Annotated in this window: 65 protein-coding genes and 1 tRNA gene (1 of these 66 cut by a window edge); 14 read left to right on the forward strand and 52 right to left on the reverse strand. The window is 35.1% G+C overall.

Annotation, left to right across the window (positions count from 1 at the left end; all coding sequences use genetic code 11):
- Both ACIQ2Z_RS01040 and ACIQ2Z_RS01045 read right to left on the reverse strand, forming a co-directional pair.
- A partial coding sequence (locus tag ACIQ2Z_RS01040) for a LytR/AlgR family response regulator transcription factor (protein WP_396182323.1) occupies positions 1–704 on the reverse strand: 704 nt, incomplete at its 3' end.
- 83 nt (positions 705–787) lie between these two features.
- A complete protein-coding gene (locus ACIQ2Z_RS01045) occupies positions 788–2,758 on the reverse strand; it encodes a tetratricopeptide repeat protein (protein WP_396182324.1) in 1,971 nt (656 codons plus the stop codon).
- Between the two features lie 224 nt (positions 2,759–2,982).
- Between ACIQ2Z_RS01045 and ACIQ2Z_RS01050 the strand changes: the two genes are divergently transcribed.
- On the forward strand, positions 2,983–3,780 hold the full coding sequence (locus tag ACIQ2Z_RS01050) for a helix-turn-helix domain-containing protein (RefSeq protein ID WP_396182325.1): 798 nt from the start codon (positions 2,983–2,985) through the stop codon (positions 3,778–3,780).
- Between the two features lie 58 nt (positions 3,781–3,838).
- Here ACIQ2Z_RS01050 and eno read toward each other — a convergent pair whose 3' ends face one another.
- The 41 genes from eno to ACIQ2Z_RS01255 all read right to left on the reverse strand — a co-directional run bounded on the left by eno (position 3,839) and on the right by ACIQ2Z_RS01255 (position 29,493).
- Positions 3,839–5,131: a phosphopyruvate hydratase gene (eno, locus tag ACIQ2Z_RS01055; RefSeq protein ID WP_396182326.1), complete on the reverse strand. Its 1,293-nt coding sequence runs from the start codon at positions 5,129–5,131 to the stop codon at positions 3,839–3,841.
- Between the two features lie 154 nt (positions 5,132–5,285).
- On the reverse strand, positions 5,286–6,404 hold the full coding sequence (carA, locus tag ACIQ2Z_RS01060; protein ID WP_396182327.1) for a glutamine-hydrolyzing carbamoyl-phosphate synthase small subunit: 1,119 nt from the start codon (positions 6,402–6,404) through the stop codon (positions 5,286–5,288).
- A gap of 124 nt (positions 6,405–6,528) precedes the next feature.
- A complete protein-coding gene (rplQ, locus tag ACIQ2Z_RS01065) occupies positions 6,529–7,020 on the reverse strand; it encodes a 50S ribosomal protein L17 (RefSeq protein WP_396182328.1) in 492 nt (163 codons plus the stop codon).
- Positions 7,021–7,058: 38 nt separating this feature from the next.
- The gene (locus ACIQ2Z_RS01070) at positions 7,059–8,051 is read right to left on the reverse strand and encodes a DNA-directed RNA polymerase subunit alpha (RefSeq protein WP_396182329.1); all 993 of its coding nucleotides are present in this window, start codon (positions 8,049–8,051) and stop codon (positions 7,059–7,061) included.
- A 21-nt stretch (positions 8,052–8,072) separates the two neighbouring features.
- Complete coding sequence (gene rpsD, locus ACIQ2Z_RS01075) at positions 8,073–8,678, reverse strand: 30S ribosomal protein S4 (protein WP_396182330.1); 606 nt, start codon at positions 8,676–8,678, stop codon at positions 8,073–8,075.
- A gap of 117 nt (positions 8,679–8,795) precedes the next feature.
- A complete protein-coding gene (rpsK, locus tag ACIQ2Z_RS01080; RefSeq protein ID WP_396182331.1) occupies positions 8,796–9,179 on the reverse strand; it encodes a 30S ribosomal protein S11 in 384 nt (127 codons plus the stop codon).
- 8 nt (positions 9,180–9,187) lie between these two features.
- A complete protein-coding gene (gene rpsM, locus ACIQ2Z_RS01085; RefSeq protein WP_396182332.1) occupies positions 9,188–9,562 on the reverse strand; it encodes a 30S ribosomal protein S13 in 375 nt (124 codons plus the stop codon).
- 2 nt (positions 9,563–9,564) lie between these two features.
- A complete protein-coding gene (gene ykgO / locus ACIQ2Z_RS01090; RefSeq protein ID WP_084139925.1) occupies positions 9,565–9,681 on the reverse strand; it encodes a type B 50S ribosomal protein L36 in 117 nt (38 codons plus the stop codon).
- 11 nt (positions 9,682–9,692) lie between these two features.
- Positions 9,693–9,908 carry a translation initiation factor IF-1 gene (gene infA, locus ACIQ2Z_RS01095; protein WP_112086714.1) on the reverse strand — a complete coding sequence of 72 codons (216 nt, stop codon included), beginning with the start codon at positions 9,906–9,908 and terminating at the stop codon, positions 9,693–9,695.
- Positions 9,909–9,913: 5 nt separating this feature from the next.
- Complete coding sequence (secY, locus tag ACIQ2Z_RS01100; protein ID WP_396182333.1) at positions 9,914–11,260, reverse strand: preprotein translocase subunit SecY; 1,347 nt, start codon at positions 11,258–11,260, stop codon at positions 9,914–9,916.
- Positions 11,261–11,272: 12 nt separating this feature from the next.
- Positions 11,273–11,725 carry a 50S ribosomal protein L15 gene (gene rplO / locus ACIQ2Z_RS01105; protein ID WP_290858806.1) on the reverse strand — a complete coding sequence of 151 codons (453 nt, stop codon included), beginning with the start codon at positions 11,723–11,725 and terminating at the stop codon, positions 11,273–11,275.
- 11 nt (positions 11,726–11,736) lie between these two features.
- Positions 11,737–11,919 (reverse strand): 50S ribosomal protein L30, encoded by a 183-nt coding sequence (gene rpmD, locus ACIQ2Z_RS01110; RefSeq protein WP_396182334.1) that lies wholly within the window; start codon positions 11,917–11,919, stop codon positions 11,737–11,739.
- A gap of 14 nt (positions 11,920–11,933) precedes the next feature.
- On the reverse strand, positions 11,934–12,458 hold the full coding sequence (gene rpsE, locus ACIQ2Z_RS01115) for a 30S ribosomal protein S5 (protein WP_290858803.1): 525 nt from the start codon (positions 12,456–12,458) through the stop codon (positions 11,934–11,936).
- A 6-nt stretch (positions 12,459–12,464) separates the two neighbouring features.
- Positions 12,465–12,818, reverse strand: coding sequence for a 50S ribosomal protein L18 (rplR, locus tag ACIQ2Z_RS01120; RefSeq protein ID WP_396182335.1), 354 nt, complete (start codon positions 12,816–12,818; stop codon positions 12,465–12,467).
- An 11-nt stretch (positions 12,819–12,829) separates the two neighbouring features.
- Positions 12,830–13,372 (reverse strand): 50S ribosomal protein L6, encoded by a 543-nt coding sequence (rplF, locus tag ACIQ2Z_RS01125; RefSeq protein ID WP_396182336.1) that lies wholly within the window; start codon positions 13,370–13,372, stop codon positions 12,830–12,832.
- A 15-nt stretch (positions 13,373–13,387) separates the two neighbouring features.
- The gene (gene rpsH, locus ACIQ2Z_RS01130; protein WP_396182452.1) at positions 13,388–13,786 is read right to left on the reverse strand and encodes a 30S ribosomal protein S8; all 399 of its coding nucleotides are present in this window, start codon (positions 13,784–13,786) and stop codon (positions 13,388–13,390) included.
- Positions 13,787–13,859: 73 nt separating this feature from the next.
- Positions 13,860–14,129, reverse strand: a complete 270-nt coding sequence (rpsN, locus tag ACIQ2Z_RS01135) for a 30S ribosomal protein S14 (protein ID WP_112086722.1) — start codon at positions 14,127–14,129, stop codon at positions 13,860–13,862.
- A 3-nt stretch (positions 14,130–14,132) separates the two neighbouring features.
- The gene (gene rplE / locus ACIQ2Z_RS01140; protein WP_290858793.1) at positions 14,133–14,684 is read right to left on the reverse strand and encodes a 50S ribosomal protein L5; all 552 of its coding nucleotides are present in this window, start codon (positions 14,682–14,684) and stop codon (positions 14,133–14,135) included.
- Between the two features lie 2 nt (positions 14,685–14,686).
- Positions 14,687–15,001, reverse strand: a complete 315-nt coding sequence (rplX, locus tag ACIQ2Z_RS01145; protein ID WP_396182453.1) for a 50S ribosomal protein L24 — start codon at positions 14,999–15,001, stop codon at positions 14,687–14,689.
- Positions 15,002–15,012: 11 nt separating this feature from the next.
- Positions 15,013–15,381: a 50S ribosomal protein L14 gene (rplN, locus tag ACIQ2Z_RS01150; RefSeq protein WP_007803649.1), complete on the reverse strand. Its 369-nt coding sequence runs from the start codon at positions 15,379–15,381 to the stop codon at positions 15,013–15,015.
- A 2-nt stretch (positions 15,382–15,383) separates the two neighbouring features.
- A complete protein-coding gene (gene rpsQ / locus ACIQ2Z_RS01155; protein WP_290858790.1) occupies positions 15,384–15,641 on the reverse strand; it encodes a 30S ribosomal protein S17 in 258 nt (85 codons plus the stop codon).
- 16 nt (positions 15,642–15,657) lie between these two features.
- On the reverse strand, positions 15,658–15,849 hold the full coding sequence (gene rpmC, locus ACIQ2Z_RS01160; protein WP_290858788.1) for a 50S ribosomal protein L29: 192 nt from the start codon (positions 15,847–15,849) through the stop codon (positions 15,658–15,660).
- A 12-nt stretch (positions 15,850–15,861) separates the two neighbouring features.
- Positions 15,862–16,281 (reverse strand): 50S ribosomal protein L16, encoded by a 420-nt coding sequence (rplP, locus tag ACIQ2Z_RS01165; RefSeq protein WP_290858787.1) that lies wholly within the window; start codon positions 16,279–16,281, stop codon positions 15,862–15,864.
- Between the two features lie 19 nt (positions 16,282–16,300).
- Positions 16,301–17,047, reverse strand: coding sequence for a 30S ribosomal protein S3 (gene rpsC, locus ACIQ2Z_RS01170; RefSeq protein ID WP_396182337.1), 747 nt, complete (start codon positions 17,045–17,047; stop codon positions 16,301–16,303).
- Positions 17,048–17,052: 5 nt separating this feature from the next.
- Positions 17,053–17,463 (reverse strand): 50S ribosomal protein L22, encoded by a 411-nt coding sequence (gene rplV / locus ACIQ2Z_RS01175; protein ID WP_396182338.1) that lies wholly within the window; start codon positions 17,461–17,463, stop codon positions 17,053–17,055.
- A 6-nt stretch (positions 17,464–17,469) separates the two neighbouring features.
- A complete protein-coding gene (gene rpsS / locus ACIQ2Z_RS01180) occupies positions 17,470–17,748 on the reverse strand; it encodes a 30S ribosomal protein S19 (RefSeq protein ID WP_112086729.1) in 279 nt (92 codons plus the stop codon).
- 10 nt (positions 17,749–17,758) lie between these two features.
- Entirely contained in the window at positions 17,759–18,583 is an 825-nt protein-coding gene (gene rplB / locus ACIQ2Z_RS01185; RefSeq protein ID WP_396182339.1) for a 50S ribosomal protein L2, read from the reverse strand.
- Between the two features lie 6 nt (positions 18,584–18,589).
- On the reverse strand, positions 18,590–18,880 hold the full coding sequence (rplW, locus tag ACIQ2Z_RS01190) for a 50S ribosomal protein L23 (RefSeq protein ID WP_396182340.1): 291 nt from the start codon (positions 18,878–18,880) through the stop codon (positions 18,590–18,592).
- Between the two features lie 6 nt (positions 18,881–18,886).
- Positions 18,887–19,516: a 50S ribosomal protein L4 gene (gene rplD, locus ACIQ2Z_RS01195; RefSeq protein WP_396182341.1), complete on the reverse strand. Its 630-nt coding sequence runs from the start codon at positions 19,514–19,516 to the stop codon at positions 18,887–18,889.
- Complete coding sequence (gene rplC, locus ACIQ2Z_RS01200; protein ID WP_396182342.1) at positions 19,516–20,133, reverse strand: 50S ribosomal protein L3; 618 nt, start codon at positions 20,131–20,133, stop codon at positions 19,516–19,518. Before rplC ends, rplD begins: the two co-directional genes overlap by 1 nt.
- Positions 20,134–20,255: 122 nt before the next feature.
- Positions 20,256–20,561 carry a 30S ribosomal protein S10 gene (rpsJ, locus tag ACIQ2Z_RS01205; RefSeq protein WP_026710316.1) on the reverse strand — a complete coding sequence of 102 codons (306 nt, stop codon included), beginning with the start codon at positions 20,559–20,561 and terminating at the stop codon, positions 20,256–20,258.
- 11 nt (positions 20,562–20,572) lie between these two features.
- Positions 20,573–22,729 carry an elongation factor G gene (fusA, locus tag ACIQ2Z_RS01210; RefSeq protein WP_396182343.1) on the reverse strand — a complete coding sequence of 719 codons (2,157 nt, stop codon included), beginning with the start codon at positions 22,727–22,729 and terminating at the stop codon, positions 20,573–20,575.
- A gap of 10 nt (positions 22,730–22,739) precedes the next feature.
- Positions 22,740–23,216, reverse strand: coding sequence for a 30S ribosomal protein S7 (rpsG, locus tag ACIQ2Z_RS01215; protein WP_396182344.1), 477 nt, complete (start codon positions 23,214–23,216; stop codon positions 22,740–22,742).
- Positions 23,217–23,240: 24 nt separating this feature from the next.
- On the reverse strand, positions 23,241–23,648 hold the full coding sequence (gene rpsL / locus ACIQ2Z_RS01220; protein ID WP_290862117.1) for a 30S ribosomal protein S12: 408 nt from the start codon (positions 23,646–23,648) through the stop codon (positions 23,241–23,243).
- Positions 23,649–23,884: 236 nt separating this feature from the next.
- Positions 23,885–24,052 (reverse strand): T9SS type A sorting domain-containing protein, encoded by a 168-nt coding sequence (locus ACIQ2Z_RS01225; protein ID WP_396182454.1) that lies wholly within the window; start codon positions 24,050–24,052, stop codon positions 23,885–23,887.
- Positions 24,053–24,352: 300 nt separating this feature from the next.
- A tRNA-Met gene (locus ACIQ2Z_RS01230) sits at positions 24,353–24,425 on the reverse strand.
- Positions 24,426–24,520: 95 nt separating this feature from the next.
- Positions 24,521–25,498, reverse strand: coding sequence for an MlaD family protein (locus ACIQ2Z_RS01235; protein WP_396182345.1), 978 nt, complete (start codon positions 25,496–25,498; stop codon positions 24,521–24,523).
- Between the two features lie 8 nt (positions 25,499–25,506).
- Positions 25,507–26,259: an ABC transporter ATP-binding protein gene (locus ACIQ2Z_RS01240; protein WP_396182346.1), complete on the reverse strand. Its 753-nt coding sequence runs from the start codon at positions 26,257–26,259 to the stop codon at positions 25,507–25,509.
- 2 nt (positions 26,260–26,261) lie between these two features.
- On the reverse strand, positions 26,262–27,044 hold the full coding sequence (locus tag ACIQ2Z_RS01245) for an MlaE family ABC transporter permease (protein ID WP_396182347.1): 783 nt from the start codon (positions 27,042–27,044) through the stop codon (positions 26,262–26,264).
- 128 nt (positions 27,045–27,172) lie between these two features.
- Entirely contained in the window at positions 27,173–28,372 is a 1,200-nt protein-coding gene (locus tag ACIQ2Z_RS01250) for a hypothetical protein (protein ID WP_396182348.1), read from the reverse strand.
- 122 nt (positions 28,373–28,494) lie between these two features.
- The gene (locus ACIQ2Z_RS01255; protein ID WP_396182349.1) at positions 28,495–29,493 is read right to left on the reverse strand and encodes a GntR family transcriptional regulator; all 999 of its coding nucleotides are present in this window, start codon (positions 29,491–29,493) and stop codon (positions 28,495–28,497) included.
- 119 nt (positions 29,494–29,612) lie between these two features.
- On the opposite strand from ACIQ2Z_RS01255, the gene ACIQ2Z_RS01260 reads away from it, so the two are divergent.
- The 7 genes from ACIQ2Z_RS01260 to ACIQ2Z_RS01290 are packed head-to-tail and all read left to right on the forward strand — an operon-like array spanning position 29,613 to position 39,177.
- On the forward strand, positions 29,613–30,656 hold the full coding sequence (locus ACIQ2Z_RS01260) for an aldose epimerase family protein (RefSeq protein WP_396182350.1): 1,044 nt from the start codon (positions 29,613–29,615) through the stop codon (positions 30,654–30,656).
- A gap of 9 nt (positions 30,657–30,665) precedes the next feature.
- Complete coding sequence (locus ACIQ2Z_RS01265) at positions 30,666–31,754, forward strand: arabinogalactan endo-beta-1,4-galactanase (RefSeq protein WP_396182351.1); 1,089 nt, start codon at positions 30,666–30,668, stop codon at positions 31,752–31,754.
- 2 nt (positions 31,755–31,756) lie between these two features.
- Positions 31,757–32,767 (forward strand): arabinogalactan endo-beta-1,4-galactanase, encoded by a 1,011-nt coding sequence (locus ACIQ2Z_RS01270; RefSeq protein WP_396182352.1) that lies wholly within the window; start codon positions 31,757–31,759, stop codon positions 32,765–32,767.
- Positions 32,768–32,771: 4 nt separating this feature from the next.
- Entirely contained in the window at positions 32,772–35,201 is a 2,430-nt protein-coding gene (gene galA / locus ACIQ2Z_RS01275) for a beta-galactosidase GalA (protein WP_396182353.1), read from the forward strand.
- Between the two features lie 20 nt (positions 35,202–35,221).
- Positions 35,222–36,385 (forward strand): galactokinase, encoded by a 1,164-nt coding sequence (gene galK, locus ACIQ2Z_RS01280; protein ID WP_396182354.1) that lies wholly within the window; start codon positions 35,222–35,224, stop codon positions 36,383–36,385.
- Positions 36,386–36,443: 58 nt separating this feature from the next.
- A complete protein-coding gene (locus ACIQ2Z_RS01285) occupies positions 36,444–37,496 on the forward strand; it encodes a UDP-glucose--hexose-1-phosphate uridylyltransferase (protein WP_396182355.1) in 1,053 nt (350 codons plus the stop codon).
- A 16-nt stretch (positions 37,497–37,512) separates the two neighbouring features.
- Positions 37,513–39,177 (forward strand): sodium/sugar symporter, encoded by a 1,665-nt coding sequence (locus ACIQ2Z_RS01290; RefSeq protein ID WP_396182356.1) that lies wholly within the window; start codon positions 37,513–37,515, stop codon positions 39,175–39,177.
- Between the two features lie 226 nt (positions 39,178–39,403).
- On the opposite strand, the gene ACIQ2Z_RS01295 is transcribed toward ACIQ2Z_RS01290, so the two are convergent.
- Positions 39,404–40,258: a Two component regulator three Y domain protein gene (locus tag ACIQ2Z_RS01295; RefSeq protein WP_396182357.1), complete on the reverse strand. Its 855-nt coding sequence runs from the start codon at positions 40,256–40,258 to the stop codon at positions 39,404–39,406.
- Between the two features lie 307 nt (positions 40,259–40,565).
- On the opposite strand from ACIQ2Z_RS01295, the gene ACIQ2Z_RS01300 reads away from it, so the two are divergent.
- The 4 genes from ACIQ2Z_RS01300 (at position 40,566) to ACIQ2Z_RS01315 (ending at position 46,626) form a co-directional block, all read left to right on the forward strand.
- Positions 40,566–41,633 (forward strand): efflux RND transporter periplasmic adaptor subunit, encoded by a 1,068-nt coding sequence (locus tag ACIQ2Z_RS01300; protein WP_396182358.1) that lies wholly within the window; start codon positions 40,566–40,568, stop codon positions 41,631–41,633.
- A gap of 5 nt (positions 41,634–41,638) precedes the next feature.
- Positions 41,639–44,734 (forward strand): efflux RND transporter permease subunit, encoded by a 3,096-nt coding sequence (locus ACIQ2Z_RS01305; RefSeq protein ID WP_396182359.1) that lies wholly within the window; start codon positions 41,639–41,641, stop codon positions 44,732–44,734.
- A 9-nt stretch (positions 44,735–44,743) separates the two neighbouring features.
- A complete protein-coding gene (locus tag ACIQ2Z_RS01310) occupies positions 44,744–46,048 on the forward strand; it encodes a TolC family protein (protein ID WP_396182360.1) in 1,305 nt (434 codons plus the stop codon).
- A gap of 89 nt (positions 46,049–46,137) precedes the next feature.
- Positions 46,138–46,626 (forward strand): DUF1761 domain-containing protein, encoded by a 489-nt coding sequence (locus tag ACIQ2Z_RS01315; RefSeq protein ID WP_396182361.1) that lies wholly within the window; start codon positions 46,138–46,140, stop codon positions 46,624–46,626.
- Here the strand turns inward: ACIQ2Z_RS01315 and ACIQ2Z_RS01320 are convergent.
- On the reverse strand, positions 46,623–46,898 hold the full coding sequence (locus tag ACIQ2Z_RS01320; protein ID WP_396182362.1) for a 4a-hydroxytetrahydrobiopterin dehydratase: 276 nt from the start codon (positions 46,896–46,898) through the stop codon (positions 46,623–46,625). The genes ACIQ2Z_RS01315 and ACIQ2Z_RS01320 overlap by 4 nt on opposite strands.
- Positions 46,899–46,985: 87 nt before the next feature.
- Between ACIQ2Z_RS01320 and ACIQ2Z_RS01325 the strand changes: the two genes are divergently transcribed.
- Positions 46,986–48,134 (forward strand): peptidogalycan biosysnthesis protein, encoded by a 1,149-nt coding sequence (locus ACIQ2Z_RS01325; protein ID WP_396182363.1) that lies wholly within the window; start codon positions 46,986–46,988, stop codon positions 48,132–48,134.
- Here the strand turns inward: ACIQ2Z_RS01325 and ACIQ2Z_RS01330 are convergent.
- Entirely contained in the window at positions 48,127–48,513 is a 387-nt protein-coding gene (locus ACIQ2Z_RS01330; protein ID WP_396182364.1) for a DUF4345 domain-containing protein, read from the reverse strand. The two genes, ACIQ2Z_RS01325 and ACIQ2Z_RS01330, sit on opposite strands and share 8 nt — an antisense overlap.
- A 7-nt stretch (positions 48,514–48,520) precedes the next feature.
- Positions 48,521–50,434, reverse strand: coding sequence for an ABC-F family ATP-binding cassette domain-containing protein (locus ACIQ2Z_RS01335; protein ID WP_396182365.1), 1,914 nt, complete (start codon positions 50,432–50,434; stop codon positions 48,521–48,523).
- 66 nt (positions 50,435–50,500) lie between these two features.
- Between ACIQ2Z_RS01335 and ACIQ2Z_RS01340 the strand changes: the two genes are divergently transcribed.
- On the forward strand, positions 50,501–50,890 hold the full coding sequence (locus ACIQ2Z_RS01340) for a DUF983 domain-containing protein (protein WP_396182366.1): 390 nt from the start codon (positions 50,501–50,503) through the stop codon (positions 50,888–50,890).
- Here the strand turns inward: ACIQ2Z_RS01340 and ACIQ2Z_RS01345 are convergent.
- From ACIQ2Z_RS01345 to gldK, 5 genes are all read right to left on the reverse strand, one after another.
- Positions 50,887–51,939, reverse strand: a complete 1,053-nt coding sequence (locus ACIQ2Z_RS01345; RefSeq protein WP_396182367.1) for an NAD(P)/FAD-dependent oxidoreductase — start codon at positions 51,937–51,939, stop codon at positions 50,887–50,889. The two genes, ACIQ2Z_RS01340 and ACIQ2Z_RS01345, sit on opposite strands and share 4 nt — an antisense overlap.
- A 62-nt stretch (positions 51,940–52,001) precedes the next feature.
- Positions 52,002–52,916, reverse strand: coding sequence for a gliding motility protein GldN (gene gldN / locus ACIQ2Z_RS01350; protein WP_396182368.1), 915 nt, complete (start codon positions 52,914–52,916; stop codon positions 52,002–52,004).
- Between the two features lie 49 nt (positions 52,917–52,965).
- Positions 52,966–54,516: a gliding motility protein GldM gene (gene gldM, locus ACIQ2Z_RS01355; protein WP_396182369.1), complete on the reverse strand. Its 1,551-nt coding sequence runs from the start codon at positions 54,514–54,516 to the stop codon at positions 52,966–52,968.
- A 40-nt stretch (positions 54,517–54,556) separates the two neighbouring features.
- Positions 54,557–55,195 (reverse strand): gliding motility protein GldL, encoded by a 639-nt coding sequence (gldL, locus tag ACIQ2Z_RS01360; protein WP_396182370.1) that lies wholly within the window; start codon positions 55,193–55,195, stop codon positions 54,557–54,559.
- Positions 55,196–55,250: 55 nt separating this feature from the next.
- Positions 55,251–56,596 carry the 3' portion of a gliding motility lipoprotein GldK gene (gene gldK, locus ACIQ2Z_RS01365; protein ID WP_396182371.1) on the reverse strand. Its footprint extends 76 nt past the window's final position, so the window shows 1,346 of its 1,422 coding nt (coding positions 77–1,422); its start codon lies off the right edge, out of view; it ends in the stop codon at positions 55,251–55,253.

Consider the following 56,596-nt stretch of genomic DNA (forward strand, 5'->3'; position numbering starts at 1 on the left):
AGGTTACTATTATCCGCCATGACCACATAACCGCCGTCTTTTTTGATATACGATTTGAGATAAGCCAAGTTAATCAAATGCGACTGATGTATGCGCTCAAAACCATGCTCTGTCAACAAATCTTCGTATTCTTTTAACGTCTTTGAAATTAAAACTGGTTTGTTGTTTTTGATGTAAAACTTGGTGTAATTGTCTTCGCTTTCGCAACGGATGATATCGCTAATTTCAAAAAGATGAATTCCATCGGCGGTTGATAGCGCAATGCGTTTGAAGTTATCTACTTTTCTGCGAATGTTTTCCAACAGCAAATCAATATGAGCCACACTTTCACTTTTAACCAATACATTTTTTATTTTGCTTATGACTTTTTCTAATTCATCTGGATCAACCGGTTTTAATAAAAAATCCAAAGCACTAAATCGAAATGCTTTAATGGCGTATTGCTCGTGAGCGGTGATGAATACGATTTGAGAATTCAGTTTTCCTCTTTTATTCACTTCTTCTAACAAATCAAAACCAGAACCGTCTCCCAAATGAATATCTAAAAAAACCACTTGAGGTTCCGTTTTCAATAGCAATTCGGTTCCCGTTTTCACACTATCGGCTTCACCTATAATTGCTATTTCTGGTGCATACCGACTCAATAGCGATTTCATTCCGGCTCTTAAATTGTCGTCGTCGTCTATTAATAGGGCTGTTATCATAATTAGTGTTCAGTATTCAGTTGTTAGTGTTCAGTCGGTCTAATTTAGCAATCAACAACTGATTACTAAACACTGACCACTGATTACTTTATATATTGTATTGGCAAATTCAAGACTACTTTTGTACCCAGAATGTCACCCTTATCATTTTTTATTGCTGTAATTTCAACATTGGCTTTGCGCGACGTTGTTGCTTCCATCATTTCCAAACGTTTTCTTGTTATATCCAACGCCATCGATTTATGCACCGAAACCAGACTTTCTTTAATTTCTTTCGATTTATCAAATCCAATTCCGTTGTCTTCAATGGTGCAAATCAAATTTTCTTTTTCAGTTGAGAAACTAATTGCAATAGTTCCCTTTTCGTTCTTTGGAATTAATCCGTGAATAATGGCGTTCTCAACAAATGGCTGCAATAATAGTGGTGGCAATGCCATATCGTATTCAATGTCTTTCCCTTTTGAAATACTAAAATCAAATTTATTGTTGAAACGCAATTGTTCCAGCTCCAAATAATTCTGCAAACTTTCAATTTCTTTGTCAATAGGAATTAGTGTTTCTTTGGAATACTCTAGTGTCAATCGCATCAATTTAGAAAATTTCGACAAGTATTTAATCGCTGAATCCGTTCCATTTTGCACAATAAAACTCGATATCGAACCCAAACAATTGAATACAAAATGGGGATTCATTTGCAAGTGCAGTGCTTTTTGTTCGTATTCTGCCAATTCTTTTTGCAGGGTCAATGTCTTTTTAAGTTGCATTCTGTTGTAAATCAAAAAGGCAATTCCCATTAGCAACAAGACAAATAATGCAATAAAAATGGTTTGTAAGGTTTGTCGTTTGGATTGTTCTGCAAGAAGCAGTTCTTTCTTTTCCAACTCCTTTTTCTGCAGCACTTCTTTCTTTTCAAATTCATAGTACATTTCAGCTTGGACACTTTTTCTGATATTTTCGTGATTGATCAAACTGTCTTGAGCCGCTTTAAACAATTTAAAATGTAAGAACGCTTCGTTTGGTTTATTGATTTTTTCGTAGACATCACTCAATAATTTTTCAGCCAAGGCAGTCCCTTCCAAAACATTTAATTGCTTGGACAAAACGGATGCTTTTTGTGCATAAAGAATGGCATTAGGATAGTCTTGTCGGGCAAAAAACAGTTCACCTATTAAGTGATAGGTGTCTGATTTACCAAATTTATCCTCGATTTTATCGAATGATTGCAAAGCCTGATTCCAACTTTCAAATGCTTTTTGAGGATTTGAAGTTTGCTTATAATACAACCCTAGATTGTTGTATAATTCACCCAAACCTCTTGGATTTGGAAACTTTTCAAAAAGTACAATGGCTTTGTTATAATAATCCAATGCTTTTGGATAATTTTTCTGATCGAGGTAAATGTTTCCAATATTAGTAGTAGTGATCCCAACTGTTTCGTCATTAATTTTTTCTTGAATCTTCAAACATTTGATAAACGAGTCTAAAGCCTTGAAGTGTTCGCCTTGTGCTTTATAAACGATTCCAATGTTGTTATAAATTCTGGCACATTTGCTTTCATTACCAATTTCTTCATATATTTTTACCGCTTTCAAATGATACTGTAATGCCTTGGCATAATTACTTTGTTCAGAAAAAACAATTCCTATACTACCAAAGGCTCTTGCTAAACCATTTTTAATTTCTTCATTGTTTGCATTTGCGTTTGATGCTTTTTCTTTTTCAAAAACTGCTTGAGCATTACTAAAATTTTGCAAAGCCAAAGGATAGTTTCCCAAAATAATATAACTATTGCCTAAATTTAAATAGGCATTTCCTTCTTCTAATTTATAATTGATTTTTTGGGAAAGTTGCAAAGCCAAATTTGCGTATTTTTGAAGTTTCTTGGGGTCGGTTGTTTGATAATCTACTGCAATCGCATTGAGCAATTGAGCTTTATCAATATCATTCTTCACCTGACTCAAGGCCTGTTTTAAGCTGTCAGTTTTTACAGTTTGTCCTTGAAGACTTGTAAAACTAAGAACTAAAGTGACCACCGCTACTTGTAATTTCTTCATACAAAAGAATTGAAAAACAAATATAGTTTTTCATTAGTAAAGTAACTATTGAAAATGAGTATTGAGGCATTTTGAATGAGAATAATTAAATTAAAAATCATGATAGCACCGTTTTTTCTATCTTTAAACTTCAATGTCGGGTAAATGACGGGTCAATTTCAATCAAAATAGTTGCCTCAAAAAAAGAGGGGTTGTACTATTGCCAAACAATTAATAACCATACTATGAAACAACCGGAACTAGGTAAGATTCTAACCAACTTACGCAACGAAAAAGGATTAACTCAAGAAGAGTTAGTTGAAAAATGTAATATCAGTGTTCGAACCATTCAACGGATTGAAGCAGGGGAAGTAACTCCTAGAAGTTATACCGTAAAAACCATTTTGGCAGCACTTGATCAAGATTTGGAGACAATTAAGGAAGTTTTTTCGGAAGACGAAACCAATAAGTTTACCATTTCAAACAAAGATTTCAAGCTGCTTAATCTGGCTTTCTATAATGGAATTGTTTATTTTATTCTTGGTTTTGTTGAATTCTATATGGATATAGAATTAGAATTCACAAAGACGTTAGAAATCTCAAGTGAATTCTACGTCACAATCAAACTCCTGTCATTTATATCGATGCTGTTTTTCTATACCGGATTTATTATTAGCGGAGCCATTTTTAAAAACTATCTCCTTCGAATAAGTTCTGTTCTAATCATGGTTCTATTCGGAATAGGATATGTTTTTGATATTTACAGTTGGTTTACTCCCTCCGAGTCTGAAGAATTTTTATGGGTTGTATTGTGCATCTTCATTGGTTGTGCATTTGTGCTCAATGGAATTGCTGTATTGCGACTGAAAAACTACTTAGGAACAAATCTGCCAACTGTTACTGCTGTGTTTTTAATTATAACAGGAGCCACATTTATAACAGTTATACTTTTTCTAATCGGGCTATTTTTCCTGATTCCGGTAAGTATTCTGCAAATACTTTTACTTTATAAAATAAAAGAATTGGATAAAAAGTTAAACTAAAAAAACGCTGGGAACAAAATTCCGAGCGTTTTACTAATTAAAACTATTTAATCAAAAATTATTTTTGCTTGAAGGCTTTTACTCCCGGAAAATAAGCTGTACTTCCCAATTCTTCTTCAATACGAAGCAATTGGTTATATTTCGCCATACGATCAGAACGAGAAGCAGAACCTGTTTTAATTTGTCCACAATTTAAAGCGACAGCTAAATCAGCGATGGTATTATCTTCTGTTTCACCTGAACGGTGTGACATTACTGAGGTATATCCGGCATTATGAGCCATATTTACAGCAGCAATTGTTTCTGTTAGTGTTCCAATTTGGTTTACTTTTACTAAGATTGAATTGGCAATTCCTTTTTGAATACCGGTTGATAAACGTTGTACATTGGTTACAAATAAATCGTCTCCTACTAATTGTACTTTATCTCCGATAAGGTCAGTTAAATATTTCCATCCATCCCAGTCGTTTTCGTCCATTCCGTCTTCGATGGAAATAATAGGGTATTTTGAAGCTAATTCAGCTAAATATTCAGCTTGTTCGGCAGAAGTTCTAATTTTTCCGGTTTCACCTTCAAATTTTTTGTAATCGTAATTTCCGTTTACATAAAATTCTGCTGCTGCACAATCTAAGGCAATCATTACATCTACTCCATAAGCATATCCTGCATTTTCAACTGCCAATTTGATTGAATCTAATGCATCTTCGGTTCCTCCGGCTAAGTTGGGTGCAAAACCACCTTCATCACCAACAGCTGTTGATAAATGACGGTTGTGTAATACTTTTTTTAAGTTATGAAATATTTCAGTACCCATTTGCATAGCATGTGTAAAACTGGTTGCTTTTACAGGCATAATCATAAATTCCTGAAATGCAATTGGAGCGTCAGAATGTGATCCGCCATTGATAATATTCATCATTGGAATAGGAAGTGTATTAGCAGAAACCCCACCAACATAGCGATACAATGGCATCCCTAATTCATTGGCAGCTGCTTTTGCAACAGCTAATGAAACACCCAGAATTGCATTTGCACCTAAGTTAGCTTTATTTGGTGTTCCATCCAATTCAATCATAGTTTTGTCAATTTGATTTTGCTCAAAAACAGACATTCCAACAATTTCACCAGCAATGGTTGTATTAACATTATCCACAGCTTTTAAAACACCTTTTCCCATATATGATTTTCCACCATCACGTAGTTCTACTGCTTCATGTTCTCCGGTAGAAGCTCCTGAGGGAACTGCAGCTCTTCCTAAAATTCCGTTTTCAGTAATAACATCAACTTCAATAGTTGGATTTCCTCTTGAATCCAAGATTTGTCTTGCATGCACTTTAATAATAATACTCATGATACTGTTTATTTACTATTTTTTTATTTTTGAATGATACACAAATTTAAGCATTCTAAATTTGGATTTATCCATAATTCAAGAAAGTTATAAACGCAATCGTTTTAGTGTAAAAAAAGACCTGACATTAAAAAAATGCCAGGTAATTGAAGTTTTATAACTCTTGTAATTTAGATTTTTGAATAATATCAATAAAATCATCAAACAAATAGGATGAATCATGCGGTCCCGGACTAGCTTCTGGATGGTACTGAACCGAGAAACAATTTTTTGATTTCATTCGCATACCTGCCACTGTTCCATCATTTAAATGTTCGTGGGTAATTTCTAAATCAGGATTTTTTTCAAGTTCTTCTCTAACCACTGCAAATCCGTGGTTTTGAGAAGTAATTTCTCCTTTACCGGTAATCAAATTTTTAACCGGGTGATTGATTCCTCTGTGACCGTTAAACATTTTATACGTTGAAATTCCATTGGCCAAACCAATGACTTGATGACCGAGACAAATGCCAAAAAGAGGTAAATTCTCTGCTATAATTTGTTTAGCCACTTCGATAGCATCAAAAAGCGGTTCCGGGTCACCGGGTCCGTTAGATAAAAAGTAACCATCAGGATTGAAGCCTTTTAAGTTATCAAAAGTTGAATCAAAAGGAAAAATTTTTATGTAGCAATCTCTTTTTGCTAAATTTCTAAGTATATTTTTTTTAATTCCTAAATCTAAAGCAGAAATTTTATAGGTAGCATTTTCATTGCCAAAAAAGTAGGGTTCTTTTGTTGATACTTTGGAAGCAAGTTCAAGTCCTTTCATGTCAGGAACATTTGCTAATTGCAATTTTAGCTCCTGAATAGTAGTTCCGTCTGTGCATATTACCGCATTTTGGGCACCATTATCACGAATATAACTTACCAAAGCTCTAGTGTCTACATCCGAAATAGCAATTAAATTTTGCTTTTCAAAATAGTCGTATAAACTTCCTGAAGCATCATAACGTGAATAGTTAAAACTAAAGTTTTTACATACTAACCCGGCAATTTTGACGGAATCTGATTCAATTTCTTGATCATTAAAACCATAATTTCCAATATGAGCATTGGTAGCGACCATGATTTGACCAAAATAAGATGTATCTGTAAATATTTCTTGATAGCCGGTCATTCCGGTATTAAAACATACTTCTCCAAAAGTAGTTCCGCTAATTCCAATCGATTTGCCGTGAAAAATTGTACCATCAGCTAATAAAAGAATGGCTTGTTTTCTAGTTGTGTAGTTCATTGTTGTGTGTTGTTTTGCAAATTTAATGTAAAAACTGAATTTAATACAGCTTTTTTAATTTTATGTAAAAAAAAAGGACAAACTCGAAAGTTCATCCTTTTGTATTATTGAATAAATGGTTTCATTATTCAGCAGCTTCGGTATTTTCAGTTGATTCTGCAGCTGGAGCTTCAGAAGCAGTAACTTCTGCTTTTTTCGCTTTACCACCACGACGGCTTTTTGCTTTTTTCTCTTCTTTTTTACCTCCGTTGTAAAGTTCATTGAAATCTACTAATTCGATCATCGCCATATCAGCGTTGTCACCCAAACGATTTCCTAACTTGATAATACGAGTATAACCACCTGGACGGTCACCTACTTTAGCTGCTACTTCTCTAAAAAGTTCAGTAACGCCATATTTATTTCTCAAGTTAGCAAATACAATACGTCTGTTGTGCGTAGTATCTTCTTTTGATTTTGTTATTAAAGGTTCAACAAATTGTTTTAAAGCTTTTGCTTTAGCAACTGTTGTATTAATTCGCTTGTGCTCAATAAGTGAACAAGCCATATTAGCTAACAAAGATCTTCTATGACCTTGTTGTCTACTTAAATGATTTACTTTTTTTCCGTGTCTCATCGCTATCTTACATTTAATCTCGCCAAAGGCGGATTAGATTATTCTTTATCTAGTTTATATTTTGACAAATCCATTCCGAAATGTAAGTTTTTAATTGCTACAAGCTCATCAAGCTCGGTCAATGATTTCTTACCGAAATTACGGAATTTCATCAAGTCGTTTTTATTGAATGATACTAAATCACCTAATGTATCAACCTCTGCAGCTTTCAAACAATTTAATGCTCTTACAGAAAGATCCATATCCACAAGCTTCGTTTTAAGCAATTGTCTCATGTGTAATGACTCTTCATCATAGGATTCTGTTTGAGCTATTTCGTCAGCTTCAAGAGTAATTCTCTCATCTGAGAACAACATAAAGTGGTGAATTAAAACTTTTGCAGCTTCTGTTAAGGCATCTTTTGGATTAATAGAACCATCAGTTTTAATTTCAAAAACTAATTTTTCGTAATCTGTTTTTTGCTCTACACGGAAATTTTCAATTGCATATTTTACATTTTTAATAGGTGTAAAAATTGAATCAGTAAAAATTGTTCCGATTGCTGCATTTTGTTTTTTATTTTCTTCTGCAGGAACATATCCTCTACCTTTTTCAATAGTCAACTCCATATTCAAGTGAACTTTTGCATCAAGGTTACAGATAATTAATTCAGGATTCAAAACTTGGAAACCTGAAATAAATTTTTGAAAATCACCAGCAGTTATTTGGTCTTTACCGGAAAGCGAAATAGTAACTGTTTCATTGTCAACATCTTCGATTTGACGTTTGAAACGAACTTGTTTTAAGTTCAAAATAATTTCTGTTACATCTTCCACAACACCGGAAATGGTAGAAAACTCATGATCTACACCTTCAATACGAACAGATGTAATTGCATATCCTTCAAGAGCGGAAAGTAAAACTCTTCTTAGTGCATTACCAACAGTCAATCCGTAACCAGGTTCTAAAGGTCTGAATTCAAACTTACCTTCAAAATCGGTTGAATCGATCATGATAACTTTATCGGGCTTCTGAAAATTAAATATTGCCATAATTACGACTTCTGTCAATTATTATTTGTTATATAACTCAACGATTAGTTGTTCTTTGATGTTTTCTGGAATTTGTAAACGTTGTGGAACAGTTACAAAAGTACCTTCTTTAGTATCATTGTTCCAAGTAATCCACTCATATACTTTACTAGCGTTTGCTAAAGAACTATTTATTGCTTCAACTGATTTTGATTTTTCACGAATAGCTACTCTATCACCAGGTTTCAAATGGTAGGAAGGAACATTCACAATTTCACCGTTTACGGTAATATGTCTGTGTCCAACGATTTGACGAGCTGCTCTTCTAGAAGGTGCTACGCCCATTCTGTAAACCACATTATCTAATCTAGCTTCACATAATTGTAAAAGGATTTCGCCTGTTACACCTTTGGAGGCAGCTGCTTTTTCAAATAAGTTTCTGAATTGTTTTTCAAGAATACCGTAAGTGTACTTCGCTTTTTGCTTTTCCATTAACTGTACTGCATATTCTGATTTTTTACCTCTTCTTTTAGCCAAACCATGTTGTCCAGGAGGGTAATTTCTTTTTTCGAAGGCTTTATCTTCTCCGAATATAGCTTCGCCAAATTTACGAGCTATTTTAGTTATTGGACCAGTATATCTTGCCATTTTAAATTGTTTTTAGATAGTGATTATGAATTCAGGTCAAATCCTTCGATAATCAAACTCTACCTTGGTTTATACTTAATAAAAATTATAATGATGCTGAAATAATTTCAGTAAAAATTAAACTCTTCTTCTTTTTGGAGGTCTACACCCGTTGTGAGGCATTGGAGTTACGTCGATAATTTCAGTAACTTCAATTCCACTGTTATGTATAGATCTGATGGCAGACTCACGTCCGTTACCTGGTCCTTTAACATAAACTTTAACTTTCTTTAAACCTGCTTCAAGTGCTACTTTTGAACAATCTTCTGCGGCCATTTGAGCTGCATAAGGCGTATTCTTTTTAGATCCTCTGAAACCCATTTTACCGGCAGATGACCATGAAATCACTTCTCCTTTTTTATTGGTAAGAGAAATAATAATATTGTTAAAAGTCGCACTAACATGAGCTTCGCCCGTTGATTCAACGATAACTTTACGTTTTTTTGCTGTTGTTTTAGCCATATTACTTATTATTTAGTTGCTTTTTTCTTGTTAGCAACAGTTTTTCTTTTACCTTTTCTAGTTCTAGAGTTGTTTTTAGTTCTTTGTCCTCTTAATGGAAGACCAGATCTATGACGAATTCCTCTGTAACATCCAATGTCCATAAGACGTTTGATGTGAAGTGAAACTTCTGAACGCAATTCTCCTTCAATTTTGTAATAAGAAACGGAATCTCGGATTGCTCCGATTTCGTCATCATTCCAATCTTGAACTTTCTTGTCTTGACTAACTTGAGCTTTTTCTAAAATCTCAATAGCTCTGCTTTTTCCGATACCGAAAATATAGGTTAAAGCAATAACTCCTCTTTTGTTTTTAGGTATATCTACCCCTGCGATTCTTGCCATAATTATCCTTGTCTTTGTTTAAATCTAGGATTCTTTTTGTTAATAACGTACAACCTGCCTTTTCTGCGAACAATTACACATTCGGCACTTCTTTTCTTTACTGATGCTCTTACTTTCATTGTGAATAGCTTTAATATCTATAAGTAATTCTTGCTTTTGTCAAGTCGTAAGGGCTCATTTCCAATTTCACTTTATCACCAGGTAATAATTTGATATAATGCATTCGCATTTTACCGGAAATATGAGCAATCACTACGTGACCATTTTCTAATTCTACACGGAACATTGCATTTGATAATGCTTCAATAATTGATCCGTCTTGTTCTATTGCTGATTGTTTTGCCATAAAAATTAAGCTACTGCTTTTCTATTTTTACCACTCTTCATCAATCCATCATAATGTCTATTCAGCAAATAAGAATTTATTTGTTGCATAGTATCAATTGCAACACCTACCATAATTAATAGCGATGTTCCTCCGAAAAACATACCCCAATTTTGCTGTACTCCCATCAAATTTACAACTACGGCAGGAAATACTGCTATAAGTGCTAAGAAAAGAGAACCCGGTAAAGTTATTAAGGACATTATTCTATCTAAAAAGTCAGATGTTTCAATACCTGGTCTGATCCCTGGTATGAATCCTCCACTTCTTTTTAAATCATCAGCCATTTTGTTTGTTGGCACTGTAATAGCTGTATAGAAATAGGTAAATACCACAATCAATAGAGCAAATACTAAATTATACCAAAAACCAAACATATCACTGAAGGCACCTGTAACGGATTGAGCAGTTTCAGATTTTGATAAACCTGCAATTGCTGCAGGAATAAACATGATAGCTTGAGCAAAAATAATTGGCATTACTCCTGAAGCATTAAGCTTTAATGGAATAAACTGTCTGTTACCGCCCATCATATCTTGTTCAAAATCTCCGCCTGCAGTTCTTCTAGCATATTGAACTGGTATTTTTCGTACTGCCATTACTAAAAGGATACTTGCAATAATCACTAGTAACCAAAGAATAATTTCAAATACCAACAATACTAATCCACCATTGTCTTGTGTTACAGTTGAAACAAATTCTTGTAAAAATGCTTCAGGTAAACGAGCAATGATTCCTACCATAATTAATAGTGAAATACCATTTCCAATACCTTTATCAGTAATTTTCTCTCCTAACCACATTGCAAAAATAGTTCCTGTTACCAAGATAACTACTGCTGAAAATAAGAAAGAAAAGGAATTAAATCCTAACAAAAATGCTTCTGATGGTAAAGTTCTGTATAAGTTGTAGATATAACCAGGACCTTGAACTAAAGTGATTGCAATTGTTAACCAACGTGTAATTTGATTAATTTTTTTTCTTCCACTCTCACCATCTTTTTGCAGTTTTTGTAAGTATGGAACTGCTATTCCCATTAATTGCACCACAATGGATGCAGAAATGTATGGCATAATACCTAAAGCGAATACAGATGCTTGAGAAAAAGCCCCTCCGGTAAACATATCTAGAATTGAACCAATTCCCTGATCTGTTTGAGTAGCTAAACCACCCAATTTAGTTGCATCTATACCTGGTAAAGTTACCTGTGCTCCAAAACGATAAACTAGAAGTAAACCTAGAGTAATTAAAATTCTATTTTTTAATTCTTCTATTTTCCAAACGTTTGTGAGTGCTTCAAAAAATTTCTTCATACAGTTAGTAAATTATAGAGTTACAGCTTCACCCCCTGCAGCTTCGATAGCAGCTTTTGCAGTAGCAGTAAATTTGTGAGCGGTTACTTTTAATTTGGCTTTTAATTCACCTCTACCTAATATTTTTACCAATTCGTTTTTAGTTGCTAAACGAGTATCAACAAATACTGAAAAATCTACAGTATCAGTCACTACACCATTATCTACTAAAGCTTGTAAAGAATCTAGGTTTACACCTTGATAGTCTACTCTATTGATATTTTTAAATCCAAACTTAGGCACACGTCTTTGAAGTGGCATTTGCCCTCCTTCAAAACCAATCTTCTTAGAATAACCAGAACGAGATTTGGCTCCTTTGTGACCACGTGATGCAGTACCACCTTTCCCAGAACCTTCTCCTCTACCTAATCTTTTATTTTGATTATGTGTTGACCCTTCAGCTGGTTGTAAGTTACTTAAATTCATTTTGAATAGTGTTATTTAGATTCTTCTACAGAAACTAAGTGTTTAACTTTATTTACCATTCCAAGGATAGCAGATGAATTATCATGCTCTACAACTTGTCCTAATCTTTTCAGACCCAAAGCAACTAAAGTCTTCTTTTGTGTAAGAGGACAGTTAATTTGACTTTTTACTTGTTTTACTAAAATCTTTGTCATAATTTCCTTGAATATTAACCTTTAAAAACTTTCTCTAAAGAAATTCCTCTTTGTTTAGCTACAGTATATGCACTTCTCATTTGAAGTAATGCATCGAAAGTTGCTTTTACCACGTTATGTGGGTTTGAAGATCCTTGAGATTTTGATAATACATCGTGAATTCCAACTGATTCAAGTACTGAACGAACAGCACCACCAGCAATAACTCCTGTACCGTGCGATGCAGGCATTAAGAATACACGTGCTCCACCAAATTTACCTTTTTGTTCGTGAGGAACAGACTGACCACTCAAAGGAATTTTTACTAAATTTTTCTTAGCATCTTCCACTGCTTTTGCAATAGCTTCAGATACGTCTTTAGATTTTCCTAATCCATGACCAACTACTCCGTTTTCATCACCTACCACAACAATAGCAGAAAAACCAAATGCTCTACCACCTTTTGTTACTTTGGTAACACGATTTACACTCACCAAACGATCTTTTAATTCAAGACCACTAGGTTTTACTAACTCTACATTTTTGTATTTGTTATACATAACTTCTTAGAATTTAAGTCCGGCAGCTCTCGCTCCATCTGCTAATGATTTAATACGACCGTGGTATAAGTATCCTCCTCTATCGAAAGTTACTGTATCAATACCAGCTTTCAATGCTTTTTCAGCAATTAATTTACCTACTGCTGATGCAACTTCAATGTTAGTTACTTTAGCGTCTATTCCTTTATCTCTAGAGGATGCGGCTAATAAAGTAACTCCATTTAAGTCATCTATTAATTGAGCATAGATTTCTTTGTTGCTTCTGAATACAGAAAGTCTTGGTTTTGTAGCAGTTCCGCTTACAATCTTTCTAATTCTGAACTTAATTCTCTGTCTTCTATCAGATTTTGTTAATGACATAATCTTAATTTTTAAGCTGATTTACCTGCTTTTCTTCTTAATACTTCACCTACGAATTTCACACCTTTTCCTTTGTATGGTTCTGGTCTACGGAAACCTCTAATTTTAGCGGCTACCTGTCCTAAAAGTTGTTTATCGTGAGAGGTTAATTTTACGATTGGATTTTTACCTTTTTCTGAAATTGTCTCCAATTTTACTTCCGGAGCAACTTCTAAAACGATATTGTGAGAAAAACCTAATGCAAGATCTAATTTTTGACCTTGGTTAGATGCTCTATATCCTACACCAACTAACTCTAATTCTTTTGTAAAACCGGTAGATACACCATTAACCATATTACTGATTAAAGATCTGTATAAACCATGCTTTGCTCTTTGTTCTTTATGGTCTGAAGATCTTTCTACTAACACTTGACCGTCTTCAACAGTTACAGTAACGTCCGAAAACTCCTGTGTAAGTTGACCTAATTTCCCTTTAACTGTGATAACACCTTCATTAACTTCAAATGTTACACCTGCTGGAATCACAACTGGATTTTTACCTATTCTTGACATCGTTCAGTCTTTTTATTAGTATACGTAACAAATTACTTCTCCACCTACATTCAATTGTTTAGCTTGTTTTCCAGTCATAAGACCTTTTGAAGTTGAAACAATTGCAATACCTAATCCATTAAGGATTCTTGGAAGGTTTGAAGAACCTGCATATTTACGTAAACCTGGTTTACTAATTCTTTGGATATCTCTGATTACAGGCTCTTTAGTAACTTTGTCGTACTTAAGAGCAATTTTGATGCTTCCTTGTACAGAAGTTTCATCAAATTTGTAACTTAAAATATACCCTTGATCAAATAAAATCTTTGTGATTTCTTTTTTAAGGTTAGATGCCGGAATTTCAACCACTTTGTGATTTGCTTTCACTGCATTTCTAACTCTAGTTAGATAATCTGCAATAGGATCTGTATACATATGTATAAATTTGCGGTAACGGTTTTCAACAAAAACTCTTTCTATTGAACCTGAAACCAATTAAAATTTGTTTTTACCAACTAGCCTTTTTGACACCTGGAATTAAACCTTGGTTAGCCATTTCACGGAATGTTACACGTGAAAGACCGAATTGACGCATATACCCTCTTGGTCTTCCTGTTAATTTACAACGGTTGTGTAAACGAACTGGAGAAGCATTTTTAGGTAGTTTTTGTAAACCTTCATAATCTCCGGCTTCTAATAAAGCCTTTCTTTTTTCAGCGTACTTTTCTACCGTTTTTTGTCTCTTAACCTCACGGGCTTTCATTGATTCTTTAGCCATAACTTAATTCTTTTTAAAAGGTAATCCTAATTCTGCTAATAATGATTTTGCTTCCTTATCTGTTTTGGCAGTTGTTACAAAAGTAATATCCATACCTGAAATTTTGTTCACTTTATCAATATCAATTTCAGGGAAAATGATTTGTTCCAAAACTCCAAGGTTGTAATTACCTCTTCCGTCAAAACCGGTTGCTTTGATACCACCAAAATCTCTTACACGTGGTAAAGAAGAAGTAATCAATCTATCTAAGAATTCATACATTCTTTCTCCTCGTAAAGTTACTTTAGCACCAATTGGCATACCTTTTCTTAATTTAAAAGACGCAACGTCTTTTTTAGAAATAGTTGCTAAAGCTTTTTGTCCGGTGATTTTTGTCAACTCGTCTACTGCATAATCAACCAATTTCTTGTCTGACACTGCAGCTCCGACACCACGGCTTAAAACGATTTTTTCCAATTTAGGAACTTGCATTACGTTTTTATAACCGAATTCTTCTTTCAAAGCAGGAATAACTCTACTTTTATATTCTTCTTTTAGTCTAGGTATATAAGCCATCACTATAATACTTGATTAGATTTTTTTGAAAATCTTACTTTCTTATCTCCTTCTACTTTGTATCCAACTTTAGCTGCTTTTTTCGACTTTGGGTCAATTAAAGACAAATTCGATACTTGAATAGGAGCTTCTTTCTTTACGATTCCACCTTGAGGGTTTTTAGCACTTGGTTTAGTATGAACTGAAACCATGTTAGTACCTTCAACAATCGCTTTATTTGCATCTATAAAAACACGTAATACTTTACCTTCAGCACCTTTATGGTCACCTGCAATAACTCTTACTATGTCTCCTGATTTAATTTTTAACTTTGTCATCATCAATCGATTTAAAGCACTTCAGGTGCTAATGATACAATTTTCATGAATTGTTTTTCACGAAGTTCTCTTGCTACTGGACCAAAAACACGAGTTCCTCTCATTTCTCCTGCCGCATTCAAAAGAACACATGCATTGTCATCGAAACGGATGTAAGAACCATCGGCTCTTCTCACTTCTTTTTTAGTACGTACAACAACTGCAGTTGATACAGCTCCTTTTTTTACGTTTCCATTTGGGGTTGCATCTTTAATTGAAACTACAATTTTATCTCCAACAGAGGCATAACGACGTTTCGTTCCTCCTAAAACACGGATAGTCAAAACTTCTTTTGCTCCTGTGTTATCTGCTACTTTTAATCTAGATTCCTGTTGTACCATAATTACTTCGCTCTTTCAATGATTTCAACTAATCTCCAACATTTTGATTTACTTAAAGGACGCGTTTCGCTAATTCTTACAGTATCTCCAATATTACAGTCATTTGTTTCGTCGTGTGCAACATATTTCTTAGTTTTTAACACGAACTTACCGTATAATGGGTGTTTTACTTTTCTTGTTTCAGAAACAACGATAGATTTCTCCATTCTGTTGCTAGTAACAACACCAACTCTTTCTTTTCTTAAATTTCTTTTTTCCATTTTCAGCAGAATACAATTATTGTAACTCTCTTTTACTTAGCTCAGTTACTAATCTCGCAATTGTTCTACGCACCGCTTTAATTTGAAGTGGGTTTTGAATTGGAGAAATAGTATGAGTCGTTTTTAGGTCGGCATACGTTTTTCTTGACTGACTAAGTTTCTCTTGTAACTCAGCTGAAGATAGACTTATAATTTCTGATTGTTTCATAATTAAATAGGATTATGCTTCAAAATCTCTAGCGACAACAAACTTAGTTTTAACAGGAAGTTTTTGAGCTGCTAAGCGTAATGCTTCTTTTGCAACTGACAAAGGAACTCCTCCTACTTCAAACATAATTCTTCCGGGTTTAACAACGGCAGCCCAATATTCAACTGCACCTTTACCTTTACCCATACGTACTTCAAGAGGTTTCTTAGTGATTGGTTTGTCCGGAAAAATTTTGATCCATAATTGTCCTTCTCTTTTCATATAACGAGTTGCAGCAATACGTGCAGCTTCGATTTGACGTGAAGTTAAAAATGATGAATCCATTGATTTAATTCCAAACATCCCGTTAGAAAGTTCGTGACCTCTTTGAGAATCACCTTTCATTCTACCTTTTTGTACCTTACGGTATTTTGTTCTTTTAGGCTGTAACATTTTTCTTTAATTTAAAAAATTACTTTCTTTTACGTGGGTTTGATTTTCCGTTTGGTTTTCCTCCTCTTGGAGCATCACCACCTTTACTTCCACCGCTAGCTTGTTTTTTATCCATGCCAACTAATGGAGAAAGATCTCTCTTTCCGTAAACTTCACCTTTCATGATCCATACTTTGATTCCCATTCTACCATAAGTAGTGTGAGCCTCTGCCAAAGCATAATCAATATCGGCTCTGAAAGTTGATAGAGGAATTCTACCTTCTTTGAAACCTTCTGAACGTGCCATTTCAGCTCCATTCAAACGACCGGAAATCAAAACCTTTACACCTTCTGCATTCATACGCATTGCTGCTGCGATAGCCATTTTAATAGCTCTTCTGTATGAAATACGGCTTTCGATTTGACGAGCGATACTTGTTGCAACTAAATAAGCATCAATCTCAGGTCTTTTAATTTCAAAGATGTTAATTTGAACCTCTTTGTCAGTAATTTTCTTAAGTTCTTCTTTCAACTTGTCTACCTCTTGTCCACCTTTTCCGATAATGATACCAGGTCTAGCAGTAGTGATAGTAACGGTTACAAGTTTTAAAGTTCTCTCGATGATTACTTTTGATACACTAGCTTTTGATAAACGAGCATGAATATATTTTCTGATTTTATAATCTTCAGCGATTTTGTCACCGTAATCATTTCCACCATACCAGTTTGAATCCCATCCTCTGATGATACCAAGTCTGTTTCCAATTGGATTTGTCTTTTGTCCCATCTTTATTAATTGCTTTGTGTGTTATTACTAGCTCCAAGCACGATTGTAACGTGATTTGAACGTTTTCTAATTCTGTGTGCACGACCTTGAGGAGCTGGACGAAGTCTTTTTAACATCATTCCACCATCAACTCTGATCTGTTTTACGAATAAAGCAGCTTCTTCCATATTAGCTTCTGCGTTTTTAGCTTGCCAATTGGCGATAGCTGATAACAACAATTTTTCTAATTTTCTTGAAGCTTCTTTTTGACTAAATCTTAAAATATTTAGTGCTCTTTCCACTTTCTGACCTCTTACCAAGTCTGCAACCAAGCGCATTTTTCTAGGTGAAGTAGGGCAGTTATTTAACTTTGCGAAAGCAATTTGCTTATTAGCTTCTTTTCTCGCGTCTGCTGTTTCTCTTTTACGAACTCCCATTGCTTCTTATTTTTTACCTTTATTTTTAGCACCTGCATGACCTCTAAATGATCTTGTTGGTGAAAATTCTCCTAACTTGTGTCCTACCATGTTTTCTGTTACATAAACAGGTACAAACTGACGACCATTGTGTACTGCTATAGTTTGTCCTACAAAATCAGGAGTTATCATTGAAGCTCTTGACCAAGTTTTGATCACTGCTTTGCTTGATTTCTCAATGTTTTCAAGTACTTTCTTATCTAATTTATAATGTACAAAAGGTCCTTTTTTTAATGAACGTGCCATGTCTATCTAATTATTTCTTTCTGCGTTCAACAATATACTTATTACTTGGGCTCACTTTAGAACGGGTTCTATACCCTTTAGCAGGAATTCCGTTTCTAGAGCGAGGGTGTCCTCCAGAAGAACGACCTTCACCACCACCCATTGGGTGATCGACAGGGTTCATTGCAACTGGTCTTGTTCTAGGTCTTCTACCCAACCATCTTGATCTACCCGCTTTACCGGAAACAATTAATTGGTGATCTGAATTAGATACTGCACCAATAGTTGCCATACAAGTTAACAAGATTAATCTAGTTTCACCAGAAGGCATTTTGATAGTGGCGTATTTTCCATCTCTTGCCATTAATTGAGCAAATGTTCCAGCTGAACGAGCAATAATTGCTCCTTGACCTGGTCTTAACTCAATACAAGAAATTACTGTTCCTAATGGAATTTTACTTAATGGTAATGCATTTCCAATTTCCGGAGCTGCTCCTTCACCTGAAGTAACTGTTTGACCAACATTTAAACCATTTTGAGCGATGATGTAAGTTTTAGCTCCATCTACATAACTCAATAAGGCAATAAATGCAGTTCTGTTTGGATCGTACTCAATAGATTTAACTGTAGCAGGGATTCCTACTTTAGTTCTTTTAAAATCAATAACACGATACTTTTGTTTGTGACCACCGCCTGTAAAACGCATGGTCATTTTTCCTTGACTATTTCTACCTCCAGAGTTATTTTTCGGTGCCAATAATGACTTTTCCGGCTTATCAGTTGTAATGGCGTCAAAACCATTCACAACTCTAAAACGCTGACCCGGGGTAATAGGTTTTAATTTTCTAACTGACATTTCTTATTAGATATTGTTATAAAAATCAATTGTTTCTCCTTCTTGCACTTCTACAATTGCTTTTTTGTAAGCATTTGATTTAGCACTTATCATTCCACTTTTAGTGTATTTCACAGATCTGTCTGGTCTAACATTCATAGTGTTTATAGCAACTATTTTCACACTATAAGCAGCTTCCACCGCATTTCTGATTTGAATTTTGTTTGCTTTTCTATCCACTACAAAACCATAACGATTGTTTAATTCACTTTGCTTCGTGATTTTTTCAGTTATGATAGGTTTAATTATGATACTCATGGCCTATTATTTACTTAAATTTTCTTCAATTCCTTCTAAAGAACTTTCCATAAGTACTAATTTATTTGTGTTTAAAATAGCATAAGTACTTAATTCTGAGTTAGTTACAACTCTTGAGCCCTTTAAATTGCGTGACGACAAATATACATTTTTATTTGAATCACCCAACACAAATAGCGATTTTTTATTTTCTAAACCTAAGGCTTTCAGAACTGTAATAAAATTCTTAGTGCTTGGAGTGTCGAAATTGAAATCTTCTACTATTACTAATTCAGAGTCTTTAACTTTTTGAGAGAAAGCTGATTTACGAGCTAATCTTTTTAAAGTTTTGTTCAATTTGAAAGAATAACTTCTTGGTCTTGGACCAAAAACTGTACCTCCTCCTTTGAACAATGGATTCTTGATACTACCTGCACGTGCTGTACCGGTACCTTTTTGTTTTTTAATCTTCCGAGTACTTCCTGTAACTTCTGCTCTTTCTTTTGCTTTATGAGTACCTTGTCTTTGATTGGCAAGATATTGTTTTACATCAAGATAGATTGCGTGATTGTTAGGCTCGATAGCGAAAACTGAGTCTGAAAGTTGAACTTTTCTACCCGTTTCTTTTCCGTTAATATCTAAAACTTTTACTTCCATTACTTCTGAATGATTACATAAGAGTTTTTATATCCAGGAACACATCCTTTAACAAGAAGTAGATTTTTATCGGCTACTACTTTTAAAACTCTAAGGTTTTGAATTGTTACATTATCTCCTCCCATTCTTCCGCCCATACGCATTCCTTTGAATACTCTTGATGGATAAGAAGAAGCTCCTACAGAACCTGGTGCTCTTAATCGGTTATGTTGACCATGAGTAGCTTGTCCAACACCACCAAAACCGTGACGTTTAACAACCCCTTGGAAACCTTTACCTTTTGATACACCTTGTACATCAACAAATTCTCCTTCGCTGAATAGATCTACGGTGATTAAATCACCTAATTTATACTCCATTTCAAATTCTTGGAATTCAACGACTTTTTTCTTAGCAGAAGTTCCCGCTTTTTTAAAGTGACCTAAATCAGCTTTAGTAGCGTGTTTTTCTGTTTTGTCATCGAAACCAAGCTGAAACGCTTCATACCCGTCAACCGCTTTGGTTCTGACTTGGGTAACGACACAAGGGCCAGCTTCGATTACTGTACAAGGAATATTCTTCCCGTTTTCGTCGAAAATGCTAGTCATGCCGATTTTTTTACCAATTAACCCAGACATAATTATTATTTAATGATTATTAATAAAAAACTGTATAATATATAATGTATTGCTGTATTAAGAATTCACTTCTTACATTATACAATATACATTAGTACAATATACTTTAAATTTAACTTATTTTATACTTTAATCTCTACTTCAACACCACTTGGCAACTCTAATTTCATTAGAGCGTCGATGGTTTTTGAAGAAGAACTGTAGATATCTAATAATCTTTTGTATGAACTCACTTCAAACTGTTCTCTCGCTTTTTTATTTACGTGTGGAGAACGTAGTACAGTGAAAATCTTTTTGTGTGTAGGTAATGGAATTGGACCTGTCACCACAGCACCAGTACTTTTTACCGTTTTTACAATCTTCTCAGCTGATTTATCAACCAACATGTGATCGTAAGATTTTAATTTTATTCTGATTTTTTGACTCATTTTCGTTTGAATTAAGCGTTTCCTTTTGCTTTTTTGATAACTTCTTCAGAAATATTTGAAGGAGTTTGTTCGTAATGTGAAAATTCCATTGTAGATGTTGCTCTACCAGAAGACAATGTTCTTAAAGTAGTTACATATCCAAACATTTCAGATAATGGAACAAATGCTTTAATCGTTTTTGCACCTGCTCTATCTCCCATGTCATTTACTTGACCTCTACGACGATTTAAATCTCCAACAATATCACCCATGTTTTCTTCCGGAGTGATTACTTCAATTTTCATGATTGGCTCAAGAATTACAGCTCCGGCTGCTTTTGCAACCTCTTTGTAACCCATTTTAGCTGCCAATTCGAAAGAAAGTGCATCTGAATCCACAGGGTGGAAAGATCCGTCTAATAAAGTTACTTTTAAACTATCTACTGCATATCCAGCTAATGGACCTGTTTTCATAGCTTCTTTGAAACCTTTTTCAACCGATGGAATATATTCTTTAGGAACGTTACCACCTTTAACTTCATTCACAAACTGAAGACCAACATATGGTTTTCCGTCTACGTCGTCAGCTGGTCCAAGTTTGAATACGATATCACCAAATTTACCACGTCCACCAGATTGCTTTTTATAAGTCTCTCTGTGTTGTGCTGCTTTAGTGAAAGCTTCTTTGTATTCAACTTGAGGTTCACCTTGGTTTACTTCCACTTTGAACTCACGTTTCATACGATCTACTAGAATGTCTAAGTGCAACTCACCCATACCTGAAATAATCGTTTGTCCGGAAGCTTCATCTGTTCTAACGGTAAACGTAGGATCTTCTTCTGCCAATTTAGCCAAAGCCATACCCATTTTATCAACATCAGCTTTTGTTTTAGGCTCAATAGCAATACCAATTACCGGATCAGGAAATTTCATTGACTCAAGAATAATTGGGTGTTTTTCATCACACAATGTATCTCCTGTTTTGATATCCTTAAATCCTACTGCAGCTCCAATATCACCTGCTTCGATATAATCAATTGGGTTTTGTTTGTTTGCATGCATTTGATAGATACGAGAAATACGTTCTTTATTGTCTGAACGGGTGTTCAATACATAAGAACCAGCATCTAAACGACCTGAGTAAGCACGGAAGAAAGCCAATCGACCAACATAAGGGTCGGTAGCAATTTTAAAAGCTAAAGCAGCAAACGGCTCTTTAACATCCGGTTTACGTAAAACCTTTCTTTGATCTTCTTCCAATAAATCTTGGTCATCAGGGTGAATACCCACAATTCCCTCTTTATCCATTGGTGAAGGTAAATATTTACATACGGCATCTAACATGAATTGAACTCCTTTATTTTTGAAAGAAGATCCGGCAATCATAGGAATGATAGCCATATCCATAGTAGCAGCACGTAAAGCATTATTTATTTCTTCTTCAGTTATAGAGTTTTCGTCCTCCATATACTTGTCTAAAAGGTTTTCGTCATAATCCGCCACCGCTTCAATCAAAATTGAACGGTATTGTTTTACTTCATCCACCATATCAGCAGGAATATCTACAACGTCAAATGTAGCTCCCAGTGTTTCGTCATGCCAAACAATAGCTTGGTTTTTAACTAAATCCACTACACCTTTAAAGTCAATTTCTTCTCCGATTGGCAATGTGATTGCAACCGCATTAGATTTTAACATGTCTCTAACTTGTTGACAAACTCCTAAGAAGTTTGAACCTTGACGGTCCATTTTGTTAACAAATCCCATTCTTGGAACACGATATTGGTCAGCAAGTCTCCAGTTAGTTTCAGATTGAGGCTCAACACCATCAACTGCACTAAATAAGAAAACTAAACCATCCAATACACGTAACGAACGATTTACCTCAACGGTAAAATCCACGTGTCCGGGAGTATCGATAATGTTAAAGTGATAAGGTAATGTTTCAGGTAGAACTTTTCCTTGTTCAGTTGGGAAATTCCATTCACAAGTAGTTGCAGCAGAAGTAATAGTAATACCTCTTTCTTGCTCTTGTGCCATCCAGTCCATTGTTGCAGCACCATCGTGTACTTCACCAATTTTATGTGATTTTCCGGTATAAAAAAGGATTCGCTCTGTTGTTGTTGTTTTACCAGCATCAATGTGAGCAGCAATTCCTATATTTCTTGTGTATTTTAAATCTCTAGCCATTTCTTATGAATTAAAATCTAAAGTGAGAGAAAGCTTTATTAGCTTCTGCCATTTTGTGCGTATCCATTCTTTTCTTAACCGCTGCACCTTCTTCTTTAGCTGCTGCTAAAATTTCAGAAGCTAACTTGGCTGCCATTGATTTTTCGTTTCTTCTTCTTGCATATAAAATCATCCATTTAATAGCGTAAGAAATTTTTCTATCCGGACGAATTTGCATTGGAATTTGAAAGGTAGCTCCACCTACTCTACGACTACGTACTTCTACGTGAGGCATAACGTTTGTTAAAGCGTCTTTCCATGTATCCAATGAAGATTTTTCTGCATCTTGTTTTTTTGCATCAACAATTTCTAAAGCATCATAGAATACTTTGAAAGCTGTTGATTTTTTACCATCCCACATTAAGTTGTTCACAAAACGTGTAACCAATTGATCATTGAATTTTGGATCCGGTAAAAGAGGTCTTTTTTTGGCCTGTCTTTTTCTCATGTCTTTTCTTTAAAAGTTTTTAACTTACTTTTTCTTCTTAACGGGTGCTGCTACTTGACCTGGTTTTGGACGTTTTGCTCCATATTTTGAACGACGTTGTGTACGACCTGCAACACCTGCAGTATCTAACGCACCTCGAACGATATGGTATCGTACTCCTGGTAAATCTTTAACCCTTCCGCCTCTAACTAATACTATCGAGTGCTCTTGTAGATTGTGTCCTTCTCCGGGAATGTATGCATTCACCTCGTTACCGTTTGTTAAACGAACCCTAGCTACCTTTCTCATTGCTGAGTTTGGTTTTTTAGGAGTTGTTGTGTAAACACGAGTACACACACCTCTTCTTTGAGGACAAGAATCTAAAGCAGCCGATTTACTCTTCTTAGTTATTTGGGCTCTCCCTGTTCTTACTAATTGTTGAATTGTTGGCATAATTAATACTAAAAATTTCTATGTTTTTAAAATTACCCTATTTTAAGGGGTTGCAAATGTAGTAAATATTTTTAGCAAAACAAATCATAATTTATTTATTTTCAAACACAAACTTAATTATGACTATTTACAGCTAAACGACTTACCTTTTAGGAATTACTTTTTATTAAAAAACAAAACCATTAGAATGTATAATATATTCTAATGGCACTTGCTTTGAAACTATTGCGAAAATTTTATACCAAAATCAAATTTTTAAAAATTTTTACTACTTTACTACCTCTTTCAGTTATTACTTTTACTAAATAAGTCCCATTTCGATAATTTGATAAATCGAATTGAAATGATGATTCATTACCGTTTATATCTTCCAAAACCCTTCCTTTTATATCAATAAATTTAATTTAAATAATATTCTCATTGTTTATCTTAATATTTATAGTAGAAGTTGTAGGATTAGGAAATATTTGAATAGCATTTGTGTTAAAATTTGAAACACTTAATCCCTGACGATTTGGATTATAATAAAAAAAGAAAGTTTCAATATTTGGTATTTCCAGAAGGGTTTCATTATTCGATAAAAAATAGAAAATATCGAACCTCAAAAACCAATGTTTAATTTGAATTAACTAAATGTATTTCAATAAGTTATGATTCTGAAAAACAAAAAACCCATCCTCAAAAATGGGATGGGTCCTCTCAAGTAGCGGGAACAGGACTCGAACCTGTGACCTTCGGGTTATGAGCCCGACGAGCTGCCTACTGCTCTACCCCGCGATGTTTCGGGTGCAAATATACAACGAAATATAAGAAAGTCAAGTCTTTTTTTAAAAAAATGTGTAGTTGGCTGATTCTTGGCGGTTTAAAAAAGATTATTTCTTATTTGCTCTTGCTTTTTCCTTTTCCAATTTTTTAAAATAACCTCTTAGCAGAAAACTGTGCTTCATGGCTTCTAAATCCTCATTCAGTTTAAGGCTGGCTTGGTTTAAATTGGTCATGGTGGAATCAATTTGTTTGACTAATTTAGGGTCATTAGACAGGTAATTAAGAGCCCCTTTCCCCTCTTTGATGTTAGTAATGGTTTCATTTAAATTAGTGATAACTTTTTCCATTTCCTTACTAGAACGGTCTAAACTGAGTACCATCTCTTTGATATTAGACGCTACCGCCGTATCTTTTAAAACCCCCACCACATTGTTTCGGTCTTCTAGAGAAGCTATCAATTTATTCAAGTTTTGCAAGGATGCTGCTGTTCCTTTCCCGGTGATTTTAAGGTAATGCATTGTTTCTTTTAAGTCTTTTGCCATCAGCGTATCATTAATCAAGAGTCCTAACGTGCCTTTCCCTTGCGTGATTTCTTTGGTGATTTTTAATAAATCGGCCGTGAGCAATGCCGCGTTTTCGTTGGTCACGTTGAGTGTTTCTAAAATATCATCCGTTCTGATGCGGCTGTAGGTGTTGATTTCGTCACCGGATTGAACCGGAAGACCCACCCCTTTGCCGGGAATGATGTTGATAATCATGTTTCCGACCAATCCGTCTGAGGTAATGGTGGCAATAGCATTTTTTTTAATGTATGGAATGATTTTATCTTCGATGACCATCGTCACGCGAATCATCGTGTCGTTCAACATGGTAATTTCGCGAACCGTCCCCACGTTAATCCCCGAATAACGGATATTGTTGCCCACTTGCAACCCATTGACATTATTGAAAACCGCAGTTAAGTGGGTCGTTTTTCCGAACATATTTTGCTTATTTCCAATAAAATAAATGGCGGCAACAAAAATGACTAACCCCAGGATGACAAAGATTCCGAGTTGAATTTTTTGATTGGTTGATTTTTCCATAGTGTTTCTTATTTAAAAAAGGCTTGTACTTTTTCGTCCTTTAACGCTTTCAATTCGTCAAAAGTCCCTTCTGCATAATTAGTTCCCTCTACTAACAAAATCATGCGGTTTGAAATCACCCGGGCACAATCGACATCGTGTGTGATGATGATGGACGAAGTTTTATATTGTTGTTGAATGTTCTTCATTAATAAAATAATTTCCTTGGCTGTAATCGGGTCTAAACCCGTGGTGGGTTCGTCGTATAAAATGATTTTAGGCTGCAATATCAACGTTCGGGCTAATGCCACTCTACGTTTCATTCCGCCGGAAAGTTCATTGGGCATTAAATCGATGGCATGCGCTAAGCCTACATTTTGCAAAGCTTCCATCACTAAGGGTGTCGTATCTTTTATTACCCCGAATTTTTTGGTATGGCGGCGTAGCGGAAATTCTAAATTCTCTCGAACCGACATGGAATCGTATAAGGCACTCCCTTGGAATAAAAACCCGATTTCGGTGCGAAGTTCATCTAATTCCTCCCGAGAGAGAGTCTTGATGGCTTGTCCCATGATGCTGATGGAACCACTATCCGGTTCTTCTAACCCAATCAGGCATTTGATCATTACCGATTTTCCAGAGCCTGATTTTCCCATCACCACGAGGTTTTCTCCTTCGTACAACTTTAGGTTAAAAGCATCCAACACCTTGTTGCCTCCATACGATTTGTAAAGATTAGTGATTTCCACGACTGGTTTTCTATTTTCCCTAATTTCTTTCATGGCTATAAATCATAAAAAATATCGGTTAAAAAAACAGCTATAAAGTCAATGATAAACAACAACATCGAGGTGTACACCACTGCAGAATTGGCGGCTATCCCTACTCCTGCCGTTCCTTTTTTACAGGTAAAGCCTTTGAAACAACCCACCAGTCCGATGGCAAAACCAAAAAAGAACGATTTTATAGTAGCGGGAATAATATCACCAAATTCCAAATGTTTAAATACTTCATTAAAATATAATAAAATGGACACGTCTCCTTTGATATTTTCGACTAAAAAAGAGCCGTAGATGGCAATGGCATCCCCAAAGAAAACCAAAATAGGCAACATCAAGGTAGTGGCCATGATTCGGGTGACCACCAAATACTTAAACGGATTGGTGCCGGAGACTTCCATGGCATCAATTTGTTCCGTGACCCGCATGGAGCCGAGCTCTGCCCCGATACCCGAACCAATTCTGCCGGCACAAATTAAAGCGGTGATGATTGGCCCTATTTCTCTTATGATGGATATACCTACCATAGAGGGAATCCAAGATACTGCTCCAAACTCTTGAAGTGTGGGTCGGGATTGTAAGGTAAAAACCAATCCGATGATAAATCCAGTGACACCCACCAACAACAGCGAACTGTTGCCCATGTTATAACATTGTCGGAGAAATTCTTTAAATTCAAAAGGGCGTTTGGTCGCTTCTTTAAAAAAACGGGCAGAAAAATAGGCTAACTCTCCGGTTTCTTCCAGGAATTTTTTTGAAGTTTGGAGTATTTTATCAATTACTTTCATAGAAAAATGAATTAGCTGATAAGCCTAAGGACTACTCAAAGTTAAGCCTTTTCTTTCACTTTTTCAAAAATCTATCCATATAAAGGTATTGACTAAAAAACACAAAAAAGTTGATGTAAGTCATGTCTTTAAAAATTCTCGAAAAAACCTAATCTAAAAGTCACATCCTGTTTGCTCAAACCTAAATCTAAAGAAATATTTGAATTGTTGATTTTACTCCATTTGATACGCAATCCCGTTCCTATTGCCGGATTAAATTTTTCAAACTGATAGGTATTAATTGCGGAAACTGAAGAAACGTTCGCAAAAAAAACTGCCCCTAAAAGTCCGTCTTTAGTAATATCCGTTCTATATTCCGATTCCAAATAAATCAACGCATTGCTCCGGAACCGGTTTCGGGTAAAGCCTCTCCCCGTTTTTTGAAAATGGTCCCAACCAATACTAGGCAAATCGAGGTAATGAGGATTTCCTCCAAACGTATTCCACCAAAACAACTTATTGGCCCATACGCGATGCTTTGTTTTTGAAAATGACCTGTAGTTTCTCAAATCAAAATAAACAGAACTATAATCGGTCATATTATCATTGAACTTTGAATTGAATTTATAATCCAATTCCATAAACACCCCTTTGGATGGATTTGTAATATTATCCCTGGAATCGTAAATCGTTTGAAACGCAAAACCGATGGCTAATTCGTCGCTAAAATCATTCTTCATGTATTTTACATAGTCGGTTTCTCCTTCAATAAAAGATTCCTCTGAAATATTTTGATAATTATCCAGCAAAAATCCTAAACCGAGGTATAATTGCTTTTTCACCCGACGGGCTACATATTGATACAACCGCCATTGTTGGTAATCTAAAACAGATTGTTCGCTTTCGTAGTTGTTATTACCAATACCATACGTAGATTGCGGATAAATCATGTAGCGATAATCGCCCGTTAAAACATATTTGTTCCCTTTGGTAAACAAGTACGTTTGCACCGGAAAAATATATTGGTTAGAAAGGGTTAACGACGGTGTGAACGAAATGGTAGACATATTCGTGTTTTCCAATTCACTCAGGTAAAAAGTGGTTACAAATGAAATTACGAGTGCTCTTTCTGCCCCACTTGAAGAGGTTGGTGCCGGAAGTAATGAAAAATCCGCTTTTTTATCTTGGTAATCTCGCTGCGAAACTAAAGAATCCTCTCTTTTGAAAACTTTATAATAGACATCTTTCAAATCTCTTTGTTTGACGCCTAACGAATCTGTTTGAGCGAAACCACTTAAACAAAATAAAGTAAGAAAAAGAAAAATACATTTTGAAATGAAAGCCTTCATTTAACGAATTTTTTATGGAACGGCCCTACTTTTCCGTTCGGGAAATTTGACTTGTAAATTTATTGCTTTTTTGACAATTATCCTTCCTCTATAATTCAAAAAAAAACAATCTTTAGCAACTTTTACAACGAAGCCCGAATGATTAACTGACTTCGGTTCTCCACTTGTTCTTTTTTATTGTTTAAAATCATTTCAGTCAAAAGAACACCCATTGCCTTAAAATCAGTTGAAATGGTGGTAATTCCGTTTTCTACTACTTTCTTCAAGGGCGTATCATTATAAGAGATAATTCCGAAATCCAGTCCAATCTGCAATTGTTGCACTTTTGATTGTTCTATTACCTGAACCAAATGACGGTCGTTTGGAATAATAAAAACAGTACCAACTTGAATTGTTTGTAAATCAAAATCCCGAATTACTTCATGCACGAAATGATATTCCTGACAGAAATTTAAAAACCCTTCCACCATCCCTAACGGCTCTTTAAATCCGGGGAAAATCAAAACCATTTTTTGGTATTTCACTAACTTGTTTTTGGCTTCTGCTAAAGCCCTGTACATGTCTTTTACAAAATTTTGATAAACAGAAGGATACTCGATTAATTCTTCATTGGTTTGGTCTAAAATATAGACATCATTTTTAGGCAATGTTTTGATTAAGTTCGCCGCACCCACTAAATTGGTAGGCATGATAATGTATTTTGAATAATTCCCATTACTTTCATTAATCAGTTTTCGGAACATTTTCAAATTAAAATGATGGAAGAAAATATCAATCAGGGCTTTGTTATCAATGGATTCCAAAATAGAAGTATACAAATCTTCCTTAAACGCATTCAACTCATCAAAAAGCACAAAAAAACGTTGTTCAAAACTAAAATCCACGCTTTTTATATAATAGCCTTTACCGAGAATGGCAAAAACAATTCCCCTTTTTTTTAATTCTTCATACGCGAGTAAAACCGTATCGCGGGAAATTGAAAATTCTATACTCACTTTGTTTACAGATGGTAACTTGTCTCCTTTTTGTAAACGCTTTTCGGCAATTGCCGCCTCGACGGATGCAATAATCTGTTTATATTTTGGAACGCCGGAATGATTCTCTACAGAAATTAGCTTCATAAAAAATCCATTTACTAAAAACTGGTGGCAAGATAATCAAAAACCGGTAGGTACCGGTATGGTTTTTATTTTTTGTTTCCTACATTTGATGACACATTAGTACTAAAATCATCTAAAAAATGCATTTTTCACAAATTGATCACCCAAAAAATGTCAACTCTTTCGGAATCCTTCCGGACGGGAAAGAGGTTTTATGTTATACCTTACAGAATAAAAACGGCATGGAATTGTCGGTTATCAATTATGGAGGGACCATTACCTCGTTGAAATTCCCGTTGTCAAATCAGGAAAAGATTGATGTGGTATTGGGTTTTGACTCCTTAGCCGATTACATTGCCTCCTATGATTTGCCCAATGCTCCCTATTTTGGTGCCGTTATCGGACGATTTGCGGGAAGAATAAACCAGGCTACTTTTTCCTTAAACGGAAAAGAAATCAACTTAACGAAGAATCACGGTGTCCATCAATTGCATGGTGGTGTTAAAGGTTTCAGTCAACAATTTTGGAAAGTTAAAAAAATCAGCGAAGGAGACTATCCTTCCATCACTTTAGAATACATCAGTTTACATTTAGAAGAAAATTATCCCGGAATCCTAATGGCTGAAGTGACCTATATGCTTACCGAATCCAATCAGGTAATTGTGGAATTTCATGCTCATAGCACAGAAGATACCCTATTGAATCTAACCCAACACAGTTATTTTAATTTAGACGGTCATCAAGGAAATGTAACCAACCAAGATTTAATCATTCATTCCACTTCTGTCTTAACAACTGATGAAGAAAATATTCCCAGTGGTCTTTTGATGGATTTAAAAAAAGGTGCCTTTGATTTTTCAAATGCCAAAAAAGTTCCGATCGCCATTGACAATACCTTCCCGTTAACTGAAAATCAAAAAGTGGCGGCCGTGTTAACCAGTGAGCAGCATAACTTAAAAATGACTGTTCTAACCGATCAACCGGCGGTTCATATCTATGTTGGCGGCAATTGTTTTGGGCAAATCAAAGGAAAAGAGGCGGTGGCTTATCATCCTGAAAGTGGTATTTGCTTTGAAACACAAAATTATCCCGATGCTCCAAATCATAAAAACTTCCCTTCTGCCGTTTTAAAAAAAGGAAAACACTATCATCATCAAACTATTTTTGCTTTTGAAACATTATAAAAAAACACCATGAAAAATGTACTAACCCTTTTTACTGTCCTTTTGACGACCTTCTTCTTAGGAAGTTGTTCAGAAGACGACTCAAAAACACCGATAGAACAGGTGGTGGAAGACAATTTTATCCGAGCGGCAGATATGTCTTATCTTCCTTTGATTGAAAGTGAAAACACTGTTTATTACAATGCCGACAATCAGCCTGAAATAGCTTTGACCACCCTAAAAAATACAGGCTGTAATACCATTAGAATTCGTCTTTGGAAAAATCCTGCCGATGCTCATTCCGGATTTAACGAAGTGAAAGCGTTTGCTCAACGGGTAAAACAAGCCGGCATGAAAGTATGGTTGACCGTACATTATTCCGATACGTGGGCTGATCCCGGTAATCAAACTACTCCTGTTGCCTGGCAAAACTTGTCTTTTGCAGATTTGAAAACAGCTGCATCAGATTATACCACAACCATTTTAACAGAGATTCAACCGGATATCTTCCAAATAGGAAATGAAATCAACAGTGGGCTGTTATGGCCAAAAGGTCATTTAATCAACAATGAAAGTCAGTGTTTAGAATTGCTTTCTACCATTAGTTCCCGAATTCGTTCGCAATCACCAACCACAAAAATCATGTTGCATTATGCCGGAATCGGCAGTGGAGCGACTTGGTTTTACAACAAAATGACTTCGGTTGATTATGATTATATCGGATTGTCCTTTTACCCTGTTTGGCATGGAAAAAGTTTACCGGATTTAAAAAGCACTATAAATTCGTTAGGGCAAACCTATAACAAAAAGGTAATCATCGCTGAAACAGCTTATCCGTTTACGCTAACTTGGAATGATTGGACCAATAACCTTGTTGGTCTAGAAAACCAATTAATTCCGGCCTATCCTGCTACACCTGAGGGGCAAAAAAATTTCCTTTTAGCCGTTAAATCACTAGTGAAGGAAACAACAAGCGGAATAGGTTTTGCTTATTGGGGAACCGAATGGGTTGCTTTTAGAGGCAATGAATCTACCAATGGTTCGCCCTTTGAAAACCAAGCCTTATGGGATTTTACAAACAAAGCAGTGCCAGCCATGGCTGCCTTTAAGAAAGATTAATCATGAAAAAGACCTTTTATTTTCTGCCCTTATTTTTAATTTTATTCCATTCAACATTAAATTTCGGACAAGCCTTTTCAAAAGGAGCTGACGTAAGTTGGTTACCCCAAATGGAAGCTACCGGCTATCAATTTTATGATGTTGACGGTTCCAAAAAAGATTGTTTACAATTGTTGAAAGAACGCGGTATGAATACCGTTCGCCTTCGGGTTTTTGTCAATCCTAATGACGACAAAGCCAGTGGACATTGCAGCAAAGACGAAACCGTTGCCTTTGCTTTACGGGCTCAAAAAATGGGATTTCGCATTATGATTGATTTTCATTACAGCGATTCTTGGGCTGACCCTGCCAAACAAAACAAACCGGCAGCTTGGGCCATGTTACCTTTTGATCAATTAGCCCAAGCAGTTTATAACCATACGTTTGACGTGATGACCGCTTTAAAAAAAGCAAAAGTAAAAACCGAGTGGGTTCAAGTAGGTAACGAAATTCCCGGAGGCATGCTTTGGCCTGACGGAAGCACTGACAATTGGAAACAGTTGGGTATTTTGCTAAACAAAGGATACGATGCTGTAAAAGCTGTGGACAAGTCGATTAAAGTGATTGTTCATTTAGACGAGGGAGATAACAATGCAAAATTCAGAACCTTTTTTGACAATGCTATCGCTCAAAACGTAAAATATGATGTGATTGGACTTTCCTATTATCCGTTTTGGATAAAAAAAGATTACACCGAAACCATTGCTAATTTAGCATTCAACTTAAACGATATGGTCACCCGTTACAACAAAGAAGTGATGGTTGTTGAAGTTGGCGGTGAATATGACAAAGTGCAAAACACCAAAGAATTATTAGAAGCCACCATCAAAGCGGTCAAAAATATACCTAACAACAAAGGTATAGGTGTCTTGTATTGGGAGCCACAAGGTGAAAAAAGTTGGAGTCATTACAGTTTAAGTGCTTGGCAAGCGGACGGAAAACCCTCTCCGGCATTAGATGCTTTTAAAGAATAAAACTATGCTTAAAAATTTATTTCAATCACTCGGTAAATTACTAGCACTATATAGCTTCGTTATCTTTTCCTTTGAGGGGAAAGCCCAAGAAAAAATTAGTTTAGATGACAATTGGAAATTCCATTTTGGTCATGCGGTCAATCCTGAAAAAGATTTTGATTACAGTAAAACCGCTTTACTTCACAAATCAAACGTATTTGCCACTACCATTGTTAACCCAAAATTTGTAGATACCGCTTGGACAAAAGTCAATGTCCCACATGATTGGGTGGTGGAATTACCCTTTGTGAAATCTGAGCAAGTTGAAATGGACAGTCATGGCTACAAACCTGTGGGTGGTGCTTATCCTGAAACCAGCATTGGTTGGTATAGAAAACATTTTACGGTAGACAAAGCAAAAAGCAATAAACGTTTTGAAATTCAATTTGATGGTATTTACAGAAATGCTGAAATTTGGTTGAATGGTTTTTATGTTGGCACAAATTTTAGCGGTTACGTTGGTAATTCCTATGACGTGACGGACTATGTCAATTTTGAAGGCGACAATGTACTTGTTGTTCGTGTGGATGCCACGCAATATGAAGGTTGGTTTTATGAAGGTGCCGGCATTTACAGACACGTTTGGTTGAACATTACCAATAAAATTTTCATTCCACAGGATGGTGTTTTTGTACATTCAGAAATAAAGGGCAAAAATGCCATTGTAACTATTGAAACCACTATTAAAAATAATCATTTAAAAACTACCGGTGGTTTGGTTTACGCCTATATTACGGATAGAAACGGTAAAGTTTTAGCTAAAACAGCAGAACAAAAAATCACGTTAGGAATCCATAAAGACATTACGGTAAAACAGAAAATAAATTTAAACAATGTCCGCCTTTGGTCACTAGAAGATCCTTATTTGTATAGAGTAATTTCAGTTGTAAAATCAGATAACCAAAATGTACATCAAACTAAAACGCGTTTCGGAATAAGAACGGTAAAATTTGATGCAAAAGAAGGATTTTTTCTCAATGGTATCCATTTAAAAATCCAAGGCACCAATAACCATCAGGACCATGCCGGAATAGGGAGTGCCTTACCGGATTATATGCAGTATTACCGAATCAAGTTATTGAAAGAAATGGGTTCTAATGCCTACCGAGCCAGTCATAATGCTCCAACTCCAGAGCTTTTAGAAGCTTGTGACAGTTTAGGAATGTTAGTGGTCGATGAACAACGTTTATTAAACAGCAGTTCAGAATATATAGACCAATTCAAACGCATACTAAAACGCGATAGAAATCATCCGTCGGTATTTTTATGGTCCATTGGAAATGAAGAACAAAATATTCAAGGAAACGATTACGGCAAAAAGATTGCACAAACACTTTTAGCCATTCAAGAAGAGTTAGACCCCACAAGAACAAGCACTTACGCTGCCGATATGGCCAATGATTTTAAAGGGGTAAACGAGGTTATTCCCATTCGCGGATTCAATTATCGCGAATATGCCGTTGCTGATTATCACCGTGATCACCCCAATCAACCCTTGCTGGGAACTGAAATGGGGAGCACTGTTACTACCCGAGGCATCTATGAAAAAGATGAGATTAGGGCTTATGTGCCTGATCAGGACATTACCCATCCGTGGTGGGCAAGCAAGGCAGAAACCTGGTGGAAATTAGCTGCCGAAAACAAGTATTGGCTGGGTGGATTTGTATGGACAGGATTTGATTATCGTGGTGAACCAACTCCCTATAGATGGCCAAATATCAGTTCGCATTTTGGAATTTTAGATGTCTGTGGTTTTCCAAAAAACATCTATTATTATTACCAAAGTTGGTGGACAACAAAAGATGTATTACACATTTCACCCCATTGGAATTGGCCTGAAAAAGTGGGGAAACCAATTGATGTTTGGGTAAATTCAAATGCCGATGACGTAGAACTCATTTTGAATGGCAAAAGTTTGGGTAAAAAGACAATGCCCCGAAACAGTCATTTAGAATGGCAAGTGACCTATGAACCCGGCACTTTAGAAGCTGTGGGTTATAAAAAAGGAAAAAAAATAACCTCAAAAGTTGAAACCACCGGAAATGCTTATGCTGTGGTGCTTTCATCTGATAAAACTATTTTAACGGCTGATGGAAAAGATGCAACTGTACTCAACATTTCGATTACGGATGAAAAAGGACGCGAGGTTCCTTATGCGGACAACATGGTTAAATTTTATTTCTCCGGCGATGCTAAAATAATTGGTGTTGGCAATGGTGATCCCAGTTCACATGAGCCGGATAAATGCCGGGAAGGTGCTTGGCAAAGAAGTGCTTTCAACGGGAAATGCCAAGTAATTATTCAAGCGGGAAAAACAGTAGGGACTGTAAAATTTGAAGCCAAATCAAACGGGTTACAAGCTGCTTCAGCAATGCTAAACCTAGTAAAATCCTAAATGATATCTCTTTCATCAAAATGAAAAAAAAATTAATTGACTCGACTTCGGAACATTTTAAAACCATTTTTCAGCACGAACCCGAAGCCATGTTTCTGTCGCCGGGTAGAATCAATATTATTGGTGAGCATGTTGATTATAATGATGGATTTGTGTTACCGGCAGCCATCAACAAATACATTTGTTTTGCTGTTTCCAAATCAAATTCTGATGAATGTACCCTTGTTGCTAAAGATTTAAACGAGTCTTATAAATTCAATTGGAAAGACGATTTGAAACCTATTGACAAAATATGGGTTAATTATATTCTAGGTGTTTTACAACAATTGAAACAACGTGGTTTGCCTTTAGAAGGTTTTACTATCGTATTCAGCAGCACTATCCCAATGGGAGCTGGACTATCCTCTTCCGCTGCACTAGAATGCGGATTTGGTTATGCCTTAAACAAACTATTCTCTTTCCATTTAATCAAAGAAGATTTGGCTAAAATAGGCCAAAAGTCAGAGCAAACCTTTGTTGGCGTGAAATGTGGCATTATGGATCAATTTGCAAGTGTTTTTGGGAAGAAAAACAAGGTCATCAAATTAGACTGTACAACCTTAGACTATGAATATCACAAGGCAGATTTTAAAAAATATTCACTACTTTTATTGGACAGCAATGTCAAACATACCCATCTCACCTCCGGCTATAATACCCGAAGACAAGAAGTGGAGAAAGGTTTAGCTATCATTAAAAATCAATTTCCATTGGTTAAAAGTTTTAGAGATTGTACTGAAAATCAATTGGAAAAACTGAGGGATGAATTAGGTGAAATTCTCTTTAAACGCTGTCATTTTGTAGTAAACGAAATTAGACGAGTGAATGAAGCGGTTGCTGCTTTAGATACAAATGATTTCGAAAAATTGGGTCAATTGATGTATGAAACCCACGATGGATTATCTAAAGAATATGAGGTCAGTTGTGAAGAAATTGATTTTTTAGTTGCGTCGGTTCGCCATGAAAAATCGGTTTTAGGTGCCAGAATGATGGGTGGAGGATTTGGCGGGTGTTCCCTTAATTTAGTAGAAAAAGAAACAGAAGAAGCATTAATTACTAAAATTTCAGAAGCTTATTTAAAAGAATTTGGGCTTACACTTTCTGCTTATAAAGTAAAAATTTCAAAAGGAACAACTAATATATAAAATAATAGAGCCGTCCATAAATTGATCGTCTTTTTATTGATTTCTTGAACACCATACTATGGAAACTTTCAACACAAACGAACATCCCCACCGTCGGTTCAACCCTTTGATAGAGGAATGGGTTTTGGTATCGCCACACCGTACCAAACGCCCTTGGCAAGGACAAAAAGAAAAAAGTCATTCGGAAGAATTACCGGCCTATGACCCCAATTGTTATTTGTGTCCGGGAAATGAACGTTCAAACGGAACCAAGAACCCTCATTATACGGATTGTTTTGTGTTTGAAAATGATTTTGCCGCCTTGTTACAAGAAGAAGTTTTTAATGATGACCCTTCAAAATCCCCCTTATTTCAACTGAAACCCGAAAGAGGTATCAATAAAGTGGTTTGTTTTTCAACCCAACATAATTTGACCATTCCGGAAATGGAAGTTACTGATATTACAAAAGTGATTCAAACTTGGAAAGAGCAATATCTTGAATTGGGCAATCATGAATTTATCAATTATGTCCAGATTTTTGAAAACAAAGGTGCTGTGATGGGCTGTAGTAATCCACATCCGCATGGACAAATTTGGGCACAATCCTCCTTACCCACCCAAATAGAAAAAACACAAAAAAGTTTACAGAAATACTTTGATGCCATCAAAAAAAGCTTGTTGAAAGATTATATAGAAGAAGAATTAAAATTGAAAGAAAGAATCGTAATAGAAAATGAACATTTTGCAGTTGTCGTACCCTTTTGGGCGATTTGGCCTTATGAAACCATGATTATCAGCAAAAGGCATTTTGTTAGTATCATTGGGATGACAAAAGAGGAGACAGTCTCTTTTGCTGAAATAATAAAAGGAATTACGGTTAAATATGATAATCTTTTTGAAACCTCCTTTCCCTATTCTTCCGGAATTCATCAAGCTCCAACTGACCGAACAGCTCATCCGGAATGGCATTTTCACATGCATTTTTATCCGCCATTGTTACGAAGTGCCACCGTTAAAAAATTCATGGTGGGCTATGAAATGATGGGTGAAGCCCAACGTGATATTTCGCCTGAAAAAAGTGCAGCCATTTTGAGAGACTTGCCTACCTTGCATTATAAATTAAAACAATAACACTAATCCATTTCCTATGAATACAGGTTTTGTTACCTTAGACTATTATATTTTTATTGCTTACGCACTTTTAATTTTGGGTGTAGGATTGTACATGTCCCGAAGCAAAAAAGGGTATCAAAAAAATGCAGAAGATTATTTTTTAGCCAGTAAATCGCTGCCTTGGTGGGCTATTGGAACTTCGTTAATTGCTGCCAATATTTCTGCGGAACAATTTATCGGCATGTCGGGTTCAGGATTTGCAGTAGGTCTTGCCATTTCTTCTTATGAGTGGATGGCTGCTATAACCTTAATCATTATAGGGAAATATTTCCTGCCAATATTCATTGAAAAAGGAATTTATACCATTCCGGAGTTTGTGGAAAAACGGTTTTCTACTAATTTAAAAACTATTTTGGCAGTGTTTTGGGTCGCTTTATATGTTTTTGTCAACATCACTTCCGTATTATATTTGGGAGCCTTAGCGATGAATACGATAATGGGTGTCGAGATGATGTGGGCAATCATTGGCCTGTCGCTTTTTGCAGCGGCTTATTCCATTTATGGAGGTTTAGCTTCTATTGCTTGGACAGATGCCATTCAAGTTGTTTTTTTAATTTTTGGTGGATTAGCAACCACTTACCTCGCCTTAAATACTGTTTCAGACGGGCAAGGTATGATGGAAGGATTGGGAATTATTTATGATAAAGCTCCTACCAAATTCTCGATGATTTTAGATGAGTCCAACCCGGAGTATTTAAATTTACCTGGTATTGGGGTTTTAATAGGAGGAATGTGGGTAGCTAATTTATATTATTGGGGTTTTAACCAATATATTATCCAACGAGCATTGGCGGCAAAATCCTTAAAAGAAGCTCAAAAAGGGATATTATTAGCTGCCTTTTTGAAATTATTAATTCCATTTATCGTGGTAATTCCGGGAATTGCCGCTTATGTGATAGTAAATGATGCGGAAATGTTAGCCCGATTAGGAGCAGATGGTTTAATCAATATTCCTAGTGATGCTGCTGCAGATAAAGCTTATCCGTGGTTGATTCAGTTTTTACCTTCCGGTCTGAAAGGATTAGCTTTTGTGGCTTTGACTGCTGCAATTGTTTCTTCTTTAGCCTCCATGTTAAATTCAACTTCAACGATTTTTACGATGGATATTTACAAACAGTACTTCAATAAAAATTCAGATGATAAAACGACTGTCCGAGTAGGCCGAATAACTTCTGCGATAGCTTTACTGATTGGAGCAATCGTTGCCCCGCTGCTAGGTGGAATTAACCAAGCGTTCCAGTTTATACAGGAATATACCGGCGTAGTGAGTCCGGGCATATTAGCCATCTTCCTATTAGGACTGTTCTGGAAAAAAACGACTAATAAAGCTGCTATTTGGGGGGCTTTAGTTTCCATTCCTATTGCAATGTTCTTTAAAGTTGGGCCGAAAGGTTGGGCTGAAGGTACTGCGTTGGAAAATATTTTCCCTAGTGTCCCTTTCTTGGATCAAATGGGCTATACCACTTTACTAACCATGGCTATTATTGCTTTAATAAGCTGGAATCAAAATAAAGGCGTTGATGATACCAAAGGATTTGAATTACGCAGAGAAACCTTTAAAACAAGTTCTACTTTTAACATCAGTGCCTTTGCCATCATGATTGTTTTAGTATTCTTGTATGCTTTCTTTTGGAAATAAACCACTATGAACTTGAATTCAACGGTTTGGTTATCACTAAAATTTATTACCACAAAATACACGAATTTATTTTACAAATTTGTGTATTTCGTGGTATTAAAAAGGATTACATTTAAAAGAAAAACTATACCAATGTATAATCTTAAACAATACTTTAAACCAAAAAAAAACTCACAATTTGGGGATCGTAAGTTTTTTTTTGGGTTATTGGTATTTGTATTGGAAATTAATCCGGAGTACCTACTACTCCAGTATTGTCAGTAACCAACGGTAAACGAACCGCTAATCCTTTTTCGTTTAACATCGTCATTTGGAAAGTATCTTTTTTAGCTAATGTATACGATATTAATCCATTGAACTTGTTATAGGAAATATTCATTTCTTTTAATTTGCTTAAATTCTCTAACTCAAAAGGCACTTGTCCTACAAAGTTATTTTCAAATAAACTTAAGTTTTCAAGAGCTTTTAAATTTTCAACTTCATAGCTTAATTTACCAGAGAAGTTATTGCTGTTTAACATTAAAACTTTCAAATTTTTTAATCCAAATAATGATTTAGGCAATTCACCTTCAAGCATATTGTTATATAATGATAAATTTTCTAATTGAGCTAAATTCCCAATTTCATTTGGCAATCCACCTGTTAAAGAATTCATGTATAACACAATCGTTTTTAATGATTTTGCATTTCCTATCGTTACAGGAATTGAACCGGTTAAACGATTGAACGAAACATTTAATGTTTTCAACGCCTGTAATTCACCTATTGAAGCCGGCAAACTACCCATTAATTCGTTTTTAAATAAATCTAAAGTTTCTAAATATTTTAAATTAGAAATTTCTGCAGGAATTTGGCCTTTTAATTTGTTGTTTGGCAATTCAAGACCAACTACTTTGTTGTCTTTGATTTTCACACCATACCAAGTAGAAGTAGCCGCTTTTAAATCCCATGTTTTTTTCCATTGATTACCATTTGTTGCGTGATAAAATTTAACTAAAGCCTCTTTTTCAGCAACAGAAACCTCTGCTAAAGCGAGAAATGAAATGAAAAACACAAAGAATGTAGTAGTAATTGTTTTCATAAGTTTATTAAATTTGGGTTTGATGGAGTAAATGTAGTTACTTTTACGTTATAATACATATATAATCGATGAAATACATATTTTTATTAATTTTTTATAGTTTTTACTTACAATTATCGACAAACTGCACTAGGTACTTTCTGTTTTTTAGAAACCTATTTAAGTAAAAACAAAACCCACTCTTTATAAGACTATAAAAATTAACTAAATATTTTGTTAAATAACAATTAACCCTAAACCTTTGGTTTTAGAAAAGGTAAATTTGTAAGCTATAAATTTTACAAACACAAAAAACAAGCATAACCTTATGAAATTTAAAAACATCTTTATAATTCTGCTTTCAATGGGATTACTAGCGTTAATAGTTTATAGAATAACAAGCAATAAATCACAAAACGAAAAAAACAATAGCAAAAGTGCCGCTCCAAAAATGGCTACCAATGTCAAAGGTCTTGTTTTAACTCCTCAGAAATTTTCGAATGAATTAACTTTGTCAGGTACCATTGATGCTAACGAACAAATTGAACTTCGCAGTGAAGTTTCAGGCGTTGTAAAAGGTATTTTTTTTAAAGAAGGGCAAAGCGTAACCAAAGGACAACAGTTAATCAAAGTCAACGATATCGAATTAAGAGCTCAATTGTCGCAAGCCAAAACCCGACAATCCTTAGCTTCTGAAAACGAACGAAGAGCCAAATTACTTTTAGAAAAGGAAGCCATAAGTCAGGAAGAATATGATGTTGCCAAAGCAGAATTACAATCCACGCAAGCACAAACCCAATTAATTCAAGCTCAAATTGCTAAAACTTCGATTGTAGCACCTTTTTCCGGAAAAATCGGTTTACGGTCTATTTCTCCCGGAACTTATGTAACACCAACCACACTAATTGCAAAACTGGTGAACAATGCACAGGTGAAAATAACATTTTCCATTCCGGAAAAATATGCCACATTAATGAAGCTAAATTCGGATTTAAGTTTTACAACCTCCGGTTCCAATGAAAAGTTTTCGGGTAAAATTTATGCTATGGAATCTGCCATTGAACAATCCACCAGAACATTACAAATAAGAGCTTTAGCAGACAACAAACAAGGAAGATTAATTCCCGGCACCTATGCTAATATCACCTTGCCTTTGGATGACATCAACGATGCCTTACTTGTCCCAACGGAGGCTATTATACCGATTCAAAACGGAAAAAAAGTATTCATCTCTTCGAAAGGAATGGCTAAAGAAGTAATTATAGAAACAGAAGCTCGAACAGAAAAAGAAATTCTAGTCACTGCCGGATTAAAACCAGGTGATACGGTCATCATATCCGGAATCATGGCTTTAAAAGAAGGAACGCCACTAAACGTAACACTACCTAAAAACTAAATCGCATGAGTTTATCAACCTTAAGCATCAAGCGACCGGTTTTAACCATTGTGATGAATCTGATGATTGTCCTTTTTGGAATCATTGGTTACACTTATTTGGGCGTTCGTGAGTTTCCTTCCATTGACCCGGCACAAATTACCGTTCAAACCAATTATACGGGTGCCAACGCGGATATTATAGAATCGCAAATAACGGAACCACTTGAAAAGGCAATTAATTCCATCGATGGGATTCGAAACATTTCCTCTACTAGTGCACAAGGCACCAGTGTCATTTCCATCGAATTTAATCTGGGAAAAAACCTTGAAGAAGCCGCCAATGATGTGCGTGATAAAGTTTCGCAAGCCGTTCGAAATTTGCCGCAAGATTTAACTGCGCCACCTGTAGTTTCAAAAGCTGATGCTGACTCCGACCCGATTCTGACAATGACCATGAAGAGTGAAAATAAAAATGTTTTGGAGCTTACCGATTATGCTGAAAATGTTATTTTACAACGTTTGCAAACCATACCGGGTGTTAGTAGTGTTCGGATTTGGGGTGAGCGAAAATATGCCATGCGTTTGTGGATTGACCCAATTAAACTTTCTGCTTATGGTTGCACTGCTTCTGATGTACTAACGGCATTGAACAAACAAAATGTCGAATTACCCTCTGGAAAGCTGACAGGAAACAATACTGAATTAACCGTAAAAACACTTGGTAATTTATCTACTGAACAAGACTTTAACAACATCATTGTAAAATCAGAAGAAGATAAAATTGTTCGCTTGTCGGATGTTGCCAAAGCTAGCCTTGAAGCAGAAAACCTGGAAACCAGGTTGAGTGATTCCGGCCAAACCATGATTGGACTAGCCATTACACCACAACCGGGGACCAATTATTTAGATATTTCAGAAGAATTCTACAAACAATACGAATTACTGAAAAAAGATTTACCAAAAGATTTTGAACTGAATGTAGCGATTGATACAACCATTTTTATCAAAAAAGCTATTTTAGAAGTAGCTGAAACTTTATTTATTTCTTTACTTTTGGTAACTTTAGTAATCTATCTTTTCTTTAGAGATTGGGCCATTGCTTTTCGTCCATTAATTGATATTCCCGTTTCCTTAATTGCTACTTTTTTCATTATGTACATTTTTGGTTTTTCCATCAATGTACTTACCTTGTTGGCAATTGTTTTAGCAACCGGATTGGTAGTAGATGATGGTATTGTAGTCACCGAAAACATTTTCAAGAAAGTAGAAGAAGGCATGTCGCCAATCGAAGCCGCCATCAAAGGTTCCAATGAAATTTTCTTTGCTGTAATTTCTATTTCCATTACCCTTGCAGCAGTATTTCTTCCCATCATATTTTTAGAAGGCTTTGTGGGAAGATTATTCCGAGAGTTTGGAATAGTGATTGGTGCGGCAGTTTTAATATCGGCCTTTGTTTCCTTGAGTTTAACACCCATGTTGAATGCTTATTTGATGAAAGGCGGGAAACAAAAACGTTCGAAATTCTACGAAATGACCGAACCTTTTTATGAAAATTTAAATAAAGGCTATGCCAACTCGTTGGGTAAATTCATGAAGAGAAAATGGTTGAGTTTTCCAATTCTGATTATCTGTTTGGGATTATCAGTCTTGTTTTACAACATTCTACAAAAAGAAACGGCTCCGTATGATGACCGAAGTATGATACTTGTAAATGTTACCGGACAAGAAGGCGCCACTTACGATTACATGGATCGCTTTATGCAAGACTTGTCGCAATTGATAACTGATTCCATTCCTGAGAAAAAAATAAGTTTGATTGTCACTTCCCCCGGATTTAGTGCTGGTTCGCTTAACAGAGGTTTTGCCAGACTTTCCTTAGTTGATCCTGAAGATAGAGATGCTTCGCAAAAAGAAGTTGCTGACCGATTAACAAAATTGACCAAAGGTTTTACTGACACCAAAACATCCGTTTCCGAGCAACCCACGATTTCTGTAAACAGACGAGGAGGATTACCCGTTCAGTTTATCATTCAAGCGAAAAACTTTGAAATGCTAAGGGAAAAAATTCCGGAATTCATGGAAGAAGCCTCTAAAGAACCGACTTTTTCAATTACCGATGTAAACTTAAAATTCAACAAACCTGAAATCTATGTTACAATCAATCGCGAAAAAGCGGAATCATTGGGTGTTTCTGTACTCGATGTTGCCCAAAGCATTCAATTATCGTTAAGCGGGCAACGTTTTGGTTATTTCTTAATGAACGGAAAACAATACCAAGTAATCGGACAATTTGATAAAAAAGACCGCGACCAACCATTGGATTTAGCAGCAATCTTTGTTCGAAATAATACCGGTCAATTGATACAATTAGACAATGTAGTGACCATTGACGAGCAAAGCAGTCCGCCTCAATTGTTTCACAATAACCGCTATATGGCGGCAACTGTTTCGGCAGGTTTAGCTCCGGGAAAAAGTATTGGCGACGGAATTGAAGCCATGGAACGCATCAAAGAAAAAGTGCTGGACGAAACCTTTACAACCGACTTAGGAGGCGAATCACGTGATTTTGCGGAAAGTAATTCCAACACCATGTTTGCTTTTGGTTTGGCATTATTATTAATTTTCTTAATCTTAGCCGGTCAATTTGAAAGTTTTATCGATCCGTTTATTATCATTTTAACTGTACCAATGGCTGTTGCCGGAGCCTTATTCTCCCTTTGGCTTTTCGGACAAACGTGGAATATTTTCAGCCAGATTGGAACCGTGATGCTGATTGGATTGGTAACCAAAAACGGAATTTTAATTGTTGAATTTGCCAACCAACTTCGCGAACAAGGAAAAACAAAATATGAAGCGGTTATGCAAGCCTCTGAATCTCGCCTTCGACCGATTTTGATGACCAGTTTGACCTTAGCTTTAGGAGCGATGCCAATTGCCATTTCGTTAGGGGCTGCTTCTCAGAGTAGAATGGGAATGGGAATTGTAGTTGTTGGAGGAACTATTTTCTCGTTAATTTTAACCCTTTATGTGATTCCTGCCATTTACCTGATGTGGTCGCGTGAAAAGAAACACCGGACTGAATTAGACCAAGCTGATCAATTTGACCGTGAGTCTGTTTAATTTGAACTTATGAAAAATTTTAAATATATAATAATATTTCTAATAGGACTTCCTTTTTTTGCTGTTGGACAAACTGTTCTAACCTTAGAAGAAGCGATTGCCATTACTTTAGAGAATAATTTTGACCTTCGTATAGCAAAAAACGAAGTTAAAATAAATGAAGAAAATGTAAGCTTGGGAAATGCCGGAATGCTGCCAAGAGTGAATGGAATTGTTACTAATAATAACACCATTTTAAACACCAAGCAAACACAAGCTAACGGAAACGAAATTGAAATTGACGGAGCAAAAAATTTAAATCTAATTTACGGTGTTGGCTTAGAGTGGACCATTTTTGATGGTTTCAGCATGTTTGCACGGCACAACCAATTGAAAGAAATTCAAAAATTAGGTGAAACTGAATTAAAATTAAACGTGCTTACAAAAGTCAGTGAAGTATATGACACCTATTATATTTTGGTCAATCAACAACATTTGATTAGAAGTTTAGACAGTATTATCGCTGTTTCCGAATTCCGATTAAAAACAGCACAAACACGATTCACCATTGGTAAAGCTTCAAAATTAGAAGTGCTGAATGCCGAAGTGGATTATAATGCAGATGTTTCCGCAAAAATCAGGTTAAAGGAGCAATATGCCATATCAAAAATCGCTTTGAATCAATTGTTTGTTCGCCCCTCAGAAACAGATTTTAAGGTAACGGATGTTATTTTAATTGATGAAACATTAAAATTAACCGACTTGCTTGCATTAGCCCAAGAACAAAATCCGGAATTACAGATACAATACATCAATAAAAAGATTCAGGAATACGAACTTAAGCAAGTAAAAGCAGCAAGATACCCAAGTTTGAGTTTATCAACAGGATATAATTTCATTCGATCTGAATCTCCTTTTGGATTCATAACGCAGACTTCCGGGCAAAACTTTAATTATGGTTTTACAGCCTCTATCAATATATTTGACGGATTCAATCAAAATCGAAATGAACGAACGTCTAAAATTCAATTGGAAAATACCCAATTGCAGATTGATAGACAAAAGCTAGCGGTTAATGCACAAATTTCCGGTTTTTACCAATCGTATCTTTCCAATTTAGCCTTATTGGAAATGGAACAAAAGAACGAAAAAATTGCCCGTCAAAATTTAGAAATCACTTTAGACAAATTTAAAATTGGGACTATATCTCCAGTTGAATTCAGAACTGCTCAAGTGAATTATGCCAATGCGATAATTCGTTTAACCAATGCAGAATTGTTGGCAAAACAAACCGAAATCAGTTTAAAAGAAATTGCCGGAAACTTATCCTTTTAACTTTTTGAAATTCATTTTATTGCCAATTTAAAAACAAGTTATTCATTTATATTTTACATTTGATACACTAAACAATAACTTTTTAACTTATGGAAATGAATTTTTATGCTATTTTAGTAGCAGCACTAACCACACTTGTTGTGGGTTCAATTTGGTATAGTCCAGTTCTTTTTGGAAATGCTTGGATGAAAGAAACCGGTTTAACCGAGGAAGAATTAAAAAAAGGAAGTATGCTCAAAATATTTGGGTTAACTTTTGTTTTTTCTGTCCTGCTTGCGATGATTTTACAAGTTTTATGTGTGCATCAATTTGGTCCATTAGGAATGATTGGTGGCCCTGACTTCATTGACAGTGCAAAACCTTCGTATGCAGCTTTTATGGCTGATTATGGCACCGTATTCAGAACCTTTAAGCATGGAGCTTTACACGGATTTATGTCCGGATTGTTTTTGGCTTTTCCGATGATAGCCATCAATGGTTTGTTTGAACGAAAATCATGGAAATATATTTTTATTCACGCCGGTTATTGGACCGTTAGCATGACTATTATGGGAGCCATTGTTTGTGGTTGGGTTTAAGCCAACTTGTCAATTGCCGCTGCTAATTTAATATCTTTATCAGTAACCCCTCCTGCATCATGAGTTGATAAACGGAGGGTTACTTTATTATACAAATTCCAAATTTCAGCATGATGGTTTTGTTTTTCAGAAAGACACCCTATTTGAACAATAAATGCTAAAGCTTCTAAGAAATCTTTAAAAACATACAATTTCTCCAAATTATTATCTTTAAATTCCCAACGATTTATTTCCTTTATTTTTTTTTGAAGTGTAACAGTACTTAAAATCATAATCAAATATTTATATAAAGTTAAATAAGATTATTATTTTTTCAACATACTTTAACTTTATCAACTTATTTTTATAACAATTTGTCTTTGAATTCAGCGTATACTTTTAGCATTTACGAATCGGCTAAGCAATTACCATCCCAATGGAATAGCTTAGCTTCCTCGAATATATTTTTATCGACCCTCTATTTAGAAGTGTTGGAAGAATCAGCTCCTCAAAACATGAGCTGTTTTTTTATTGGTATTTTTGAAAACAAAAACTTGGTTGGTATAGCCTTATCTCAATTTTTAGATTTAAATAAGTTGGAATCGTTTGGTGAACGCGACAAGTGTGTTAAAACATTTTTTCGGAATATAATCTTCAGAAACTTTTGTTCACATGTTTTACTCCTTGGAAATAACATGTTGTCCGGTCAAAATGCTTATCTGTTTTCAGAAAAAATTGATTCCGCTAAAGGAACAGAAGTACTTTATCAAGCAATGGATGAAATCAAAAAAATACTAAAACAGAAAGGGCTCAGTGTGCATTTAACAACCCTAAAAGATTTTGAAGAAAAAGAGCAACTTCATTTTTCTGCACCGCAATTTCAATCTTTTTATCGTTTTACAACCCAACCTAATATGGTTTTTTGCTCCTGTGACCACTGGCATACCTTTGATGATTATATTGCCTCCTTATCAAAAAAATACAGAGACCAATACAAACGCTGTCGTAAAAAAGCAACAGGAATTCATAAACAAAAAATGGATTTAAAGGATATCATCGCCTCGGAAGAAACCATTTATGACTTGTATCATCATGTCGCTCAAAATGCTCCGTTTAACACTTTTTTCCTGGCCAAAAATCACTTTCGGGTTATGAAAGAAAAACTGAAAGACAATTTTTTATTTTATGGTTATTTTGAAAATGGCTCCTTAATTGGATTCAATACCTTAATTAAAAACGGGACCCAAATGGATACCTATTTTTTGGGTTATGATGAAAAAATTCAACGTGAAAAAATGTTGTATTTAAATATGCTGTATGATATGATTGCCTATTCAATCAACCAAGGCTTTAAAGAAATTGTTTTTGCCCGAACAGCTTTGGAAATCAAAAGTTCTGTTGGTGCAAAACCGTTAGAAATGTATGGATTTATGCAGCATTCAAATGTGCTAATCAACAAAAAAATGGAACAGTTATTCTGTTATTTGGAACCTAAAACAGATTGGCAAGAGCGAAATCCGTTTATATAGAATTTTTATATTTTCGGTATTGATATAAGGCAAAAATCGCTAAAATCAATTCGCCAATAATACCATAAGAAAAAGCCGGAGAAGGAATGCCATCCAAAATCATACTCAACATTCTACCAGCTACTAATCCAATCATAAATATAAAATTAGAAAGTGTGGCCATTTTCCAAAAATCAGGCTTTAGTATTCCCATAATCCAAAAAGTCGAAAAAGCCAAATACAATCCCAAAATAGCTCGAAACACATTCTTTAAATCAGTAGATTGAACTTCAAAATCAAATAAAATCGGTGCTGTTTCATTTGGGAATAATCCGTAAAAAAGTGCTGCGGGAATAACAATTAGCACTGAAATAATCAAATGTAAATTTTTAAGAATCATGTTGCCACTAGTTTAAAGCATCTATTTCACCCTGAATAACTTCCCAATCCTCTAATAATTTATCCAACTCCTGTTTCTTTTTATTATAGGCCATAAAAAAACTAGCGTCTTCAATATGTTTGTCATAATTTGACATCAATGCTTTATCATCATTTTGAATGTCAATTTCCAGTTGCTTGATTTGACTTTCAATTTTACTTAAGCGATTTTGAAGCGATTTATTCTTTTTTTGATCTTCATACAAAACCGTTTTATTTTCCTTATTGGAATTTAAATTCGCTACCACATCTTTTTTTTCAATTTCACGCATGTTCATGGCGTTACGTTGCTCTAAGAAAAAGTTTATGTCTCCTAAATATTCTCTGATTTTTTGGTCTTTGAATTCATATACCGTATTTGCCATTCCTTGTAAAAAATCCCTATCGTGTGAAACCAACAATAACGTTCCTTCAAATTTATTTAAGGCTGCCTTTAAAACGTTTTTTGATTTAATATCTAAGTGATTGGTTGGCTCATCCATCAATAAAACATTAATGGGTTGCAACAATAATTTGCATAATGCCAAACGGTTTCGTTCTCCACCGGATAGGACCTTTACCTTTTTTTCCACATCATCACCGCGGAATAAAAATGACCCTAACATGTCGCGGACTTTAGAACGATTACTGTCTTTTGCCGCATTCACCATGGTTTCCAACAACGTAATTTCGCCGTCTAAATATTCTGCCTGATTTTGGGCAAAATAACCCAATTGCACATTATGACCTAATTTGATTGACCCTTGGTATTTGAATTCGTTTACAATGGCTTTGATAAAAGTCGATTTTCCTTGACCATTTTGACCTACGAAGGCAATTTTACTACCACGTTCTACTAACAACGAAATATCTTTTAGAATGATTTTATCATCATAGGCTTTGGTCACATTTTCTGCTTCGATGACTACTCTTCCTGGTGTTTGCGAAACAGGAAATGAAATATTCATTACTGAATTATCGTCTTCATCGACTTCAATTCGCTCTACTTTATCGAGTTTTTTAATTAACGATTGAGCCATGGAAGCTTTTGAAGCTTTCGCTCTAAACTTTTCAATTAACTTTTCAGTCTCTTCAATTTTTTTAGCTTGATTTTTTTGAGTTGCCAATTGTTTTTCGCGAATTTCTTCTCGCAAAACTAAATATTGTGAATAAGACTTATTGAAATCATATGCTTTTCCCAGCGAAATTTCGATGGTTCGATTCGTCACATTATCTAAAAACATTTTATCGTGCGAAACGATGACCACTACTCCGGGAAAATTTCTAAGAAACCCTTCTAACCAAATTATACTTTCAATATCTAAGTGATTGGTTGGCTCATCGAGAAGCAAAATATCGTTGGATTGTAAAAGCAGTTTTGCTAATTCAATCCGCATCCGCCAACCTCCTGAAAAAGTATCCGTTTGATTATTGAATTCCTCTCTTTTGAAACCTAAACCTAACAGAATTTTCTCAGTATCACCCACATAATTGTAACCACCTAATACTTCAAAATGATGCGTAACATCACTCAATTCATCAATTAATTCAGAATACGTTTGACTTTCATAATCTGTACGGGTGGCCAATAGATGATTGATTTGATCTATTCTGACTTCCGTTTTCTTAATGTCTTCAAAAGCTTGGTAAGCTTCTTCTAATACGGTTCTTCCCAGTTCAAAATCGATATCCTGCCTTAGAAAACCCATCTTTACTTCTTTCTCTGTAGCGATACTTCCAGAATCAGGTTTAAAATCACCTGCTAAAATTTTAAGCATAGTTGATTTACCAGCACCATTTTTTCCCACTAATCCAACTCTGTCTCCTGAACCCAAACGAAAGGTTACTTCTTCAAATAAAAATGTTCCTCCAAAGGAAACCGATAAATTGTGTATGTTTAGCATAATTTTGTTACAAATGTTACATTGGTTAACTTGTGAAAAAGATACCTTTGTATAAAATTTTTACAAATGTTAAAAAAAGGATCCAAATTGAATAGCATTTTAACAGGAAGTTGTCCTAAATGCCAAGAAGAAAGTATGTATTTAGAAAAAAATCCATATATCGTGAGTAAAATATTTAATATGCATGAAACTTGTACTCATTGTGGCACTCGATATAAAATGGAACCTTCCTTTTTTTACGGAGCGATGTATGTTAGTTATGGATTGAGTATAGCTTTTGGTGTTGCTGCCTTTATAATTTCAAATGTTTTTATCGGATTAGGATTAATTGATTCTTTTATTGCTATTGTAATTACTTTAATTCTTACTTATCCACTTATTTTACGTCTTTCAAGAAATATTTGGATTAACCTGTTTATCCATTTCGATAAAGATTGGAAAAATAAGCAACGTTAATCCCAACAAATTTTTTTAAACCTTTTGATGTCAATTTCTTTTTCCAAAGGAATTTGATTTTCAATATTTTCAAATAACGCTTTAGCCATTGCCGGTGCCAGCATTACACCTCGGGTTCCTAATCCATTTAATACATGGAGATTTGGGTGTTTTGGATGAGTACCTACCATTGGTCTTCTGTCTTTCACCGTTGGTCTAACACCGGCTAAATGGTCAACAACTTCAAAATCGCAATGTACCAGTGCCTTCAAATTAGTTAATAATTCATTTCTTCCTGCTGCTGTGGGTGTTGGTGTTTTATCTTCCCAATTATAAGTTGCTCCTACTTTATATAAATCGTTTCCAATGGGCAAAATAAATACGGATGATTTAATGACTACATCGAGTTTCAACTCAGGAGCTCTAATGACTAATAATTCCCCTTTAGTTCCATCAAGTGGTAAATTAGAAAAAAATGGATTAGCGTGCATCCAAAATCCTTCCGCAAAGACAACCTGCTTGTATCTTACATTTTTATAGACAATAAATTCATTTTGTACATCTAAATCACCATAAACAAAGGATTCTTTGAGTAAAAAACCAAGATTCGCCAAATAATTTTGATATTCATTTAGTAATAAAGCAGTATCAACATATCCTGATTGTAAAACTTCGCCAAAACCAAATGGAGAATCAATTCCGTTGTATTTATTGTACTTTAATTCCGTAGCTAAAAAAGGAGCAAGATTTGGTTTATCAGTAGCAACAAACCAATTATTTTGTTCCTCGATGGAAAACAACTTTCTATAAATTGGCACTTTAAAATCAAGGTGCGTGTTTAATTTAACTTCCAAAACACCATAAAAATCTTGGGCTAATGAAATTTGCTCTTGTGCTTTCCATACTTCACTAAACCGTTTAAGAATAACAGGATTATATAAGCCACCCGCAACATGAGAGGAATTTTGTGAATAATTTTCAAAAACAGTAATCGTTTTATTGTTTTGAATAGCAAATTCTGCAAAAGCAATTCCGGCTAAACCGGAGCCAACTATTAAATAATCTTTCATTGTACAAAAATAAAAAACTCTTACCGTGAAGTAAGAGTTTTAATAGTATTTTATTTTATGAATTAATAATTCCACATATCTTGCTCAAAGTCTCTGATTTTTTCTTTCACTCTTTCAGATTCTAAAAGTTGATTTAAGGCATTATCCTTCATGTATTCCATAATTTGTCTGTCTCCGTATACATTCTCTTCTTTATAAATTACACCACTAAAACGGCGTGAATTTAATAAATGATCAAATGTCATTGACTGGGCAGAATTTTCATTATTGAAAACTTTCCATTCATGCAGAACATCACGTGTAGCAGGGAAATAAACCCAGAATAATTCAATTACATCCGGATTGTCAACACCTATTTCACGAGCCTCAGGAGATACCGGACAAATACCTAATAAACGGTATTTCATTTCACCTTGTCGTTTGTCAAAATACCAATATCCTTTAATTTTATAACCTGATACATCTATAGAACTTAATTCTCTTTTGTCAATGTACTGAAGATCTAATACTTTTCTACCGGCTTTATAATCATCAAAATAGGTGTTTATTTCTTCTCTACCGGCATTGGTTGTATCAATGTAAGTAAAAGAAGATGCCATATCTTTTAATGATTTTTTGGTATTAAAATAATCATCATAATATACTTCAGTAATTTTTCCGCTTTTGATTTCTTTAATAAACACATCAAATAAAGAACGTCTGTCTTTTCCAATATTAGCTGTATCAATAGGAAAATAAAGTGGCAAATTTACACGTTCATCTAAATCGATGATTTCCCAAACCATTTTACCCATTAATACGTCTCTATCATTCACGTAACCGTATTGAAGCGGTTTGTCGTTATCACTCTCTTCTTGAGCAACGGTTTTTTTGCCAATTTCACTTGGTGATTTAGCATTCAATAAATTGGATTGTGCAATACCCATTTGGGTTATCAACAAAACCGACATGCACGCTATAACTTTATTCATTTTCATTGTGTATAATTTGTAGGTTAATTAAGAAAATAACGAAAATCTTACCTAATTATTGTATTTCAAAAATTACTGGGGCGGTTCTTGGCAACATAATAGGAGAACCCACCAATTGTGTTTTGATATCAGAAATCGTAACTACGTCTCCTCTACCTGCTCTTGCTAAAGCTGCTTTACACTGGGCATTTACTCTGTCTCCGGAAACAATAACTGCTGCTTGACCGGGAACTTTGAATGTAAATGATGTTACGTTTAGTTTAACATCAAAATCAAAATCAGGTAATTTTGCAGTTACTTGAGAAACTTCTAATCTAGATTTAGCACCTTTTACCGTATACATTTCCCCTCCGATAGCTCCTACTGGTGCAGGAATACCTTTTACACGGAATGTTTTCTTTGAATTAGCAGTTTTTCCATCAGGTAATTTTGCTGTTACACTGATGATTGCTTCAGTACCTTGACCAGGACTCATATTATATTTACCTGGAGCTGATGCTTTAGATAAACCAGGAGCTGATGCAGTTACGTTATTATCAGAAATACCGGCGAATGAAATCGTCATTGGGTTAACAACCCCTCTGTAAACCACATTCATTTTATCTGCAGAAATTGTAGCTTCTTTTGGTTGAGGAACTACCACATAATTTCCTTCAATAGGAATTTCAATAGGTTTACCATCTTCCATAAAAGTGAATTTACCACCGATTTTTTGTTCTCCAATGCTACCGGCACCAAACTTAATCATTGCCATACCTTTCTCGATGTTTACTTTATTTCCGTTTACCACAACATTAGTAGGAACTGTAGATTCGTCATAACGACCCAATACCACACGACCTGTTACGGTTTCTCCTTGAAAGAAAGCAGACTTATCCAAAACAACAATAGCTTTGTATTTACTCATTGAAGATTGAGCGATAGCAGTATTCCCAATTAAAGCATTCAATACGTTTGACTCTGCATTTTTTGCATCAGATTGCATAGCTGTTAACTTAGTTAAAGATGCAATTCCAGGGAATCCTCTATAATGATAATCCAAAAACGGTTTAGTAATACCTTCTTTGTCTTTTACGTCAGCTGTGCTAAATTTTGATTCTAAATCCGCAATAATTGGAGCATATTTTTTATCTGTTCCTATAGCAGCTTTCATATCGTCTCTATACTTATTGATTGTAGCTACAACTTCTTTACCTTTATCGGTATAGTCGTCACCTTTAAACCAATTGTTGTCAATTGCGTCGGCTTTGTCCATAGATTCGTAAGGAAGTTTACCTGTTTCTTCATCTATTTCAACACCTTCAGTAATTGTAGATTTTAAACCTCCTACATAATCATAAAAAGTTTTTGTTAAAGAGGTTACTTTATCAGCAATTTTCTTTGGACCTGCGAAATTCGCGGCATCATCGGTAGCTTTTTGATTTAAAGCATCCATGATTTGTTGATTCGTTTGAACTGCTGAAATATTCGATTTTTCAAACTTTTCATTAAATAATCCAAAAGCAGATAAAACTTCTTTGGACATATTAAGTGCAAGCATAGCGATGAAAACCAGGTACATCAGGTTAATCATCTTTTGTCTAGGGGTTAATTTTCCTCCTGCCATTGTAATTAGTTTTTAAGTGTTTTTAAATTGATAAAACTAATTATCCTCTATTTCCCATTGCAGACAACATACCACCGTAAACATTGTTCAACGAAGCAATATTTGCTGTCATAGCTTGCATTTGATCTTTTAATTTTGCTGCATTATCAGCGATTTCTTTATTAGCTTCAGCATTTCTGGAAGCACTTTCTAATTGTACTTTATATAAACTGTTCAATGATTCCATTTGAGCGGCAGCCATTGACAATTCTTCGCTGTATTTTTTCTGACCTACCATTGAATCAACTGTAGGTGCAATTCCTTTAGCAGCAGATTCGAAATTTCTGATACTGTTTCCTAAACTTGACATTAATTCACCGTCAACTTTAGCTTCTTTAAGCATAGTATCTAATTTTTGTGATAATAAACCTTGAGCATCTTCTTTTACAGATTTGTTAGATTTAGCCTCGCCACCAGCTAATTCAGGGTATACTAATGACCAATCCAATTCTTGGTCAACCGGTTCAAATGCAGATAATGCAAAAATAATAGCCTCAGTAACAAGACCGATTGTTAACATTACGTTCCCTGTTAAAGGCCCGATTTCAAAGTGAATAATTTTGAATAAAGCACCTACGATTACAACCGCAGCTCCCATTCCATAAGCAAAATTCATTGTTTTTTTACTTAAAATTGCCATAATAATAAATTTTAGTTGATTAAGTTAATTATATAAAGTTGGTTAATAATTCTAATTATTTAGCTCTACCGGATTTTTTCGCATTTCCGGTGACTTGAGTTCCCATGTAATCTTGAACCGTTCTGAATCCGATATAACTTCTTGCAGAATCAGCATATTCATAATCTCTGGTACTCACTTGAAGGAAGTAAGCCACATCTTTCCATGAACCACCACGGATAACTTTACGTTTGTTTTTTGAATCACCTACCGTTGGGTTCATTGTTGACATATATTCATAAGATGCTGCATCATAAGACGAATCTGTCCATTCTGAAACATTTCCGGCCATATTATATAAATTATAATTATTTGGCTCATACGATTTTGCTTCTACTGTATACAATGCTTCATCAGCAGCATAATCACCTCTGTTTGGTTTGAAGTTAGCTAAATAACAACCCCTGTCATTTTTAGCATAATTGCTTCCCCATGGATAAGTTGCTGATTGAAGACCGCCTCTTGCAGCATATTCCCATTCCGCTTCAGTTGGCAAACGGAAGGTATTAATATAATTTTGTTTCTTTTTCTTTGATTTAATGTAGATGTTTTTATTTAAAGTTCTCCAAGCACAAAATGCTTTTGCTTGTTTCCAAGAAACACCTACTACAGGATAATCACCGTAAGCCTGGTGCCAGAAATAATCATTGTGCATTGGTTCATTATAAGAATAAGCAAAATCTTTAATCCAAGAAGTTGTATCAGGATATATTTTTACTTTTTCTTTTCTTATAAAATCAGATCTTTTGCCAGTTTTTGCTTTAGCCGCTGCTTGAATATCCATCCAGGAATAACTGAATTCTAATTTGTTTACATCAATAGTACGTAAACCATTGAATGATTCAGCTACCGGTAAATACATTGAATCCATTACTTCAACATAATATTCATCAGGATATTTTGAAGTTTCATTAATTAATTTCACTTTTCTGTTCAATCTTCTTCCCTCATAAGGATTATCATCAGTTCCAATACTGTAATAATTTTCATACATGTATTTGTCATAAGGAGTCATTTTTTCAGGATCTGCATCTGAAAACGCATAATCCCCAATGCTTCCTCCACCTTTTTTACCACCACCTTTTTCGCCTGCAGTAGCAGATGTTTGCCCTAATTCATCAGCTAAAACAGCTAATTTCATTCTGGTAACAGAATCTTTTACCCATTCAACGTATTGTCTGTATTCACTATTCGTGATTTCTGTTTCATCCATAAAGAATGAACGAACACTTACAGTTTTAGTTGGTGCATCTTGCACATTGGCGGGATCATCATCTGATTTTCCCATAATGTAAGCACCACCAGGAATTAATGACATTCCGTAAGGTTTCTCTGGATTCCACTTTTTACCTCGAACTCCTA

It is taken from the genome of Flavobacterium sp., from assembly GCF_044361015.1.
Taxonomy (GTDB): Bacteria; Bacteroidota; Bacteroidia; order Flavobacteriales; family Flavobacteriaceae; genus Flavobacterium.

Coding starts and splice junctions, on each gene's coding strand:
- ACIQ2Z_RS01045 (WP_396182324.1), bottom strand. CDS start 2,758: ATGAAGAAATTACAAGTAGCGGTGGTCACTTTAGTTCTTAGTTTTACA.
- ACIQ2Z_RS01050 (WP_396182325.1), top strand. CDS start 2,983: ATGAAACAACCGGAACTAGGTAAGATTCTAACCAACTTACGCAACGAA.
- eno (WP_396182326.1), bottom strand. CDS start 5,131: ATGAGTATTATTATTAAAGTGCATGCAAGACAAATCTTGGATTCAAGA.
- carA (WP_396182327.1), bottom strand. CDS start 6,404: ATGAACTACACAACTAGAAAACAAGCCATTCTTTTATTAGCTGATGGT.
- rplQ (WP_396182328.1), bottom strand. CDS start 7,020: ATGAGACACGGAAAAAAAGTAAATCATTTAAGTAGACAACAAGGTCAT.
- ACIQ2Z_RS01070 (WP_396182329.1), bottom strand. CDS start 8,051: ATGGCAATATTTAATTTTCAGAAGCCCGATAAAGTTATCATGATCGAT.
- rpsD (WP_396182330.1), bottom strand. CDS start 8,678: ATGGCAAGATATACTGGTCCAATAACTAAAATAGCTCGTAAATTTGGC.
- rpsK (WP_396182331.1), bottom strand. CDS start 9,179: ATGGCTAAAACAACAGCAAAAAAACGTAAAGTTATCGTTGAATCAACG.
- rpsM (WP_396182332.1), bottom strand. CDS start 9,562: ATGGCAAGAATCGCAGGGGTAGATATACCTAAAAACAAAAGAGGAGTT.
- ykgO (WP_084139925.1), bottom strand. CDS start 9,681: ATGAAAGTAAGAGCATCAGTAAAGAAAAGAAGTGCCGAATGTGTAATT.
- infA (WP_112086714.1), bottom strand. CDS start 9,908: ATGGCAAAACAATCAGCAATAGAACAAGACGGATCAATTATTGAAGCA.
- secY (WP_396182333.1), bottom strand. CDS start 11,260: ATGAAGAAATTTTTTGAAGCACTCACAAACGTTTGGAAAATAGAAGAA.
- rplO (WP_290858806.1), bottom strand. CDS start 11,725: ATGAATTTAAGTAACTTACAACCAGCTGAAGGGTCAACACATAATCAA.
- rpmD (WP_396182334.1), bottom strand. CDS start 11,919: ATGACAAAGATTTTAGTAAAACAAGTAAAAAGTCAAATTAACTGTCCT.
- rpsE (WP_290858803.1), bottom strand. CDS start 12,458: ATGTATAACAAATACAAAAATGTAGAGTTAGTAAAACCTAGTGGTCTT.
- rplR (WP_396182335.1), bottom strand. CDS start 12,818: ATGTCATTAACAAAATCTGATAGAAGACAGAGAATTAAGTTCAGAATT.
- rplF (WP_396182336.1), bottom strand. CDS start 13,372: ATGTCAAGAATAGGTAAAAATCCAGTTGTGATTCCAGCAGGTGTAACA.
- rpsH (WP_396182452.1), bottom strand. CDS start 13,786: ATGTATACAGATCCTATTGCAGATTATCTAACTAGAGTTAGAAATGCA.
- rpsN (WP_112086722.1), bottom strand. CDS start 14,129: ATGGCTAAAGAATCAATGAAAGCCCGTGAGGTTAAGAGACAAAAAACG.
- rplE (WP_290858793.1), bottom strand. CDS start 14,684: ATGGCTTATATACCTAGACTAAAAGAAGAATATAAAAGTAGAGTTATT.
- rplX (WP_396182453.1), bottom strand. CDS start 15,001: ATGACAAAGTTAAAAATTAAATCAGGAGACATAGTAAGAGTTATTGCA.
- rplN (WP_007803649.1), bottom strand. CDS start 15,381: ATGGTACAACAGGAATCTAGATTAAAAGTAGCAGATAACACAGGAGCA.
- rpsQ (WP_290858790.1), bottom strand. CDS start 15,641: ATGGAAAAAAGAAATTTAAGAAAAGAAAGAGTTGGTGTTGTTACTAGC.
- rpmC (WP_290858788.1), bottom strand. CDS start 15,849: ATGAAACAATCAGAAATTATAAGTCTATCTTCAGCTGAGTTACAAGAG.
- rplP (WP_290858787.1), bottom strand. CDS start 16,281: ATGTTACAGCCTAAAAGAACAAAATACCGTAAGGTACAAAAAGGTAGA.
- rpsC (WP_396182337.1), bottom strand. CDS start 17,047: ATGGGACAAAAGACAAATCCAATTGGAAACAGACTTGGTATCATCAGA.
- rplV (WP_396182338.1), bottom strand. CDS start 17,463: ATGGGAGTTCGTAAAAGAGAAACAGCAGACGCGAGAAAAGAAGCTAAT.
- rpsS (WP_112086729.1), bottom strand. CDS start 17,748: ATGGCACGTTCATTAAAAAAAGGACCTTTTGTACATTATAAATTAGAT.
- rplB (WP_396182339.1), bottom strand. CDS start 18,583: ATGTCAGTTAGAAAATTAAAACCTATTACCCCGGGTCAGCGTTTTAGA.
- rplW (WP_396182340.1), bottom strand. CDS start 18,880: ATGAGTATCATAATTAAACCTATCATAACTGAAAAAATCACGAAGCAA.
- rplD (WP_396182341.1), bottom strand. CDS start 19,516: ATGGAAGTAAAAGTTTTAGATATTAACGGAAAAGAAACGGGTAGAAAA.
- rplC (WP_396182342.1), bottom strand. CDS start 20,133: ATGTCTGGGTTAATTGGTAAAAAAATCGGCATGACTAGCATTTTCGAC.
- rpsJ (WP_026710316.1), bottom strand. CDS start 20,561: ATGAGTCAAAAAATCAGAATAAAATTAAAATCTTACGATCACATGTTG.
- fusA (WP_396182343.1), bottom strand. CDS start 22,729: ATGGCTAGAGATTTAAAATACACAAGAAATATAGGAATTGCTGCTCAC.
- rpsG (WP_396182344.1), bottom strand. CDS start 23,216: ATGAGAAAAAGACAGGCCAAAAAAAGACCTCTTTTACCGGATCCAAAA.
- rpsL (WP_290862117.1), bottom strand. CDS start 23,648: ATGCCAACAATTCAACAATTAGTAAGAACAGGGAGAGCCCAAATAACT.
- ACIQ2Z_RS01235 (WP_396182345.1), bottom strand. CDS start 25,498: ATGGAAAAATCAACCAATCAAAAAATTCAACTCGGAATCTTTGTCATC.
- ACIQ2Z_RS01240 (WP_396182346.1), bottom strand. CDS start 26,259: ATGAAAGAAATTAGGGAAAATAGAAAACCAGTCGTGGAAATCACTAAT.
- ACIQ2Z_RS01245 (WP_396182347.1), bottom strand. CDS start 27,044: ATGAAAGTAATTGATAAAATACTCCAAACTTCAAAAAAATTCCTGGAA.
- ACIQ2Z_RS01250 (WP_396182348.1), bottom strand. CDS start 28,372: ATGAAGGCTTTCATTTCAAAATGTATTTTTCTTTTTCTTACTTTATTT.
- ACIQ2Z_RS01255 (WP_396182349.1), bottom strand. CDS start 29,493: ATGAAGCTAATTTCTGTAGAGAATCATTCCGGCGTTCCAAAATATAAA.
- ACIQ2Z_RS01260 (WP_396182350.1), top strand. CDS start 29,613: ATGCATTTTTCACAAATTGATCACCCAAAAAATGTCAACTCTTTCGGA.
- ACIQ2Z_RS01265 (WP_396182351.1), top strand. CDS start 30,666: ATGAAAAATGTACTAACCCTTTTTACTGTCCTTTTGACGACCTTCTTC.
- ACIQ2Z_RS01270 (WP_396182352.1), top strand. CDS start 31,757: ATGAAAAAGACCTTTTATTTTCTGCCCTTATTTTTAATTTTATTCCAT.
- galA (WP_396182353.1), top strand. CDS start 32,772: ATGCTTAAAAATTTATTTCAATCACTCGGTAAATTACTAGCACTATAT.
- galK (WP_396182354.1), top strand. CDS start 35,222: ATGAAAAAAAAATTAATTGACTCGACTTCGGAACATTTTAAAACCATT.
- ACIQ2Z_RS01285 (WP_396182355.1), top strand. CDS start 36,444: ATGGAAACTTTCAACACAAACGAACATCCCCACCGTCGGTTCAACCCT.
- ACIQ2Z_RS01290 (WP_396182356.1), top strand. CDS start 37,513: ATGAATACAGGTTTTGTTACCTTAGACTATTATATTTTTATTGCTTAC.
- ACIQ2Z_RS01295 (WP_396182357.1), bottom strand. CDS start 40,258: ATGAAAACAATTACTACTACATTCTTTGTGTTTTTCATTTCATTTCTC.
- ACIQ2Z_RS01300 (WP_396182358.1), top strand. CDS start 40,566: ATGAAATTTAAAAACATCTTTATAATTCTGCTTTCAATGGGATTACTA.
- ACIQ2Z_RS01305 (WP_396182359.1), top strand. CDS start 41,639: ATGAGTTTATCAACCTTAAGCATCAAGCGACCGGTTTTAACCATTGTG.
- ACIQ2Z_RS01310 (WP_396182360.1), top strand. CDS start 44,744: ATGAAAAATTTTAAATATATAATAATATTTCTAATAGGACTTCCTTTT.
- ACIQ2Z_RS01315 (WP_396182361.1), top strand. CDS start 46,138: ATGGAAATGAATTTTTATGCTATTTTAGTAGCAGCACTAACCACACTT.
- ACIQ2Z_RS01320 (WP_396182362.1), bottom strand. CDS start 46,898: ATGATTTTAAGTACTGTTACACTTCAAAAAAAAATAAAGGAAATAAAT.
- ACIQ2Z_RS01330 (WP_396182364.1), bottom strand. CDS start 48,513: ATGATTCTTAAAAATTTACATTTGATTATTTCAGTGCTAATTGTTATT.
- ACIQ2Z_RS01335 (WP_396182365.1), bottom strand. CDS start 50,434: ATGCTAAACATACACAATTTATCGGTTTCCTTTGGAGGAACATTTTTA.
- ACIQ2Z_RS01340 (WP_396182366.1), top strand. CDS start 50,501: ATGTTAAAAAAAGGATCCAAATTGAATAGCATTTTAACAGGAAGTTGT.
- ACIQ2Z_RS01345 (WP_396182367.1), bottom strand. CDS start 51,939: ATGAAAGATTATTTAATAGTTGGCTCCGGTTTAGCCGGAATTGCTTTT.
- gldN (WP_396182368.1), bottom strand. CDS start 52,916: ATGAAAATGAATAAAGTTATAGCGTGCATGTCGGTTTTGTTGATAACC.
- gldM (WP_396182369.1), bottom strand. CDS start 54,516: ATGGCAGGAGGAAAATTAACCCCTAGACAAAAGATGATTAACCTGATG.
- gldL (WP_396182370.1), bottom strand. CDS start 55,195: ATGGCAATTTTAAGTAAAAAAACAATGAATTTTGCTTATGGAATGGGA.